Raw genomic sequence first — 56502 nt, forward strand, 5'->3', positions numbered from 1 at the left:
ACCCGTGGATGGAGGCGACCATGGCGCGGCACATGGGCCTGCAGCTGCCCCTGCTGTTCGTGCTCGGCTGGTGGGTGGCGCGCTGCGCCGGAGCGCGCCTCGCGCAGGCCGTCTCGCCCTGGAACGCGCACGGCGCCAACGGCCTGTTCGCGGCGCTGTGCACCACGGGCCTGTGGATGCTGCCCGCCGCGCTCGACCTCGCGGTGCTGCACGCCGGCATGGCGCTGGCGAAGGTCGTCAGCCTGGTGCTCGCGGGCCTGCTGGCGGGCCTGTCGTGGACCACGGCCGGGCCGGTGCTGCGCGCGTTCTTTGCGCTCAACGGCTTCTGGATGATGCTGGCCGCCGGCCTGCTCTACCAGGAGGCGCCGCAGCAGCTGTGCAGCGTCTACCTCAGCGACCAGCAGGGCGACGCGGGCCGCGCGCTGGTGGCCTGGGCCGTCGTGGGCCTGGCCGCCTGGCTGCTGCAGCTGGGGCGGCAGCTGCACGCCCAGGACGCGCGGGCAGACCGCAGTGCACCCGGCGGCGGGGGCCCGCCGCCACCGCCTCAGCGCCCGTACACCAGCACCCGACCCTTGTAGGCGGCCATGCCCGCTTCGGCAGGGCGCTGCAGGCGCTCTTCGCGCAGGCCAAAGCCCTGCGCCGCCATGCGGCGCGTGAAGGCCGGGCGGTTGCCGCGGTCGGGGTCGATGATCCAGACCTGCCCGCGGGGCGCGGTGTGCGCGCCGATGAAGCGCGCGAGCGTTCCATCTTCGTCGCGCTCGTACAGCAGGTCGCTGCCCAGCACCAGGTCGAACAGGCCCTGCACTTGGCCGGCGGCGCCGGCGTCTGCGGGCACGCCCCACTGGCCGTGGCGGTAGGGCATGGGCGACATCTGGTTCAGGCGCAGGTTCTCGCGCAGGAAGTCGCCGGCCAGCGGGTGGCAGTCGCTGGCTGTCACATCGGCGCCGCGCCGGTGGGCCACCAGGCTGGCCAGCGCCAGGCCGCAGCCGATCTCGAGGATGCGCTCGCCCGGCGTGACCGGGTGCAGCGCCATGCGCTCGGCCATGTGCAGGCCCGAGGGCCACAGCAGCCCGAAAAGCGGCCAGGCCGCCGACGAAATGCCCAGGCGCTGCGCCGCGCCCAGCGGGTCGGAAAATTGCTGGTGGTCGCGCAGCGAGCGGATCGCGAGGTTGTCCACGCCGCGCACGGCGATGCTTTCGAATTTGAGGAGGTAGCCGGGCATCAGGCCAGGCGCGGCGTGCGGTGTGCGTGTCGGAGGAGTTGGGACAAGAGGATATGCAATGAAAAGTGGCTCCGGCGCTGGTGCAGCATGCGCTGGCAGTTCACTTTTTTGATGGTGGTGGCACCCAAGATGCGCCCGCTGGGCGGGGCGCATGCCGCAGCCATCTTCGCAGCTTGGGCGCGGCCCGGCGGCGCGCGCCGCGCATGGCGCACCGCCAGCGCGGTCAATCGGGGCGCCGGGGGCCCGGGCTGATAACGCCGGTTCAGGCCGCCGCGGGGGGCACCGGCGCCGCCGCGTGGCGCGCCAGCAGCGCCCCCACGGCCGGCCGCGCGCAGCGCTGCAAGGCCACCAGCAGCGCGTGGTCGGGGGCTGCCACGCCCCAGCGCGTGCGCAGGTCGTGCTGCATGCGCGCCAGCAGCGCGGCGGCCATCTCGGCATCGGCCAGCGCGCGGTGGGCGGCGCCGGTGCGCGGCAGTCCGTGGTAGTCGACCAGTACGCCGAGCCGGTGGCTGGGCGCCTGCGGGTACAGCCGGCGCGACAGCAGCACGGTGCAGGCGAACGGCTGCGGCGCGGGCAGGTCCGCCAGCGCCAGCTCCGCCTGCCAGAACCTGCGGTCGAACGCCGCGTTGTGCGCCACCATCGGCGCCGCGCCGACGAAGCGCGCGGCCTCGCGCACCACCGCGGTCGCTTCGGGCGCGGCCGCGACCATGGCGTTGGTGATGCCGGTGAGCTGGGTGATGAACGGGGAAATCCAGGCGCCGGTCCGCATCAGGCTCTGGAAGCGGTCCAGCACCCGGCCGCCCTGCAGCAGCACGATGGCCACCTCGGTGGCGCGTGCGCCCTGGCCGGGCGAGATGCCGGTGGTTTCGAAGTCGATGACGGCGATGGGTGAAGGCATGGCGCCATTGTCCCCGCACGCGCCGGCGGGCGCCCTCCGCGGGCGGCCGCGCGCGGCGCTTCACTGCGCCTTGGGGTGCTCCAGAAAGAAGCGCAGCATCTCGCGCGTCGCGTTCACGCCGCGCGGATCGGTGTGGCTGCCGCGCGCGTCGCCGCCGGCCCAGGCATGGCCGGCGCCGTGCAGCTGCCAGTGCTCTGCGACCACGGGGCCGGGAGCGTGGGCCGGGTCGCCGTCCACGTGTCGGTACACCGTGCGCGTGTAGCGTCCGCCGCCGGGCGCACGCCCGGTTTCCATCGCGTGGCGCACCGGCGTGCCGGCGCGCGTGGCCGCCGCCAGCGCGGCGGCGATCAGCTGCTCGCCGTTGCGCGCGTGCACGGTCTCATCGGCATCGCCGTGGAACACGATGATGGGAATGGCCGGGCCGTGGCTGGGGAGCCCGGCGGGGCGCGCCACGGGCCCCGGCTTGGCGCCGTTGTGCATGGCCGAGAGCGCGGCCATCATGTTGTGTGCGGCGCCGGCCTGCAGGCCCGAATGCACGCCCACCGCGGCGAACAGGTCGGGGTACTCGCGCGCCAGCAGCGCGGCCATGGCGCCCCCGGCGGACAGGCCGGCGACGTAGATGCGCTGCGGGTCGACCGCATGGCGTGCGATCACGTCGCGCACCATGGCCACCAGCAGCGCGAGTTCGCCCGCGCCGCGCCGCTGGTTCTCGGGGCGGAACCAGTTCCAGCAGCCGTGCGGGTTGGCGCTGTGCGGCTGCATCGGGTAGAGCACCAGGGCCGGGGCCTGCGCGGCGGCCGTGTTCATGCCGGTGCCGGTGGCGAAGTCTTCGGGGTTCTGCGTGCAGCCGTGCAGCATCAGCACCAGCGGCAGGGGCGCGCGGGCGGCCGCGCCGGGCGGAACGTACAAATGGTAGTGGTGCTGGGCGCCGGCGTGTGCGAACGCCACATCGAGGAAGGTGCCCACGGGCTGGGTGGCGTGGCCCGCATCCGCCGGCCGTGGGGGCGTGGAGGTCCGCGCCGTGCCGCGCTCGATGACGACGGCGTCCTCCACGTCGGCGCTGGGCGCGCTGCGCCGGCCCTTGCGCGGCGCGGGCATGTGGGCGCCGGCCGCGGGCAGCAGGCTGCTGTGGGGCGGCGCGCCCGCTGTGGCCGCGTCCAGGGGCGCAGCGCCACCGAGCGCGCGCTGGATGGCGCGCGTGGCTTCACCGACCTGGCCGCTGCGCACGAGGGCGGTGGCGTCGTCGATCATGCTTTGGAGGTTGACATTCCAGTCCATGGCGGGCTCCTTGTCGGTTCAGCCAATGCGGCCGGCCAGCGCGGCCTTGACCGCGGGACTGGCATGGAAAGCGCCGAGCACCGTGACCGACGCAATCGTCGCCTGCGCCAGTGCGGCGGGCACGTCGGCGTCGATGCTGGCCAGGCCGAGCACGCGGATCTCCAGCGTCTCGCCGGCGGCCTGCACGGCCTCGAGGTCGGCGCGGCCAAAGCGCTGCAGGCCCAGCACCAGCATCTTGCGGGCCACCACCTGGCGCACCGCGTCCGCCTGCGTCGACAGCTGGTTGCGGATGGCCGTGCGGATGAAGTCGGTGCGGTTGCTGTAGAAGCCCTCGGCCACCAGCAGATCGATGTGGCCGAGGTCGACGAAACCGAGGTTCACGGTGACCTTTTCAGATTCCGCGACCTTGCCGCGGACGCCCGCCAGGGGCAGCACATTGTTCATATAAAACTCCTTGTGCCATCCATATGGATGGTGTGCAGAGTTATTCAAGGCCATGGTGGCAAAAAAATGCCCAAATGGCACCGCGATGGCCACTGCCTTTAGCGGCCGCTTGGGAGTTGGTGTCGAGGAGCCCGTCCGTCCGCCGAGACCTGTCAGCCGGCCTCAGCCGGCCCTGCCCCGAACCACCCGGACCGGCGCCCTGGGCGCAGTCCCCCTCGCACGGCCGCCTCAGCTCAGGGCAGGTCGAGTGCTTTGTGCTCGCCCAGCCCGGTGGGCGCTTGACCCGTGACGGCCGCCTTGGCCATCTTGAACAGCTGCACCATCTTGCTGTCGTCGACGTCCCAGTACTCGGCGTGGTCGATCTTGACGACCAGCAGCGCCAGGTTCGGGTCGGTCACGCCATCGGGAAACCAGGCCTTGGCCATGGGCGTCCACAGTTGCTCTTTCTTGGCCTGGTCTTCGCTGAAACGCGCGTGGCCGGACAGCGACACATAGCTGTCGGCGCCCGGGTCGGCGTACGACACGTTGACCTGGCCGTCGGTCTGCAGCTGCTCGTACAGCTCGCCCTGCTTGGGAATGAAGAAATACAGCTCCGAGTGCTCGTCGAGCGCCTGGTTCTGCGTGGTCAGCGGATGGGCATGCAGCACGCCGCTGGTGCTGCGGTGGGTCAGCATGCCAAAGCGGATGTCCTTGATGAGGTCCCACAGGGTTTGCTGCGCGGGCTTGTCGTTGCTCATGGTGGGGACTCCAGGTGTGAAATGTCGGGCATTCACTGTAGGTCTGGCCCCGGGGCGCAGGCGTCGGTAGAGCGCGCGGGGCGCTGTGGGGCCTGTCCCACAGCGTGCCTGCCGGTTCCATGGCTTTTCGGGCTCCAGCCCTTGTTCCGCAAGCGCTGGAAGCTCTCTTTTTTGCGTTCCAGCCGGGCGGTCAGGCCTTCTTCAAGAACTCGGATTTGAGCAGCAGGCTGCCCAGGTCGGTCTTGCAGTCGACGTTGTGGCCGTCGGCGCCGTCGACGAGGCGAATGCCCTTGATCTTCGTACCCTTCTTGAGCGTCGATGACGAGCCCTTGACCTTGAGGTCCTTGACCAGGATCACCGCGTCGCCGTCCTGCAGCGGGTTGCCGTGGGCGTCGCGCACCGCGCCGCCCACGGCGGCTTCATCGCTGTCCGGCGCCGCCGCCTGCGGCCACTCGTGCGCGCAGTCGGGGCAGATGAAATGGTCGCCATCGGGGTAGGTGTTCTCCTGGCCGCATTGCGGGCAGGCGGGCGGGGTGTGGGGCATGGGGGGTCCTCTCTGAAGTGCAAAAATTAATCAGGCGGCGCTGCGCTGCACCAGCGTGAACGGCGGCAGGCCCTTGAGCAGGCGCTGGCCGTAGTGGGTGCGCGTCAGGCGCCGGTCGTAGCAGTAGACATGGGCCTGGTCCTCCTCGGTGCGGATCGCGCGGCCGGCCCACTGCGCCAGGCGGATCGCGGTGGCCGGCACCACGAGTTCGCTGAACGGGTCGCGCCCGACGGCGCGCAGCCACTCGGCGCGCGCCTCGCCCACGGGGTCGTCGGGCGGGGCGAACGGCAGCTTAGTGATGAACACCGATTCGCACAGCCGCCCCGGCAGATCGAGCCCTTCGCCGAACGACTGCATGCCGAAGATGATGGACGGCTGCCCGGCCGCCACGCGCTCGCGGTGGCGCGCCAGCAGCTGGGTGCGCGGCAGCGCGGTCTGCACCAGCACCAGGGGGCGCATGGCGGTCGGCAGGGCATCGACCGCCTGGCGCAGTTGCTCGCGCGAGGTGAACAGCACCAGCGCGCCGTATGCGACCTGCGCTAGGTCGCCCATCAGCGCATCGACCATTTCGGCGGTGAAGGCCTGGGCGTTCTTCGGGTCGGCATGGGTTTCGGCGGCGATCAGCGTGCCTTGCGCGGCGTAGTCGAAGGGGCTGGGCACCTCGAGCGTGGTGGCGGCATCGTCGCCGTACAGTCCCGATTCGCGCATAAAGAAGTCGAAGTTTCCGCAACTGGTCAGCGTGGCCGAGGTCAGTACCGCGCCGCGCACCGCGCCCCACAGGTGCTGGCGCAGCGTGGCGCCGGGCAGGATGGGGCTGGCGTGGGCCTTGACGACGATGAAGTCGCCATCGACTTCGAGCGTGAACCATTTCGCGGCCGGCACCGCGCCCTCGGGCGCGTCCTGCAGCAGCAGCTGCGCGGTGGCGTGCACGGCTTCGAGCCGCGGCGCGAGCATGCCGATCTGCGCGTACAGCGCCGACAGGCGGCGCGCCTCGTCGGGCTTGTCGCGCATCTCGGCGCGCAGGGCCTTGCTGATCGCGCGCAGGCATTCGAGAAAGCCCGCCGCGTGGTGCGCCAGCTGGCCCAGCGGCTCGACCAGCGCCTCGGGCAGCACGCCGCCGGGCACGCGCACGCGCGAGGGCATGCGCGCATCGGGCACGCGCGTGCGGCCCGCGCCAGATCCCCAGCCGCGTGGCGGGTGGCGCAGCGCCTCGCCATACAGGTCCATCACCAGCCGGGCCAGGTCCTGCAGGCCCTGGCGCAGCGCGCTCGCGTGGCGCGGAATGTCGGCCACGTCCCCGACCTCGACCAGCTGGCCGATGCGCAGGCCGCGGCTGGCCAGGCGGTCGATCCAGGTCAGGCGACTCAGGTCCATGCTGCAGGCGAACTGGTCGAGCGCCGTGGCCGGCAGGTGGTGCGCCTCGTCGAGCACCAGCAGGCAGTTGTCGAGCTCGGGCAGCATGCGCGCGCCCAGCGACGACAGCAGCAGGTCGTGGTTGGCCACGATGACCTGCGCGCCGACCAGCTCCTTGCGCTTGTCGTAATAGGTGCACTGCGAAAACACCGGGCAGTGCTTGCCGGTGCAGCTCGCGCCCTCGGCCGCCACGGGGCTCCAGACCTCGGGCTCGGGCGGGGTGTCGAGCGTGTCGCGGTCGCCGTCCCAAGCGCCGTGCGCCAGCGCCCGTGCCATGCCCGAATAGAACTGGATGCGCGCCTCGGTTTCGTGCTGCGGGCGCGCGGCGGCAGCTTCTTCGGGGAACAGGTCGTCGTCGGCCTCGCCGTGGGCCTCGCCCGTGCCCGCCAGGCGCTCGAGCTTGAGCTTGCAGACATAGCGCCCGCGCCCCTTGGCCAGGGCAAACTTGAACGGCTGGGGCAGCTGCGCGGCCAGCGCCGGCAGGTCCTTGTTCACCAGCTGTTCCTGCAGTGCCACCGTGGCGGTCGAGATCAGCACGCGCGTGCCGCGCGCGAGCGCCAGCGCGATCGCCGGCGCGCAGTAGGCCAGCGACTTGCCCACGCCCGTGCCGGCCTGGATCACGGCGATCGCGCGCACCGGCTGCGTGTCCTCGTCCTCGGGCTTGCCCAGCTCGGCCGTGCTGAAGGCCTGCGCTACCTGCTCGGCCATGCTGCGCTGGCCGGCGCGGCCGCGGAACCCCTCGGTGGACTGCACCACCGCATCAAACGACTGCAGGGCCGCGTGGGCCCATTCTGTAGAAGACATGGGGCGGGAGTTTGGCATGGCCGCGCAGGGGCTGGCGCCGTGTGGCTTCTGACGAGGGGCCTGCCAGCGTGGCGCGGGCCCTCGCGCGCGCGGGCCGCCGGCCTACAGCGGTGGCGGCGCTGGCCTTTTACGATGTTCCGACCATCCCCCTTCCGAGGAGCTACCCCATGTCGCCGCAAGATCCGCACCGTCCCGCAACGCCCGCACCCGCGCAGCGCAGCGTCGACACCACGCAGAAAACGCTGGATGCGCCATCCGCCGGGGCCGACGCCACGCCCCCCGAAGGCACCCGCCTGCCCAAGCTGCCGCACGAACGCGACCAGTCGGTCGGCATGACCGACGGCATTCCCAGCGCCGACATCCAGCAGGCCTACCGCGATGTGCAACGCGGCCTGGTCGACACCGACGCCGGGCGCGAGGCGCACAACGTCGGCAAGCCCGTGCAGCCCCCCGAGCCCGCCCCACCCGGCACGCCCGGCCCGGTGGAGCCCGACCGCCCGTGAAGCGCCGGCGGCGCGGGCGCACAGCCCATGCCGCCCGAAGATGCCCGGTTCGGCATCCGCCCGCTGTTGCTCCCCACCGCACGCCATGTCGCGGGGCCCGGCGCCTTCCGGGTGCCGGCCGTCGCGCGCTCACATCGCCATCGTGACCAGCATGGCCAGCACCGCCACCGCCATCACGCCGGTGCACAGCCAGCCGAGGGCTTTGAGACCGGCACCCAGCACCAGCGCGCCCATGATGTCGCTGCGCACGGCCATCAGCATCATGACGACCATGATGGGCAGCGAGATGACGCCGTTGAGCACGGCGCTCCAAAACAGGGCCTTGATCGGGTCGATGGACGTCAAGCCCATTCCCACGCCGACCAGCGTGGCCATGGCAATGATGCCGTAGAAGCCTTTGGCGGCCATCGGCTTGCTCTCCAGGCTGCTCTTCCAGTGGAACGTCCCGGCCACCGCGTAGGCGGCCGAGCCGGCGAGCACCGGCACCGCCAGCAGGCCGGTGCCGACGATGCCGACCGTGAACAGCAGAAAGGCAAATTCGCCGGCGATGGGCCGCAGAGCCGTGGCGGCCTGGGCCGAGGTCTGGATGTCGGTGACACCATGCGCATGCAGCGTCAAGGCCGTGGTCAGGACGATGGAAAAGGCGACCAGGTTGGAGAAAGCCATGCCGATCAAGGTATCGAGCTTGATCCGGCGCAGTTGGTCGCCGGCCTGTGCCAGGGTGTCTTTCAGCGCCCGCGCGCGCGGTTGGGCGTGCATTTCCTCGACCTCTTGCGACGCCTGCCAGAAGAACAGATACGGGCTGATGGTGGTGCCGAACACCGCCACCGTGGTGGTGATGTAGTCCTGTTGCCATTGGAGATGCGGCAGGAAGGTGTGCTGTAGCACCGTCGCCCAAGGAATTTTCACCGTGAACACCGTCGCGACATAGGCCAGCAGCACCAAGGTCAGCCATTTGAGCAGCCGCACATAGCGTTTGTAGGGAATGAACACCTGCAACAGCAGCGACAGCATGCCAAAGAAAACCACATACAGGTGCCTGCTGCCACCCACCAGCAGCCTCAGGGCATCGGCCATGGCGGAGATGTCGGCGGCAATGTTGATGGTATTGGCCAGTACCAGCAGCGATACCAGGCCATAGAGCAGCCAGGCCGGGTAATGCCGCCGCACATTGGTGGCCAGGCCGTGGCCGCTGACCCGGCCAATGCGTGCGCTGATCATCTGGATGCCCACCATCAGCGGGAACGTCAGCAGCAGGCTCCACAGCAGCCCATAGCCGAACTGCGCCCCGGCCTGCGAATACGTGGCGATGCCGCTGGGGTCGTCGTCCGCCGCCCCCGTGACCAGGCCCGGACCGAGTTTGTCCAGCCAGGATGCGTCGCTGGCGGTGGGGATCGGCTGCGGATCAGGAAGGCGTGTGTCCGCCATGGCGTGGCTTTCGTGCAGTTGAAGCCCAGGGACTCTCAAGGCGCACGGCGGCAGGCCCCGCGCCATCTCTGCATTGGAGGGACAGCGGCCCGAGATCGCGGTAAGACGCAGACGCCAGCGTGCGTAAGACAAGAACAGACGCGTTCCCACGAAAGTCCGGTGCCGGGGCCTCTGGTGCAAGTGCCACTGGGCCCCTGCGCCGCAGCAAGCGCTCACGCCAACGTCCTGGCTATACTGTACGAACGCCCAGCATCGGTGCGCTGGGAGCGTGCAAGCCCCGCAGCGCGGCCACTGTGGCCTCCTCGTGTTTTCCGTTTGTTTGCACCCCGACACTGGCCATGCACCGCCCCTCTCGCCGCCGTCCCGAGTTCGACGCCGCGCGCATGTACGAATACCCGCAGCATTTGCGTGCGGCGCTGGACGATCTGCCCGCCGCGCCCGGCGTCTACATTTTTCATGGACAGGAGGGCGCGCTGCCGCTCTACATCGGCAAGAGCGTCAACCTGCGCTCCCGGGTGCTTTCCCACCTGCGCAATCCCGAGGAGGCACGCCTGCTGCGCCAGACCGTGCGCATCAGCCATATCCGCACGGCCGGCGAAATCGGCGCGCTGCTGCTGGAAGCCCGGTTGATCAAGCAGCAGCAACCGCTGCTCAACCAGAAGCTGCGGCACCACCGCCAGTGGTGCGCACTGCGCGTCGAGGGCAGCCTGCCCGAGGTGGTCTATTCGAAAGACCTCAACTTCGCCACCGAACCCGGCCTGTATGGCCTCTACGCGAGCCGCCATGGCGCCCTGGAGGCGCTGCGCCAGGTGGCAGACGACCAGCGCCTGTGCTACGGCGCGCTCGGCCTGGAAAAGCCCGCTCCGGGCAGGGCGTGTTTTCGGGCCATGCTGCGCCAGTGCGCCGGCGTGTGCCGCGGCGACGAGACGCCCGAGAGCCACCGCCAGCGCCTTTTCACTGGCCTCGAAGGGCTGCGCGTGGCCTGCTGGCCGTACCCCGGGGCGGTCGGCCTGGTCGAAAGGGAGGGGGCCGAGCAGCAGATCCACGTCGTGCGCAACTGGCATTACCTGGGCAGCGCGCAGGACGCTGCCGAGGCCCGACAGCTCGGCCAGGCGGCGCCGGAATTCGATGCGGACGTCTACAAGATCCTGTGCAAGCCGCTGCTCAGCGGCCGCGCCGAGATCATCCTGCTTCAGGCGTGAGGCCGGGGCGCCATGGCAGGCGCCGTCTCCTCTGCGCAGGGTGCGAGCGCTGCCGCACCCTATCGTGGACGCTGTAGGTTCTCCTTGAGTGGGCTAACGATCGGTAGCTCGGATAAAGCGATTCGTAGGTCTTGTGAGAACAGCGACGGTGCTCATTCTCCGCGTATGGCCAAAAATCATGGCGCTTCTGCGCGCCGGTCACGGCACATAGTCCCACGCCGATGGAGTCGAAGAGGCGCATCGGGTGCGCCAAGCACACGACCACCGGGTTTGCGACCATCGTCATCAATGCCGCGGCCATGGCAACGGCGAGGTAGCGCCAATCGGTCGGCCCGGCCGGCGGCACAGCGCCGATGATGCAGAGGTCGCCCTGCACGCCCGGCCGCAAGCGACCGTGAACGCTATGGCACGGCGCCGAACCGGTCAAGGCCGCGGTCCCTGGCAGCGACGGCACCGCCGATGGCAAAGGCGAACGTGCCCGCCAGATCAAGCCTGGTGAACAGGCGGTGGTCGTTCAGGCCGGCAAGTACCAATTCGTGGACGCTCATGTGTTCGTTTCAGGCCGTGGCGCCGGGGGGCACAGCCACGCGGCAGCGGCGGTCAGCATGGCCTGCAAGCCGGTCTCGAGCGTCGGGTGGATCTGCGGCGCGAACTTCGGCGAGTGGTTGCTGGGGATCTTGTTGACGGTCTTTTCCTGTTGGGCTTTGGCATACACCACCGGGTCGGTGCCACCGACGAACCAGAACACATAGGGCACGCCCCAGCTGCGGCCGAAGATGCTGAAATCTTCGCTGGCCGACGCCGGGCTGGGCGCCAGCGAGGCGTTCTTGCCAAACTGCTGGCCGAACGCCTGCGCCACCTTTTGCGTCGCGACCAGGTCGTTCTCGGTCAGTGGGTAGCTGTTGATGGTGGTGAACTCGGGCGGCCGCTCGGCACCGGAGGCATCGCATTCGGCGCAGCAGATGCGGCGGATCGACTTGAGCATGTACTCGCGCGTGTCCTCGCTGAAGGTGCGCATGTTCAGCTTGATGGTGGCATCGTCAGGGATGATGTTTTCCTTGGTGCCGGCCTGCAGCGAGCCAATCGTGAGCACCGCCGGCTCGGTCGGCGCGATCTCCCGCGAGACGATGGTCTGCAGGCGCAGCGTGGTTGCGGCGGCCATGATCACCGGATCGATCGAGGTTTGCGGCTGCGAGCCGTGCGAGCCGCGCCCGAAGAGCTTGATCTTCAGGCTGTCTCCAGCAGAGAGTGTGACGCCGGGACGGTAACTCACGGTGCCGGCCGCACCGACCATCACGTGCTGGCCCAGGATGATGTCGGGTTTCGGAAAGCGGCCTTCGTCCCAATCGCGCACCATGGCGCTCGCGCCCTCGGCTGTTTCCTCTCCTGGCTGGAACACGATCATCAGCGTGCCCTGCCAGGCGGCGCGATTCGCGGACAGGATGCGCGCGGCGCCCATCATCCAGGTCACGTGCATGTCGTGGCCGCACGAGTGCGCGACGCCGACCTCGACGCCGTCCGCGTCGCGTGCCGTCACGCTGCTGGCATAGGGCAGCCCGGTGTTCTCGGCCATCGGCAGCGCATCCATGTCCGCGCGCAGCATCACGGTCGGGCCAGCGCCGTTCTTCATCACGCAGACCACGCCGGTCACGCCGACGTTGCGCGTCACCTCGTAGCCGAGGCCCTGCATCGCGTCGGCGGCGATCTTCGCGGTGCGGACTTCCTGCATCGACAACTCGGGGTGCTGATGGATGTCCTTGTAGAGCGCTTCGAGTTCGCTCATCAGGGCGGGTTCGGCGGAGCCGAGAGCTTGGGTGAGGGCATTCATGACAGCTCCAGAAGTGACGAAGCAAGGTTGACAGAGGTCCGACAGAAAGCGCGCTGGAGGGAATAGTCGGCGCTTGACATGACGGTTGGGGATTCAGGCCGGCGCCTTCGCTCCCTTGGGCACCGTGAGCATGATCGAGAGGATGGCCATCAAGACCATCAGCGCGTTGAAGCCCAGCGCAACGATGGCGGCCTCCCGCACGGCCAGGTTGTCCTGGCGGCCACTGAAGGTGATCACGCCATCAAGCCAGTTCATGCTCGCGCTGTCGTCGCTGAGCGCGGTGAAGATGGCGGCGGAAATCGCCACGCCGAAAGCGGCGCCGAGCGACGAAGCCATCTTGTAAATGCCCGAACCCGACCCCGCCTGGGCCGCCGGCAGGTTCGACAGCGCCGCATCGGTCGACGGGGTGGCATAGAACGCCAGACCGACACCGAACAGCGTGTAACCGACGCTTGCGAGGATCTTGTAGTCCGACAGCAGCAGATTGGCGGGCGACACCAACAGGATCGCCAGGCCCGTAATCAGGCAGCCCCAGATCATCGGCTTGCGCGGGCCGAAGCGTTGCAGCAGCTTCTCGCCCACGCGGATAAAGGCGATGATGGCAATCGCGTAGCCCAGCGTCAGAAATCCGGCCTGCTGGGCGTTCATGTTGCCGCCGAGCTGAACCAATTGCAGCGAGACGATCAGTGTGCCGGCCGTTCCGTTGATCAGGAAGTTGGAAATCGTCGCACCGGTGTAGGTCGGGTTCTTGAACAGGCTGAAATCAAAGAACGCATTGGATGCCTTGTTCTCGATACGGAAAAACAGCCAGCCGAACGCTGCGGTTATCGCCAGCAGCCCCAGGCCCACCGGGCTGGTCCACCCCAGCTTGTTGCCCTGCGTCACCAGTACCTGCAGTGCCACCATGGTGACCATGAAAGTCAGCACGCCAGTCAGGTCAAACTTGTACCCACCCGTGGTTTCGGCCTTGCTCTCGGGCGTGCCGTGCATCATCCACAGGCCGAGCACGCTCACAGCGATGGCCACCCAGAAGATCGAGCGCCAGCCGAAGTGCTGCGACATCAAGCCGCCGAACAACGCGCACAGTCCGGAACCGCCCCACGAACCAATCGACCACATGCTGATCGCGCGCTGGCGCTCAGGACCATCCCAAAAATCCTTCACCAGCGCCAGACTGGCCGGCATGATGCAAGCGGCCGACAGGCCTTGCAGCGCACGGCCCGCGAGCAGGACCGGTGTTGCCAGTTGACCCTGCGGTGTGATGGCCACCAGCAGCGAGCCGGCGATGCTCAGGTAAAAGCCAATACGGGTGATCTTCAGCCGGCCAATGCGGTCGGCCAAGCCACCCATCACCACGATGAAGATGCCCGAGAAAAGGGAGGTGACGGCCACAGCGACGTTCGTCACGTTCGCATCCATGCCAAGGTCACGGCGCATGTCGGGCGCGATGTTGAGCGTCGTCTGGGCAAACAGCCAGAATGCGACGACGCCCATGATGATGCCGAAAAGAAGCCGGTCGTTGCCCTTGTACGCCACCTTTGGTTGAACGCTGGCATTCATCTCGTTCTCCATTGCGCCTACGAAACCGGGCTTATCTCGACGGCTGCGTCACCGCGAAGCAACGTCCGATCGATCACTGCCGCCGGCAGCGGCGGTCATGCATCGCGCGGCAGCACCGCCATGACGCGCGCGATGAACTGGTGGAAATCGGCCATGTAGTTGCGCAGGAACTCCGCCGTGCCTGCGTTGGTCACGTCGCCATCCTCGGTGATGAGGCCGGGGGTGAAATGGATGTAGGCCTCCGGCGCGTTCATCTGGGGTGCGTTGCAGAAGCCGAGCACACTGCGCAGGCTCTGCTGGGCCACCGCAGTGCCAATGGCGCCGGGCGATGCGCCAATTACGGCGCAGGGCTTGCGCGTGAACGAGTTCTTCCCCCACGGCCGGCTCGCCCAGTCGATGGCATTCTTCAGGCCGCCGGGGATCGAGCGGTTGTATTCCGGTGTGACGAACAGTAGCGCATCGACATCGGCGATGGCCTGCTTGAAGGCGCGTGCCACCGGCGGGTAGTCGGCGTCGTAGTCGTAGCTGTAGAGCGGCAGGTCCTTGATCGGTATCTCCGTGAACACCAGCGCGGGCGGTGCCAATTTCACCAGCGCCTTGGCGAGCTGACGATTGATGGAGGCCTTGGCGAGGCTGCCGATCAGGTAGCCAACTTTGTGTGTAGTCATGCGAACCTTCCTTTCAACACGAGACGTTGATGCGATCGTCCGGCCGGCGCCCGGCTTTCCGCGACAGCGCTTGCGAGAGATGAATCTGTTCCGGCGGACAGATCACGATACGCCTGTTGGCATGGGTTGAACAGGGGCGCACGGCATCAGGCGAACCTGTCCTCGAGGTAGCGACCCGGCCGGGCCATCATCAGTCCACCGACGGCCATGGGCACCACCGTTACGGCATAGACCCAAAGCGCCGCCGTCCAGCTGCCCGTCGCCGCATAGAGCCAGCCGCCCAGCAGCGGGCCCAGCGTGCCGGCGAGGTAGCCGATGCCCATCGCAAAACCGGCGATGGCGGCGGAGCCCATGGTGGTGCGGGTGCGCAGATTGAACATGGCGATTGCGAGCGGAAATGCGCCGCCGGCCAAGCCGGCAACCAGCGCCATGAGCCAAGCAGGTCCAACGCCGAAGATCATTCCTAGGTAACCGATGGGCCCAACCATGGCCAGCAGGATTGCCAATGGAATCGGATTTTTCATCCGGTTGGCAATGAGTGGCGTGATAAAGGCCATCGGAAGCGTCATGAAGGTGTAGATCGAGAAGGCCAGGCCTGCTGCATTCCGGTCCAAGCCCAAGTGCTGTTGCAGGATGGTCGGCAGCCAGGCCAGCATCGCGTAAATATTCAGCGATGCCATGGCGTAGAAAAGTGCTGTGCCCAACGCCACGGGGCTGGTGGCCAACTGGGCCAGGCCGAGCTTCTGTGTGGCGGGTGCGGTGGCAACACCGGCTTGGGCCGCCACGGGCCCGGTGCGCCGAATCTTCAGCAACTGGATGACCCAAGGGACCACGGCGACCAGCGACAACACACCCCATGAAGCCAACGAAGCTTGCCAGCCCAGAGCGTTCGCCACGGGAATGGCCGTCATGGCGGGCAACGTCGCTCCCGCCTGCATCAGCAACGCGAACACCGTCACCATTACCGCCTGCCGGTCTGGAAAATACTTCTTGACCAGCGGCGCGCCCACCACGTTGCCCAGGCCCATGCCGGTCAGCGCAACAATGCTGAGGACTATGAAGACAGCGGGACTGTCGAGGAAGGGGCGGGCCAAGGTGCCTGCGGCAGCCAGCGACACAGCCAGCAAGGCGGTGGATTCGGCACCGATTTTGCGCACGATCACGGGCGCGAGAAATCCTGCTGCGCCGAAACACAGCGTAGGCAGCATCCCGATAAAGGTGGCGCCTGCAGTGCCAATCCCCAAGGCCTCGCGCACGTCGCTGAGCAGCGGAGACAAACCGGTGACAGCATGCCGCAGGCCGATGCCCAGCAGCACGAGTCCGATCAGGACGGCCGCCCGGCCCTTCCACAGGCCTGGGCGCGGCGCAGCCGGGTGGCCGGTTTTGGGGTCAGAGCCTTCGGACGGGGCAGTGACCGTGTGGGCCATGATCAGCCGGCGGTCTTGGAGTCACCATCGATCGGGAACATCTGACCGGAGATGGTGCGCGCGTGCGGGCCCGCAAGGAAGACAGCCAACGCGGCGATGTCAGCCGGATCGATGAATTTCTTGACGGCTTGGTTGGCCATCGCCAAGTCGGTTTCTTCGTCCACGGTGCGTCCGGAGACCTTGGCGCGCCCTTCGAATACCGATTGAAGGCGCGGCCCGTCCACAGCACCCGGATGAATGGAATTGGCGGTGATGCCGTGCGGCCCCAGTTCAAGCGACAAGGTCTTGGTGAAGCCGACCAGCCCCCATTTCGTCGTGGAGTAGGCCACCCGGTTCGGATAGCCGAAACGCCCCGCCAGGGAAGACATCACAAGGATGGAAGCGGCCGGAGATGCTTTGAGCAAAGGGATGGCACGCTGGGTGACCATGAACGTTCCGGTCAGGTTCAGGTTGACGACGGCATTCCAGGTGTCGAGCGGGTAGTCGGCAACAGGCGCCGTGGCCCCGGCGATGCCCGCATTGTTGATGAGCACATCCAGCCCGCCCAACTGTGTCTGCACATTCGCAAACAGAGTGTCCAAGTCCGCAGGCTTGCTGATGTCGCCCACCGTTCCACTGATTGCGGGGTATTGCGTGGTGATTGCCTGCACAGCCTCGGCGTTGACGTCGGCGATGTGCACGCGGGCCCCTTCGGCTGCGAATGCCTTGGCAATGGCCAGGCCAATTCCGCCAGCGCCGGCGGTAATAAGTACGCGTTGGGTCATGACTGAATCTCCTCAGGAGCGTGGAGCAGAGTGCATTCTTGAAATACTCTACGCCGCCCATGAGGGAAAGACAACGCTGCGCATTCGGCGCAAGCTCTTGCGGGGGCCGCATCGGCAAAAGATAGCGCTGTGTCCTCACAAACTGGACCATGGCAGTACCCCTGAAACCGGTCATCGAACCCGGGAGGTCGCTGGCATCTGGACGACGGCAACGCGGCAGAGACCATGAGTTAGAAGCATGGTTGCCACCGACCGGAACCGCTGCGAACCGTGCCTTGATAAGAAGGTCGCTATGCGACCGGAACGGGGCGGTACCGCTAGTTCGCAGCCCGTGAGGATGGCCCTTTGACCTGCGTCGAGCCACGGACCTCGGGAGAGCTCTGTTGACTGGCCGATCCTGGCAGTGCAGCGGTCACTCAGCCAGCGAAACATCCAATGACCGGTAATGGCGGCAGCGGTCATCAATCCGCCAAAACTGGATGACGGCAGCCGGCCTGAAGCAGTCGCTCGCAAAACCCTTCTGGCCGCTACTAGCAAATTGTTAGTCGGGCTCTCTGAATGAGAAAAGCCCGGTAACACCGGGCTTTTCTCATTCGCAAAATTTGAGAAATTTGCAGGATTTTTGAGAACCTACAAAAACGCTCAGACGTCGATGTTGCCAGCGCGCAGCGCGTTGGTTTCGATGAAGTCGCGGCGCGGCTCGACCTCGTCGCCCATCAGCATGGTGAACACGCGGTCGGCCTCGATGGCGTCGTCGATCTGCACGCGCAGCAGGCGGCGCACGGTCGGGTCCATGGTGGTTTCCCAGAGCTGCTCGGGGTTCATTTCGCCCAGGCCCTTGTAGCGCTGGCGCGCGGTGGTGCGCTCGGCCTCGGAGATCAGCCAGTTCATGGCCTGGCGGAAGTCGGCCACTTTCTCTTCCTTCTGGCGCTCGCCCTCGCCGCGCAGCGCCTTGGCGCCTGCGCCCAGCAGGCCGCGGAAGGTGTTGGCGGCCTCGGCCAGCGCGGCGTAGTCGGCGCCGTTGACGAAGTCCTGCGTGAGCACGCTGCTCTTGACGTTGCCGTGGTGGTGGCGGCTGATGCGCAGCAGCGGCTTGTCGGTGCGCACGTCGAATTCGCCCGCCACCTCGGCCGGGATGCCGGTGATGTTGAGCTCGCGCAGCTTGGCTTCGAGCGCCACGGCGCTGGCCTGCGCGTCCTGCAGCGTGTCGAGCTGGAGCGCGACGCCATCGGCCACGGCGCGCAGGGCCTCGAAGTCCATGAAATTGGACAGGCGCGTGATCACGTGCTCGGCCGCCTGGTGCTTGCGCGCCAGCTCGGCCAAGGTTTCGCCCGAGAGCACGCTGGCGCCGGACTCGGCGCTGGTGACGATGCTGGCGTCTTTGAGCGCAATGCGCAGCAGGAAGCCGTCGAGCGCGGCGGCGTCTTTGAGGTACAGCTCTTCCTTGCCGGCCTTGACCTTGTAGAGCGGCGGCTGGGCGATGTAGATGTGGCCGCGCTCGACCAGCTCGGGCATCTGGCGGTAGAAGAACGTCAGCAGCAGGGTGCGGATGTGCGCGCCATCGACGTCGGCGTCGGTCATGATGATGATGCGGTGGTAGCGCAGCTTGGCGACGTCGAAGTCGTCGTTGCCGGTGCTGCCGCCGGCCTTGCCGATGCCGGTGCCCAGGGCCGTGATCAGCGTCAGGATTTCGTTGCTGGTCAGCAGCTTCTCGTAGCGCGCCTTTTCCACGTTCAGGATCTTGCCGCGCAGGGGCAGGATGGCCTGGAACTTGCGATCGCGCCCCTGCTTGGCGGAGCCGCCGGCGGAGTCGCCCTCGACGATGTAGATCTCGCACATCGCCGGGTCTTTTTCCTGGCAGTCGGCCAGCTTGCCGGGCAGGCCCATGCCGTCGAGCACGCCCTTGCGGCGCGTCATCTCGCGCGCCTTGCGCGCGGCTTCGCGCGCGCGCGCGGCTTCGACGATCTTGCCGCAGATGATCTTCGCGTCGCCCGGGCGCTCCTGCAGGTAGTCGGTGAGCAGCTTGCCGACGATGTCCTCGACCGGCGCGCGCACCTCGCTCGACACCAGCTTGTCCTTGGTCTGGCTGCTGAACTTGGGTTCGGGCACCTTGACCGACAGCACACAGCACAGGCCTTCGCGCATGTCGTCGCCGGTCACCTCGACCTTGGCCTTCTTGGCGAAGTCGTTTTCATCGATGTACTTGTTGATGACACGCGTCATCGCGGCGCGCAGGCCCGTGAGGTGGGTGCCGCCGTCGCGCTGCGGGATGTTGTTGGTGAAGCAGAGCACCTGCTCGCTGTAGCCGCTGTTCCACTGCATCGCCACTTCGACGCCGATGTGCGTGCCGGGGATGCCGCCATAGGTTTCGGACGGCCGCTCGCCCGACGCATAGAACGAGTTCGGGTGCAACACGGTTTTACCCTTGTTGATGAACTCGACAAAGCCGCGCACGCCGCCGGCTCCCGAGAAGTCGTCTTCCTTGCCGCTGCGCTCGTCCTTCAAGCGGATGCGCACGCCGTTGTTCAGAAAGCTCAGCTCGCGCAGACGCTTGGCCAGGATCTCGTAGTGGAAGTCGCTGTTTTCCTTGAAGATCTCGGTGTCGGGCAGGAAGTGCACCTCGGTGCCGCGTTTTTCGGTGTCGCCAGTGACTTTCATCGGCGAGACTTCGACGCCGTCGACCTGCTCGACGATGCGGTTTTGCACAAAGCCGCGGCTGAATTCGAGCACGTGCACCTTGCCTTCGCGGCGCACCGTCAGGCGCAGCTTCTGGCTGAGCGCATTCACGCAGCTCACGCCCACGCCGTGCAGCCCGCCCGAGACCTTGTAGCTGTTCTGGTTGAACTTGCCGCCCGCGTGCAGCTCGGTCAGTGCGATCTCGGCGGCCGAGCGCTTGGGCTCGTGCTTGTCGTCCATTTTCACGCCCGTGGGAATGCCGCGGCCGTTGTCGGTCACCGAGATCGAGTTGTCGGAGTGGATGGTGACGACGATGTCGTCGCAGTGGCCGGCCAGCGCCTCGTCGATGGAGTTGTCCACCACCTCGAACACCAGGTGGTGCAGACCGGTGCCGTCCGACGTGTCGCCGATGTACATGCCAGGGCGCTTGCGCACCGCTTCCAGGCCTTCGAGGATCGTGATGGCACCTTCGCCATAGCCTTCGCTGGCGCCCGCCTGGTGGGCATCGATCTTGGGCGCAGCGGCGCCAGCGCCGATTTCTTCGGACTCGGGCAATTGGTTTTCAGCGGTCATGGTCGGCCTTGGCAATGCATGGAAACCATGGGGTTTCCAGATTCTTTGAGAGTCAAAAACGCATCTAACGCAGGACAGGTAAGCGTTAGAAGCTATATATTAGATAGCAGTCAACGGGTTAGATGCGCATCGGCATCACGACGTACTTGAAGCGGTCGTTCTCGGGGATGGTCAGGAGCGCCGAGCTGTTGCCGTCGGAGAGTTCGACCTTCACCATGTCCTGGCCCATGCTGGTGAGCGCATCGATCAGGTAGGTGACGTTGAAGCCGATCTCGATGGCGTCGCCGCCGTAGTCGATGTCGAGCTCGTCCACGGCCTCTTCCTGCTCGGCGTTGTTGCTGGCCACGCGCAGGGTGCCGGGTTCGATGTTCAGGCGCACGCCCTTGAACTTGTCGCTGGTCATGATGGCCGTGCGCTGCAGGCTCGCCAGCAGCGGGGCGCGCCCCAGGGTCACGCTGTTGTGGTGGTTCTTGGGGATCACGCGGTTGTAGTCGGGGAACTTTCCCTCGACCAGCTTGGTGACGAACTCCATGGCGCCAAAGCTGAACTTGGCCTGGTTGTTGGCGAAGCACATCTCGATAGCGCCGTCGGCGTCGCTGAGCAGGCGCTGCAGCTCGATCACGGTCTTGCGCGGCAGGATCACTTCCTGCTTGGGCACCTCGACGTCGAGCGTGGCGCTGGCAAACGCCAGGCGGTGGCCGTCGGTGGCGACCAGGCTCAGCTGCTGGCCCTCGGCCACGAACAGGATGCCGTTCAGGTAGTAGCGGATGTCCTGCACCGCCATGGCAAACGCCACCTGGCCGAGCAAACCCTTGAGCGTCTTTTGCGGCACGCTGAAGGAGGGGCCGAAGCTGGCCGATTCCTGCACCAGCGGGAAGTCCTCGGCCGCCAGCGTCTGCAGCGTGAAGCGGCTCTTGCCGCCCTTGAGCACGAGCTTGTCCTGGCTGGACTCCACGCTCACGGTCTGGTCGCCGGGCATGCTGCGCAGGATGTCGATGAGCTTGCGCGCGTTCACGGTGGTGGTGAAGTCGCCGGTGTCGCCGCCGAGCTCGGCCGTGGTGCGGATCTGGATTTCGAGGTCGCTGGTGGTCAGCTGCAAGGCGTTGCCGGTTTTGCGGAGCATGACGTTGGCCAGGATGGGCAACGTGTGGCGGCGCTCGACGATGCCGGCGACCGATTGCAGAACCGCGAGAACCTTGTCTTGTGTTGCCTTCAGGACGATCATGTCAACCTCTTGTGGATTTTTGGAACGGGATGTGGATGGCGGCATGGGCCATGCCCCCTCGGGCCATCCAATCCGCCATTTTGCCCGCTCGCGGGGCGGGTTCGCGTGTCAAGGGGACGGGCGGCGCCATCGTCAGCCCTTGAGCGTTTGCTCCAGCACGTGCAGTTGCTGGTTGAGTTCGGTGAGCTGCTGGCGCTCGGCCGAGATCTTGCGCACCGCGTGCAGCACCGTGGTGTGGTCGCGCCCGCCAAACAGCTCGCCGATCTCGGGCAGGCTCTTTTGCGTCAGCTCCTTGGCCAGGTACATCGCGATCTGGCGCGGCCGCGCAATGCTGGCCGGGCGCTTCTTGCTGTACATGTCGGCGACCTTGATCTTGTAGTAATCAGCCACCGTCTTCTGGATGTTTTCCACAGAAATCTGCCGGTTCTGGATCGACAGCAGATCGCGCAGCGCCTCGCGCGCGAGCTGGATGGAGATTTCCTTCTGGTTGAAGCGCGAGTACGCGAGGATCTTGCGCAGCGCGCCCTCAAGCTCGCGCACGTTCGAGCGGACGTTCTTGGCGACGAAGAAGGCGACCTCCTCGGGCATCTCGGTGCTTTCGGCGCGCGCCTTGTTGATCAGGATGGCGACGCGCATCTCCAACTCGGGCGGCTCGATGGCCACCGTCAGCCCCGAATCGAAGCGCGAGACCAGGCGCTCGTGTATGTCGGCCAGGCCCTTGGGGTAGGTGTCGCTGGTCATCACGATGTGGCTCTTCTTGGCCAGCAGCGCCTCGAAGGCGTTGAAGAACTCTTCTTGCGTGCGGTCTTTGTTGGCGAAGAACTGCACGTCGTCGATCAGTAGCAGATCGAGCGAGTGGTAGCGCTCCTTGAATTCGTCAAAGGTTTTTCGCTGATACGCTTTAACCACATCCGAGACGAACTGCTCGGCGTGGATGTAGAGAACTTTGGCGTCGGGCCGGTCGGCCAGCAGTTTGTTGCCCACGGCGTGCACCAGGTGGGTCTTGCCCAGACCGACGCCGCCGTAGATGAACAGCGGGTTGTAGAGGTGCCCCGGCATGCTGGCCACGTGCATGGCGGCCGCGCGCGCCATGCGGTTGGCTGTACCCTCCACCAGAGTGTCGAATGTCAGCGCCGCATTGAGCCGGTTGCGCAGGGCGCCCCGCGAGCCGTCGTCGGCCACCGCCGCAGGCTCCGGTGCCTGGGCGGGTGCAGGCGCATTGGCGGGCACATAAGTGCGTGCGCTGGCGGCCCGCTGAGCGAGCGCTAACTCAAGGACCAGGGATTGGCCGTACAAGGACTCCAGCAGGGCAGCGATCCGGCCGGCGTACTGGGCGCGTATCCAGTCGAGTGTGAAGCGGTTGGGGACGTAGAGCGTGATGCGCGAAAAATCTTCCGCGACCTGGGCCGCCAGGGGTTTGATCCAGGTGTTGAACTGCTGTGCGGGCAGGTCTTGGGCAAGTTGTTCTGTGCAGGCCTGCCACAGTGCCTGGCCGGCGTCGGCGCCGGAAGGGGGGGAGGGAGCGCGCGAGAGTTCCTCTGTCATTTCAAGGTTTTTTTGTGGATAGAAGGAACATTCAAGGCCCCAAATTGTAGCTTGTGAAGAAGTTATCCACAAGTCTGTCCCATGCCCTGAAGCCGGCTTTTGCCCGATTCGCACGCGTGTTTCATTGCCTTGTGGCAGCAAGCCTGCGATAATCTCTGGTTTCCCTGAATGTGTTCAGGGCAATTGAACCCGGTCCGCGCCTGTGTGCGCCGCTGCCCCGTGCCAAGATGCGGCGGCAAAGGCGGCGATTGTGCGTGCCGGAACTGAACTCTCAAGGAATCCATCATGAAACGTACTTACCAGCCCTCCAAGACGCGCCGCGCCCGTACCCACGGTTTTCTCGTGCGCATGAAGACCCGCGGCGGCCGCGCTGTGATCAACGCCCGCCGCGCCAAAGGCCGCAAGCGCCTGGCCGTCTGAGGCCCGCACGGGTTTTGGCTCGCTCCCCGGTTTATGCCCTCAGGCATCCAGCGGGGGCGCCTCCATGCAGCGGCTGAAAACGCGCCCGCAGTTCCAGGCCGCCATGGCCGGGGGCACTGTGGCCCGCACCGCGCATTTTGCGTTGCACCGGCTGGCGCTGGATGCTGCCGGCGCAGCGCTGCCTGCGTTGGGCACGGCCAGCGGGCCCGCACCCTCGGGTTCTGCCCAGGCCCTGTTTCCTGTCGACGGCATATGGCTGGGTGCGATGGTGCCCAAGCGCTGGGCGCGCCGCGCCGTCACGCGCAACGCGATCAAGCGCCAGATCTATGGCGTGGCCACTGCCCTGGAGCCGCCGCTTTTGCCTGCGGCCCATGTGGTGCGCCTGCGCGCGGCGTTTGACCGCAAGCTGTTTCCCAGCGCCAGCTCCGAGGCCTTGAAGCTGGCGGTGCGCAACGAGCTGCAGCAGCTGTTCCAGCGCGCCGCGCCGCGCGGGGCATCGCCGCAGGCCGGAGCCTCGGCATGATGCGCCGCTTGCTCATCGCCCTGGTCAAGGGCTACCGCCTTCTGCTCAGCCCCTGGCTGGGTTCGGCATGCCGCTTCGAGCCGACCTGCTCGGCCTATTCGCTGCAGGCCCTGGAGCAGCATGGCGCTGCCACAGGCGCTTGGCTCACGCTGGCGCGTCTGGCGCGCTGCCACCCCTGGTGCAGCGGCGGACACGATCCCGTACCCGATGGGCCGCCGCGCGCCAGCCGGTTGTTTTCGCGCCTGTTCTCGCCCGCCACTCCACCCTCCTCACCAAAGAAGTCTTCATGAACGACATCCGCCGCACCATCCTGTGGGTGATATTTGGCTTTGCCATGGTCCTGTTGTGGGACAAGTGGCAGGTGCACAACGGCAAGCAAGCCACTTTCTTCCCTGCCCCCGCTACGACGGCCGCGGCCCCGGCTGCCACGGCGCAACCCTCCGGTGCTGCGTCCGTGCCGGCACCCATCGCCGTAGCGCCCACGGCCGCCGTGCCAGGCACTGCGGCCGTGCCCGCCCTGACAGGCGCGCTCGCCCCTGCGGCGCGCGAGCAGGTGGTGGTGACCACCGATGTGCTGCGCCTGACCTTCGACAGCGAGGGGGGCTCGCTCACCCATGCCGAACTGCTCAAGTACGCCGACATGGAAGACAAGTCGAAGAACTTCGAGCTGCTCGACCAGAGCGCCCAGCGCGTGTACGTGGCGCAGACCGGCCTGATCGGCGGCAACTTCCCCACCCACAAGACGGTGATGACCGTGGTGCCAGGTGCGCGCGAACTCAAGGAGGGCGAAGACACGCTGACCGTGCGTTTCGAGTCGCCCGCCATGGACGGTGCCAAGCTGGTCAAGACCTGGACCGTCAAGCGCGGCGCCTACAGCGTGGCCGTGCAGCACGACGTGCTCAACACCGGCGCCGCCGAACTCTCACCCCAGCTATACCTGCAACTGGTGCGCGACGGCAACAAGCCGCCGGGCGAGTCGTCGTTCTACTCCACCTTCACCGGCCCCGCCGTGTACACGCCCGAGAAGAAGTACCAGAAGGTCGAGTTCAAGAAGATCGAGGAAAACAAGGTCGATATCGAGAAGTCCGCGACCAGCGGCTACGTGGCCATGGTGCAGCACTACTTCGCCACCGCCTGGCTGCTGGGCGACGGCATCCCGCGCGACCTGTTCATGCGCAAGGTCGATGCCAACCTGTATTCGGTCGGCATGATCACGCCGCTGGGCCCGATTGCCCCCGGCGCCAGCAAGACGCTCGAGGCGCGCCTGTTCGCCGGCCCGCAGATCGAAAAGACCCTCGAATCCCTCTCCCCGGGCCTCGAACTGGTCAAGGACTATGGCTGGCTCACGATCCTGGCCAAGCCCTTGTACTGGCTGCTCGACAAGCTGCACAGCTTCCTGGGCAACTGGGGCTGGTCCATCGTCGGCCTGGTGCTGCTGCTCAAGATCCTGTTCTACTGGCTCAATGCGAAGGCCTACGCCAGCATGGCCAAGATGAAGGCGATCAACCCCAAGATCACCGAGATGCGCGAGCGCCTCAAGGACAAGCCGCAGCAGATGCAGCAGGAGATGATGCGCATCTACCGCGAGGAGAAGGTCAACCCCATGGGCGGGTGCTTCCCCATCGTGATCCAGATCCCGGTGTTCATCGCGCTGTATTGGGTGCTGCTGTCGAGCGTGGAGATGCGCAATGCGCCCTGGATCGGCTGGATCCACGACCTGTCCTCGCCCGACCCGTTCTTCATCCTGCCGGTGCTCATGACGCTCAGCTCGCTGCTGCAGACGGCGCTCAACCCCGCGCCGCCAGACCCGATGCAGGCCAAGATGATGTGGATCATGCCGCTGATGTTCAGCGTGATGTTCTTCTTCTTCCCGGCCGGCCTGGTGCTGTACTGGCTGACGAACAACATCCTGTCGATCGCGCAGCAGTGGCTCATCAATACCCGCATGGGCGTGCCGCCGCAGTTCAACCTGCCCAAGTTCAAGTGATCGGCCGCTAGAACCCCTTCCAAAGGCCGCGCAAGCGGCCTTTTGCATGCCACCTCTGTATAAAGTCCACCCCCTATGCTCGCGCGCCACACCGACCCCATCGCCGCCATCGCCACCGCCCCCGGACGCGGGGGCGTGGGCATCGTGCGCGTGTCGGGCAAGGGCCTTGCGCCGTTGGTCGAGGTGCTGTGCGGCCGCGCGCTGACACCGCGCGAGGCGACCTACCTGCCGTTCCGCGATGCCGCTGGCGAGCCCATCGACCAGGGGCTAGCACTTTACTTTCCGGCACCGCACTCCTACACCGGCGAAGACGTGCTGGAACTGCAGGCCCACGGCGGCCCGGTGGTGCTGCAGTTGCTGCTGGCGCGCTGCCTGGAAGCAGCGCGCGCCGCCGGCGCTGGCAGCAGCGCCCCGTGCCTGCCCGGGCTGCGCGTGGCCCAGCCCGGCGAGTTCACCGAACGCGCGTTCTTGAACGACAAGATCGACCTGGCCCAGGCCGAGGCCATTGCCGACCTGATCGATGCCTCCACGGCGGCGGCCGCGCGCAGCGCCAGCCGCTCGCTGGCGGGGGCCTTCTCGAAAGAAATCCACCAGCTGCGCGACGCGCTCATCCACCTGCGCATGCTGGTCGAGGCCACGCTCGACTTCCCTGAAGAAGAAATCGACTTCCTGCGCAAGGCGGACGCGCGCGGACAGCTATCCAAATTGCAGCAAACGCTGGCGCAGGTGATGCGGCGCGCGCAGCAGGGCGCGCTGCTGCGCGAAGGCATCAAGGTGGTGATTGCCGGCCAGCCCAATGCGGGCAAGAGTTCGCTGCTCAACGCGCTGGCCGGCGCCGAGCTCGCCATCGTCACGCCGATCGCCGGCACCACGCGCGACAAGGTGCAGCAGACCATCCAGATCGAGGGCGTGCCGCTGCACGTGATCGACACCGCCGGCCTGCGCGACAGCAGCGACGAGGTCGAGCGCATCGGCATCGCGCGCGCCTGGGACGAGATCGCCGCGGCCGACGCGGTGCTGTTCCTGCACGACCTGACGCGCTGCGATGCTATGGAATACAGAGCTGCAGACGCAGTCATAGCAAGCGCTATGGCCGAAAAACTGCCAAAAACCGTGCCCATCATCGAGGTCTGGAACAAGAGCGACTGCGTGCCGCATGCGGCCGTGCCCGAGGCGCAGGCACCCGCGGGTGTGCACCTGTCGGCGCGCACCGGCGAGGGGCTGGAGCGCTTGCGCCGCACCCTGCTGGACGTGGCCGGCTGGCAGGCCGCGCCCGAGGGGGTGTTCATCGCGCGCGCGCGCCATGTCCAGGCGTTGCAGGCTGTGGAGGCGCGCCTGGCCGACGCCGCCACCCAGCTGCTCAGCGACGGCCCCGCACTGGACCTGCTGGCCGAAGACCTGCGGCTGGCGCAGAACGCCCTGGGCGACATCACGGGCGAGTTCTCGTCCGACGACCTGCTGGGCGTGATCTTTTCCAGCTTCTGCATCGGCAAATGAGCGTCGACACACCCGCTGGTCCGACGATGTAAGCAGCGGTAAGTTCTGCTTGCGCATTGGCACCAATGGCGGTAGCGTCGCCGGCTTATGAATGCAGCAACGCCCGCAGTGGCCTCCCCCGACGTCCAAGGCCTGGTCCAGGCCATTGTCCAAGCCAGTGCAGAAGACAGCCTGGGCAACCCGCTGACGCCGCAGCAATGGGACACCCTGTCGGCCTACCTGCTGCCGCACACGCTGGCCGCGGGCCAGGTGCTCTTCACCCAGGGTGCGATCGATCGCACCCTGTACCTGGTCGAGAGCGGCAGCCTCAGCGTGCACTGCGAAGACGAGAAGGCGCGGCTGCGGCTGGCCATCGTCGGGGCGGGCTCGGTGGTGGGAGAAGGGGCGTTCTTCTCGCACCGCCCCCGCAATGCGTCGGTCCAGGCGGCCGCGCCCAGCAGGCTTTGGGGCCTGACCGCGCTGCGCTTTTCCGAGCTGGCCAACCGCCAGCCCGCGATTGCCCTGGGCGTGTCCATGGCCGCTGGCGCCGTCCTGGCCAAGCGCCTGGGCAACCGCCGCCGCCGTGTCGCAGCCACCTGAGCGGGCGTGCCGGCTGCCGCGGCGTCCGGTGGCAGGGAGGCGCGCGGTACACTCTTTTGAGAGAGTCACACAGTGCTGACCGAAGAAAGAAAGCCATGTCATTGTTCAGCTGGTTCCTGCGCAAGCCCGCCCCTGCCTTCAAGCGCGCGTCTGAACCGTCAGGCCGGCTGAATGCGGATGCGGCCGTGCTGCCCGAGCAGGCGGCCCAGCGCACGAACGAGCGCATGGAGCGGCGCGAGCTGCTGTACGTGGTGGTGCGCGACGCCATGGTGCGCGCCGGCGTGCTGTCGGCCAGCTACAAGTTCAAGGTGCTGGCGCTCGACCAGCGCGGGCGCCAGTTCCTGGTGATGATGGACTTGGCGCGCGAGTACGGTGGAGAGACCGCGCGCTTGAGCGACATCGAGGCCCTCATCGCCCAGACCGCCAAGCTGCACTACGACATCGCCGTCACGGCGGTCTATTGGCGCATCAACGACCATGTGGCTGCAGGCATTCGCCAAAAGGGCGTTGCACCGCAGGGAGCGGGCCTGCCGGCAGCGCCTCAGCCGCACCGGGGGAGCGCGCCGCCCGCATCCGCCCGCCCTGTCGGCGCGGCCGCGCCGGCGCCCGCCGTGGCCCCGGCAGCGGTGTCGCAAATGCCTGCACAGGCACCCGCCTCCGCTGCCGCAGCACCGGCCCGCGCGGCGGCGCTGCGTTTCGACCCCATCGAAGCCGATGAAGTGGCTGCCTTCAAGCAGGCGCTGGCCGCGGCGGCCCCAGCCCATCCGGCGGTGGCTGCGCCGTCGGGCGTGCCGCTGCGCTCGGGCCCGCGGCGCGCGCCGCCCGGCAATCCGGACTTTGCCGATACGGAAGTGTCCGGCCACAGCGCCCGCAGCCCGGACCTCAGCAGCACCCAGTACGGCGATTTGTAAGCGGACCAGGCCCCGTCGGCGAGCGCTTCAATGGCCGGCGAAGTCCACCAGCGTGAACAGCGGCAGGCCGCTGTCCCGCAGGCGCTGCGATCCGCCCAGTTCGGGCAGGTCGACGATGGCCGCGCCCTCCATGACCGTGGCGCCGAGCTTTTCCAGCAGTTTGCGACCCGCCATCATCGTGCCGCCGGTGGCAATCAGGTCATCGATCAGCAGCACGCGGTCGCCGGGCCGCACGGCGTCGGTGTGCAATTCCACCGTGGCGCTGCCGTACTCCAGTTCGTAGGTCTCTGCCACCGTGGTGAAGGGCAGCTTGCCTTTCTTGCGGATGGGCACGAAGCCGACGTTGAGCTCATAGGCCACTACCGCGCCTAGGATGAAGCCGCGCGCGTCCAGCCCCGCCACCACGTCGGGGCGCAACTGGGGGTCCATGTAACGGTGCACGAAGGCATCGATCAACACGCGGAAGACCTTGGGGTCCTGCAGGAGCGGCGTGATGTCCCGGAACTGCACGCCCGGCGCGGGCCAGTCCGCGACCGTGCGGATGTGTTGGCGAAGGTAATCGTTGACGCTGAAGTTTGGCATGGCAGTCGGAAAAGCGGCGCGCGGCGGTGGTCGCGGCGGATGGAGCACGGGGCAGGGGATACAGCACCCTGGGTGCCGGACACGGCCAGTCAGTGTAAACACCTGGACGGGGGCTTGCGGGGGGCTCTGGGCGCAGCGGCACTCCGCATAATGGGTCGACACCCATGATGGCAAGGTGCGCGGCACGGCCGCGGCGCACCGCCATTGCACCTACACTGGCCCATGCCTGTTTCTGTACTGCTGATCGAAGGCTGCGAGGACCACGCGCAGGCCGTGGTGCGCGCGCTGGCGGACCCCTGGCTGGGCTGGCGCGTGGCGGTGGCGCCGACGCTGTCCCAAGCCCATGCACTGCGCGAGCAGCACAGCTTTGACATTGTCTTGACCGCGCAGCGCGTCAGTGATGGCACGGCTTTCGATGTGCTGCAGGGCCTGGCCGACCTGCCGGCGCTGATCGTGGTGCCCGAGGGTGAGGAAGCGCATGCCGCCCAGGCCATGCGCCATGGGTTCGGGGACTATGCGGTGCAGGATCCGGGTCATCGCTACCTGCTGGCCCTGCCCGCCCAGATGGAGAGCGTGCTCGAGCGCAGCACCGGCATGCGCACCCAGCGCAATGCCGAGCAGATGCTGGAACGCCAGCACCGGTTGCTGCAGGCCATTTCGCGTGCCCAGGCGCTGTTCATTGCCAGCGCCTCTCCGCGGGCAGCGTTCGAGGCTTTGCTCCAAGAGATGCTGCGGCTCACGCACAGCGCATTCGGCGTGGTCGGGCAGGTGGAGCACGTGTCGGGTGGGGCGCCCCGCCTGCATGTGCACGCCGTCTCGGACCTCGGCGCGCAGGCCCGCGACGGCACGGCGTGGGACCCGCCGCAGGCTCTGGTCGATGCCACGCTACGCAGTGCCACACCGCTCATCCGCAACGACCCCGCCAGCGACCCGGGCGCCACCGGCCGGCCGCCGGGCCAGCCCGAACTCACGGCCTTCCTGGGTCTGCCCATCCATGCCGCCGGCCAGTTGGTGGCCATGGTGGGCGTGGCCAACCGCCCCGATGGTTACGGCAGGGGCGATGTGCATTTTCTGCAGCCCCTGCTCAACACCGTCGGGCAGCTGGAAATGGCGCGGCGCGCCGAGGCAGAGCGCCGCGCCATGGAGGCGCAACTGACACAGACCAGCGCCTTGCTGGCCGAGAAAACGCGGGCGTTGGAACTGACGCTGGGCAGCGTGGCGCAAGGCATTGCCACGGTGGACCAGAGCGGCCGCATCCGCCTGTACAACCAGCGCTACCTCGACCTGTTGGACCTGCCTCGGCCCCTGCTGGAGGCGCAACCACACCTCGACGACGTGGTGCGCCTGCAGATCGAGCGCGGCGACACGGGTGCCGGCTTTGCGTTTGGCGAGCCCGGCCCGCACCTCTGCCCCATGGTGCAAGGCCCGGCCTTGCCACGGTGGTCCGAGATGCGCCCGCTGCAGGTGCAGCACACCCGGACCGGCCACTACCTGGAGATGCGCTTGCGGCGGCTGGAGGGCGGCGGTGGGGTGCTGACCTGCACCGATGTGACCGATTACCTGCAGGCGCAGGCGGCGCTGCAGCAGAGCGAGGCGCGCTGGCGCAGCCTGACGCAGCTCTCGTCCGACTGGTACTGGGAGCAGGATGCCGAGTTTCGCTTTGTGCGGTTGGAGGGCGGCACCCACCGCCACGGGGGCATGGCCGATACCGCGCACTATGGGCTCAGGCGCTGGGAATTGCCCGACAGCCTGGTGCCCGAGGCACAGTGGCAAGCCCACCGCGCGCAGCTGGAAGCGCACGAAGTGTTCCACGATTTCGAGATGCAGCGCCGGGGCGCCGACGGCCATGCCGTGTGGGTGTCGGTGAGCGGCGAGCCCATCCATGATGCGGCGGGGCGCTTCACCGGCTACCGCGGCGTGGCCCGCAACATCAATGCGCGCAAGCAGGCCGAGGCGCAGATCGAGCGCCTTGCCTTCTACGACGAGCTCACCGGCCTGCCCAACCGCCGCCTGCTGCTGGACCGCCTGGACTGCGCCGTGACGGCCTGCACGCGCGACGGCAGCCACGGCGCGCTGCTGTTCCTGGACCTGGACAATTTCAAGGGCGTCAACGACACCCTGGGCCACGAGTGGGGTGACCGCTTGCTGGTGCAGGTCGGCGCGCGCCTCACGGCTTGCGTGCGCGCCAGCGACACGGTGGGGCGCCTGGGCGGTGACGAGTTCGTCGTGGTGCTGCGCGGCCTGCATACAGTCGAAACCGAGGCCGCGGGCGAGGCCGAGGCCGTGGCGCACAAAATGCTGTTGGCGCTCAACCACGTCTACGACGTGCACGGCCTGGAGATGCACAGCACGCCCAGCCTTGGCATTGCGCTGTTCAGTGGCGTTGCGCAGTCGGTGCAGGAGTTGCTCAAACGGGCCGACCTGGCGATGTACCAGGCCAAGGCGCAGGGCCGCAACACGCTGTGCTTTTTCGATCCCGACATGCAGGCTGCGGCGTCGGCGCGCTCGGCGCTCGAGGCCGATGTGCGCCAGGGCCTGCAGCGCGGTGAATTTCTTGTGCACTACCAGCCGGTCGTGGACGCCGAAGGCCATGTGCTCGGCACCGAGACCCTGGTGCGCTGGCAGCACCCGCAGCGCGGCATGGTCTATCCGGGGGAGTTCATTGCGCTGGCCGAACAGACCGGGCTGATTTTGCCGCTGGGCCGCCAGGTGCTGCGGGCCGCGTGCGTGCAGCTGGCGCAGTGGAACGCTCTGCCTGCCACCGCCCACTGGAGCGTGGCGGTGAATGTCAGCGCCCAGGAGTTCCGCCACCCTGAGTTCGTCCAGCGGGTGCTGGAGGTGCTGCACGACACTGGGGCCCCCCCAGCCCAGCTCAAGCTGGAGCTGACCGAGAGCCTGCTGCTGCACGACGTGGAGGACAGCATCGCCAAGATGCAGGCGCTGCGCACGCGCGGTGTCGGGTTTTCGCTCGATGACTTTGGCACCGGGTATTCGAGCCTGAGCTACCTCAAGCGCCTGCCGCTCGACCAGCTCAAGATCGACCAGAGCTTTGTGCGCGATGTGCTCACAGACCCCAACGATGCGGCAATCGCTTGCACCGTGGTTGCGCTGGCGCGCAGCCTGGGCTTGGATGTGGTGGCCGAGGGCGTCGAGACGGCCGGCCAGCGCGACTTCCTGCTGCGCAACGGGTGCCGGCGCTTCCAGGGCTACCTGTTCGGCCGCCCGGTGCCGGCGCAGGACCTGCGGGTCCGGTAACGCCGGGCCGCGCCCCTGGCGGGGCTTCAACCGCGCAGCAGCTTGTCCTGCGCCCCCGCCAGGGCGCTGGGGTGGCCCGACAGCACCAGCGTATCGCCCTCGGCCAGCACCGTGTCGTCGCTGGGCAGGCCCATGCGGCCGTTCCCGTGGCGCAGGTTCACGACCTGCACGCCGATGGCGTGCAGCGCCAGCCGCCCCAGCGGCTGGCCCAGCGTTTGCGCGCCGGGGGGCAGCGTCACCGTCGACAGGCGCGCCTGATCGCGCTCTTGCACGGTGTCGTCGTCGGCACCGTGGAAGTAGCCGCGCAGCAGCTGGTAGCGTGCGTCCCGCTGGTCCTGCACCAGGCGGATGACGCGGCGCATGGGCACGCCCACCAGCGCGAGGGCATGGCTGGCCAGCATGAGCGAGCCTTCGATGGCCTCGGGCACGACCTCGGTGGCGCCGGCCGCCTGCAGCCGGTCCAGGTGCATGTCGTCCTGGGTGCGAACCACCACCGGCACCTGCGGCGCATGGGTGCGTGCATGGGCCAGCACCTTGAGCGCCGCGGGAATGTCCAGGTAGGTCACGGCCACGGCACTGGCGCGTGCCAGGCCCGCGGCCATCAGGGCCTGCAGCCGCGTGGCGTCGCCATAGACCACCGAATCGCCCGCGGCTGCGGCCTGGCGCACGCGGTCGGGGTCGAGGTCGAGCGCCATGTACGGGATGCCTTCGCGCTCCAGCATGCGCGCCAGGTTTTGCCCGCAGCGGCCATAGCCGCAAATGATCACGTGCTTGCTTGAGTCGATGGATTTGCGCGCGATCGCCGTCATCTGCAGCGACTGGTGCAGCCAGTCGCTGGCGACCACACGCATCACGATGCGGTTGCTGTACAGGATCAGAAAAGGCGTGGCCAGCATCGACAGCACCATGGCGGCCAGGACGGGGTTCATGAGCGCCGGCCGGACCAGGCCGTGGTCTTGCGCGAGGGACAGCAGCACGAAACCGAACTCGCCCGCCTGCGCCAGGTACAGGCCGGTGCGCATCGCCACGCCGGGCGTGGCGCCCGTACCGCGCGCCAGCGCCCAGATGATGAGCAGCTTGAGGCCCAGCGGCACCACCAGCAGGCCCAGCACCAGCGCCCATTGCTCCAGCAGGATGTGCCAGTCCAGCATCATGCCGATGGTGATGAAGAACAACCCCAGCAGCACGTCGTGGAAAGGCCGGATGTCGGTGCCGACCTGGTGGCGGTACTCGGTCTCCGACACCAGCACGCCGGCGATGAAAGCCCCCAGCGCCAGGCTCAGGCCCGCCAGCTCGGTCAGCCACGCCAGCCCCAGCGTGATCAGGAGCAGGTTCAGCATGAACAGTTCGTCGCTCTTGCGCCGCGCCACCAGCGTGAGCCACCAGCGCATCACGCCCTGGCCGCCGGTCAGTAGCACCGTCACCAGCACGATGGCCTTGAGCAAGGCCAGTCCGAGCGCGCCCAGCAGCCGGTCGGGGGACGAACCCAGGGCCGGAATCAGCACCAACAGCGGCACCACCGCCAGGTCCTGGAACAGCAGGATGCCGAGAATGCGCCGGCCGTGGTCGCTTTCGAGCTCGGCGCGCTCGGCCATGAGCTTGACCACGATGGCCGTGCTGCTCATGGTCATGGCGCTGGCCAGCGCCAGCGCCGTCTGCCAGCCCATCTCCCAGACCCCGCCCAGAAACGCCGCCAGAGCCAGCGCGCCGCCGAAAGACACGGCCATGGTCAACACCACCTGCGCCAGGCCCAGACCGAAGACCAGGCGGCGCATGGCGCGCAGCTTGGGCAGGCTGAACTCCAGGCCAATGGCAAACATCAGGAAGACCACGCCAAACTCGCCCAGGTGGCGCACGCTCTCGGAGTTCTGCGCCAGCGCCAGCGCGTGCGGCCCGATCAGCACGCCGGCCGCCAGATAGCCCAGCATGGGCGGCAGCCGCAGGCTGCGGCACGCCACGACACCCAGCACTGCAGCGAGCAGATACAGCAGGGTCAGGGCGAGCGAGGACATGCCTGCATGCTAGCGGAGCGCCAGGGGCGCGGCCGATAGAATCTGCCCATGCATCCTGCCCCTGGCGCCACCCGCCCCTTCCATGCCGACCAGGCCTTGCGCCTGGCCCGCGAGACCTTTGATATCGAAGCCGCCGCGCTTTTGGGGCTGGGCCAGCGCCTGGACGCGCGGTTTACCCAGGCGGTGCAGAAAATCCTGCAGACGCGCGGCCGGGTGGTCGTCATGGGCATGGGCAAAAGCGGCCATGTCGGCCGCAAGGTGGCGGCCACGCTGGCCTCCACCGGCACCCCCGCGATGTTCGTGCACCCCGCCGAAGCCAGCCACGGCGACCTGGGCATGGTCACCGCCAACGATCTGGTGCTGGCCCTCTCCAACAGCGGCGAGAGCGCCGAGTTCAATGCCATCCTGCCCCTGCTCAAGCGCTTGGGCGCGCCGCTCGTGGCCCTCACGGGGCAGATGCAATCGACGCTGGCACGCCACGCCGATCTGGCCTTGGACTGCAGCGTGGAGCGCGAGGCCTGCCCCCTGAACCTGGCGCCCACGGCCAGCACCACCGCGCAGCTGGCCATGGGCGACGCGCTGGCCGTCGCGCTGCTCGATGCCCGCGGCTTTCGCGCCGAGGACTTTGCGCGCTCGCATCCGGGCGGCGCGCTGGGGCGCAAGCTGCTCACCCATGTCAGCGACATCATGCGCGCCGGCGAAGAGGTGCCGCGCGTGGCGCCGCAGACCGGTTTCAGCGCGCTCATGCGCGAGATGAGCGCCAAGGGCCTGGGCGCCGCCGCCGTGGTGGATGCCGAAGGCCAGGTGCTGGGCATCTTCACCGATGGCGATTTGCGCCGCCGCATCGAGGCCGGCGCCGATCTGCGGGGCGCCACCGCGGCCGATGTCATGCACCCGCGTCCGCGCACCATCTCCCAAGACGCACTGGCGGTGGACGCCGCCGAAATGATGGAAACCCACGGCATCACCAGCGTGCTCGTGCTCGGCGACGGAGGCCGCCTGAGCGGCATCGTGCACATTGGCGACCTGATGCGCGCCAAGGTGATCTGAGGAGCGCCCCGCATGGCCCCGGCCCTCCAGTTTTCTCCCGAGCTGCTGCTGCGCGCACAGGGCGTGCGCGTGGCCTTTTTTGATGTCGACGGCGTGCTGACCGACGGCGGACTCTACTTCAGCGAGGCCGGCGAGACGCTCAAGCGTTTCAACACGCTCGACGGCCACGGTCTCAAGCTGCTGCAGAAAGCCGGCATCACCCCGGCCGTGGTCACCGGGCGCGATTCAGTGCCATTGCGCCTGCGCCTGCGCGCGCTGGGCGTGGAGCACGCTGTTTTCGGTACCGAGGACAAGCGCCCGGCCGCCGAGCAGATCCTCGCCACGCTGGGCCTGGACTGGACGCAGGCGGCCGCCATGGGCGACGACTGGCCCGATCTGCCCGTCATGCGCCGCAGCGCCCTGGCCTGCGCGCCGGCCAATGCGCAGGCCGAGGTGCTGGCGCAGGCGCATTTCGCCACGCGTGCGCGTGGTGGCGATGGCGCGGCGCGCGAGTTCTGCGATCTGTTGCTGGTGGCCAGCGGCCGCTACGCCGCGTTGCTGGCGGACTACTGCACATGAGCGGCGGGTTGCGCGGCGGCTGGGAGCGCGTGTCGATCTACCTTCCCGTCCTGCTGATGGGCTTGCTGGCGCTGGGCACCTTGTGGCTGGTGCGCAATGCGCCAGCGCCCCAGGTGCCTCGGGCCGAGGCCGCCCCCCGGCACGAGGCCGACTATTTCATGCGCGGTTTTTCGGTCAAGAACTTCGACGTGACCGGGCGCCTGCAAAGCGAGGTGCAGGGCGCTCTGGCGAGCCACTACCCGGACACCGACACGCTTGACATCGACCAGGCGCGCATGCGCTCGGTCACGCCCGACGGGCGGCGCACGGTCGCCACCGCGAACCGGGCCTTGAGCAATGCCGACGGCTCGGAGCTCCAGCTGTTTGGCAACGCCATCGTGACGCGCGAGGCCCTAGTGCCCACGTCGGGCGCCGCGCTGCCGCGGCTGGAGTTTCGCGGCGAGTTTCTCCACGTCTGGCCGCAGACCGAGCGTGTGAGCTCCAACCAGCCCGTCACGCTCACGCGCGACCAGGACCAATTCACCGCCGACGCCATGGAGTACGACAACCTGGAACAGGTGCTGCAGTTGCGTGGGCGTGTGCGCGGCGTGATCATGCCGGCGCGCTGAGCTGCCGCCATCCCATGCCGCACCGCCCCTTGGTCTTCATCACTGGCGCTTCCAGCGGCATCGGCCAGGCGCTGGCCGCCCACTACCACCAGGCTGGCTGGCGGCTAGCGCTGGTGGCGCGCGGCACAAATAGCATCAAATCCTGGGCAAACGCAGGTGGGTTAAGCGCTGATAGCTATGAAATTTACAGCGCGGACGTGGCCGTGCCCGACAGCATCGCGGCCGCCGGGCGAGCCTGCCTGGAGCGCCAGGGCATCCCCGATGTCGTGATCGCCAACGCTGGCATCAGCATCGGCATGGACACCGCGGTGCGCGAAGACCTGGTCGTGATGGAGCAGCTATTTGCCACCAACACCATCGGCCTCGCGGCCACATTCCATCCTTTCATCGAGGCGATGGTGCAGCGCGGCAGCGGCACCCTGGTGGGCATGGGCAGCGTGGCCGGCATCCGCGGCCTGCCCGGTCATGGCGCCTACTGCGCCAGCAAGGCCGCGGTCATCAGCTACTGCGAAAGCCTGCGCGGCGAACTGCGCAGCGCGGGCGTGCGGGTGGTCACGATTTGCCCCGGCTACATCGACACGCCGCTGACGCGGCAAAACCGCTACGCCATGCCGTTTCTGATGGCACCGCACCACTTTGCCCGCAAGGCGTTTGCCGCCGTGCAGGCGGGCGTGAGCTACCGCGTGATCCCCTGGCAGATGGGCGTGGCCGCCAAACTGCTGCGCATGCTGCCCAATGGCGTCTTCGATCGCCTGCTGGCCGGGCGGCCGCGCAAGCACCGCCAGGGGCCGGACCGCTAGGGGCCCCTGGGCCGCGAACGCCCGGCAAAAAGGCTCCCGCGGGAGCCTTTGTGTGGTGTCGGGAGCGCAGGCGGTCAATAGTTGTTGCCACCGCCGTAGCCGCCCCCGCCCCCGCTGCGGCCACCGCCACCGCGCGGGCCCGTGCCGTATGGGCTGCGAAAGCCGCCATCGCTGCGGCCGCCACCGTAGCCGCCGCCTTCAGTGCGACCACCGCCATAGCCGCCCCCTTCGCCGCTACGCCCCCCTTCGCGGCCGCCACCGTAGCCGCCCCCACTGCGGGCACCGCCGTAGCCGCCGCCGCCAAAACCGCCGCTGCGCGGAGGACGCGGCTCCATGGGGCGTGCCTCATTGACCACGATGCTGCGACCGCCCAGCGACTGGCCGTTCATGCCGTTGATCGCGGCCTGGGCTTCGGCATCGCTGCCCATCTCCACAAAACCGAAGCCCTTGGAGCGACCAGTGTCGCGCTCCATCATGACCTTGGCGCTGGCCACGCTGCCAAACTGGCCAAACGCCTGCTCCAGATCCATGTCGCGTACACCGTAGGGCAGGTTGCCTACATACAGTTTGTTGCCCATGCCGGGACTCCTCAAAAACACATTGACAAAGCGATGGAGCCCCGAAAACGCAACCAGCCCGTCTGAGAAAGCTCTATGCGTGCAACTGAAGGATCACCGCAAACACTTGGCGGGGTTCTCCCCCCGCCAGCGCATTATGTTCCCGACAATTGGACAAAACGCAAGGCTTTTCGCGTCCTGCAGAGAAGGTGTTGCATGCAGACAAAAAGAAAAAAAGGGACCCGAAGGTCCCTTGTTTGCAGCCTGGCAGGCGCATTGCCTGCTGGCGCTGTGCTGGCTTAGTAGCTGCTGCGGCCACCGCCGTAGCCACCACCACCGCCACCGCCGCTACGGCCACCGCCGTAACCGCCGCCGCCGCCACCACCGTAGCCGCCGCCGCCACCACCACCAGCGCCGCCGCCGAAGCCGCCGCTGCGGGGAGCACGGGGCTCCATGGGACGGGCTTCATTGACCACGAGGTCACGGCCGCCAAAGTTTTGACCATGCACGCCTTGGATCGCGGCCTGTGCTTCGGCATCGCTGCCCATTTCGACAAAGCCGAAGCCCTTCGAACGGCCGGTGTCACGTTCCATCATGACCTTGGCGCTGGAGACAGAGCCGTACTGGCTGAAGGTTTGTTCCAGATCGCTGTCGCGGAACGTGTAGGGCAGGTTGCCCACGTAAAGTTTGTTGCCCATAAAGGACTCCTGAAAAAACATGAAAACGCGATGGAGTCCGACGCAATCAACAAACCTGTGACGACTTCAAAGACGCGAAACTGACCAATCACCGCTAACTATCTGCTTCCCTACGAAAGCAGAAAAGCGAGTTCATTATCAGGCAATTTCTGGAATGCCCAGATATTTATTTTGCAAGCATGGGCAAAGGCCGCCAAGCCGCGGTCATTTATGTGAATCGGTGGCGATTTAACAACTCTGCCGCAGCCACAGTATGATGGCGCCGTCTTTGGGGAGTAGCCGGCCCATGCGTGCGTGCATGGGGGCAGTTGTCAACACACTTGGGGCCCCATGCCCTATGGCAGCTGCAATCTTCGGATTGGCGAGACCATTGACCGCACACCGTCCATTTGGCCGGAGTCGGGGTGCGGTCAATGCGTTCATCCACTGTCCGGCCGGATAGAAAAATTCTCCACCATGGAAGCCTTCCTCGTCTCCACCTCCATCGTTGCCCTCGCCGAAATGGGCGACAAGACCCAGCTGCTGGCGCTCGTGCTGGCCGCACGTTTTCGCAAGCCCTGGCCGATTGTTCTGGGCATTTTCGTGGCCACCGTGCTCAACCATGCGCTTGCTGGGGCCGCCGGCGCCTGGGTCACCACCGTGCTTGGACCGCAGGTGCTGCGCTGGGTGCTGGGGGTGTCGTTCATCGCCATGGCCGTGTGGATGCTGATCCCCGACAAGCTCGAGGACGGTGAAACGGGGGCCGCACCGCGCTGGGGCGTGTTCGGCACGACGGTTGTGGCGTTCTTCCTGGCCGAGATGGGCGACAAGACCCAGATCGCCACCGTCATGCTGGCCGCGCAGTACAGCGCCTGGGTGTGGGTCGTCGTGGGCACCACGCTGGGCATGATGCTGGCCAACGCGCCGGTGGTCTGGCTGGGCGAGCGCATCACGCGCCGCGTGCCGCTGCGCACGGTGCACGGGGTGTCGGCGCTGATCTTTCTGGTGCTCGGTGTGCTGGCGCTCACGGTGCCGGCCTGAGTCCGTCGGCCCCGGCCACTTTTGCTATAGTGGCTGACGCGCCGATTTGCCACAGCTTGCGGGCGCTTTATAAATCCTGCTAAAGACAGACCGACACCAGCACCCGGCCGCGTTTTTAGCGTTGCCGGGTTTTTTTATGTCGTTCATTGCCACCCCCCAGTTTTTGCATTTTCCGCAGGCCTTGCCGCTGCAAAGCGGCGCTTCCATCCGCGACTACACCCTGGCGTTCGAGACCTACGGCACGCTCAACGCCGATCGTTCCAATGCGGTGCTGGTCTGCCACGCGCTCAACGCCTCGCACCATGTGGCGGGCGTGTACGAGGGCCAGGACAAGAGCGAGGGCTGGTGGAACAACATGATCGGGCCGGGCAAGCCGCTCGACACCCGCCGTTTCTTCGTGATCGGCGTGAACAACCTCGGGTCGTGCTTTGGCTCCACCGGCCCCATGCACACCCACCCCGACACGGGCCAGGTCTATGGGGCCGACTTTCCCGTCGTCACCGTGGAGGACTGGGTCCATGCCCAGGCGCGCCTGCTCGATCAGTTGGGCATCGAGCAGCTCGCGGCGGTGCTGGGCGGCAGCCTTGGCGGCATGCAGGCGCTGAGCTGGACGCTGCAATACCCCGAGCGCGTGCGCCACGCCGTGGTGGTGGCCAGCGCCCCCAACCTCACCGCCGAGAACATCGCCTTCAACGAGGTGGCGCGCCGCGCGATCGTGACCGACCCCGACTTCCACGGCGGCCACTTCTACCGCCATGGCGTGGTGCCCAAGCGCGGCCTGCGCATCGCCCGCATGATCGGCCACATCACCTACCTGTCCGACGACGTGATGAACGAGAAATTCGGGCGCCAGTTGCGGGAAGGCCTGGACCTCAAGTACTCGACGCAGGACATCGAATTCCAGATCGAAAGCTACCTGCGCTACCAGGGCGACAAGTTCAGCGAGTATTTCGACGCCAACACCTACCTGCTGATCACGCGCGCGCTCGACTACTTCGACCCGGCGCGCGCGCACGGCGGCGACCTCACGCAGGCCCTGGCGCGCGCCACGGCCAGGTTTCTGCTCGTGAGCTTCACCACCGACTGGCGCTTCTCGCCCAAGCGCAGCCGAGAAATCGTCAAGGCGCTGCTCGACAACCGGCGCGACGTGAGCTACGCGGAAATCGACGCGCCGCACGGACACGATGCCTTTTTGCTCGATGACGCCCGCTACATGGGCGTCATAAGCTCATATTTCGATAGCATTGCAAAGGAGCTGGCATGACCGAGAAAACCACCATGCGGGCCATCGCCGCCCTGGTGCCGCCGGGCTCGCGCGTGCTCGACCTCGGCTGCGGCGACGGCGCGCTGCTCGACTACCTGCAGCGCGAGCGCGCATGCAGCGGCTACGGCGTGGAGATCGCCGACGCCAACGTGCTGGCCTGCGTGCGCCGCGGCGTCAACGTCATCCAGTTCAACCTCGACGAAGGGCTGGCGCTGTTCGAGGACAGCTCGTTCGACGTGGTGCTGCAGATCGACACCCTGCCGCACCTGCGCAACGCCGAGGTCATGTTGCGCGAGACGGCGCGCGTGGGGCGCGCAGGCATCGTCGCGTTCCCGAACTTCGCGCACTGGCCCAACCGCCTGTCGGTGCTGCGCGGGCGCATGCCGGTCACGCGCCGCCTGCCCTACCAGTGGTACGACACGCCCAACATCCGCGTCGGCACCTACAAGGACTTCGAGGTGCTGGCACACAAGAACGCGCTGCGCATCCTCGATGCCTTCGGTCTGCAGGACGGCCGGACCGTGCGCGTGTTGCCCAACGCGCGCGCGGGCACGGCCGTGTTCCACTTCGAGCGCGGCGGCGCCTGAGCGGTGTCGCCAGCCAGGCGGCCGCGGTGTCGCTTCGCCTTGCCGTGCGGCAGCCCTGGCGCCTGGTGCATGCGCGGATGGGAGCCCGGGTGAGGCCAGCTCTAGAATCGCGGCCATGACATTTCTTGACATGCTGCACGCCGCATCCACGCACAACGGCTCGATGCTGTGCGTCGGCCTGGACCCCGAGCCCACGCGCTTTCCTGCCGCCCTGCGGGACGACCCGCGCAAGATCTACGACTTTTGCGCCGCGATCGTGGACGCCACCGCCGACCTGGTGTGCGCCTTCAAGCCGCAGATCGCCTACTTTGCCGCGCACGGCGCCGAAGACCAGCTCGAACGCCTGATGCAGCACATGCGCTGCAACGCACCCCGCGTACCCGTGATCCTCGACGCCAAGCGCGGCGACATCGGCTCCACCGCGCAGCAGTACGCGCGCGAAGCCTTCGAGCGCTACGGCGCCGACGCCGTCACGCTCTCGCCCTTCATGGGCTTTGACTCGGTCGAGCCCTACCTCGACTACCCCGGCAAGGGCGCCTTCCTGCTGTGCCGCACCTCCAACCCCGGCGGCGACGACCTGCAGAACCAGCGCCTGGCCAGCGTCGCGGGCCAGCCGCTGCTGTACGAACACGTGGCGCGCTTGGCGCAGGGGCCGTGGAACCGCAACGGCCAGCTGGGCCTGGTGGTGGGCGCCACCTATCCGGCCGAGATCGAGCGCGTGCGCGCCATTGCGCCGACGCTGCCGCTGCTCATTCCGGGCGTCGGCGCGCAGGGCGGCGATGCCGCGGCCACCGTCCAGGCCGGCTGGCGCCCGGACGGCCCGATCATCGTCAACTCCTCGCGCGCCATCCTGTACGCCAGCAACGGCGCCGACTTTGCGGCCGCCGCGCGCCGCGAGGCCCTGAAGACCCGCGACCTGCTGCAGGCCGCGCGCCCTGGCGCCTGAGCCGCGCCCTCCCCGGCCACCCGACTGCCCGATGCAGCTCAAGTGGCTGGAAGACTTCATCGTGCTGGCGCGCGAACGCAGCTTCACGCGCGCGGCCGAGCTGCGCCATGTCACGCACCCGGCGTTTGGCCGGCGCATCCGGGCGCTCGAAGCCTGGGCGGGCACGCCCCTGGTCGAGCGCCAGGGCGGGCCCGTCACGCTGACGGCGGCGGGGCGCAGCTTTCTGGACTCCGCCGCGCAGATGGCGCGCAACCTCGACCAGTCGCGCGAAGAGCTGCAGGACCTCGCCGGGCGCCAGGGCCGCACCGTGGCGCTGGCCACCGGGCGCACGCTGGCGCGCACCGTCGTGGCCGACTGGCTGGTGCGCTTGGCGCCCGTGCTGCAGGGCGGCGAGCTGCGCATCCTGACGCGCGCGCTGGCCGACACGGTGGCGATGCTCGAGCGCCACGAGGCCGACTTCTCGCTGGTCTACGACCACCGGGCGCTGGCCATTTCGCTCGATGCGCGCCAGTTCGCCCATGTCACCGTGGCCTCCGACCGGCTGGTGCCGGTGTCGCGGGCCGGCGCCCAGGGCACCGCCCTGCACCGCCTGGGCAGCGAGCACGCCGTGCCCTATCTGGCCTATGCGCCGCAGCTCGCGCTGGGCAGGCTCGTCGAAGACCACCTGGCCCGCCACCCGCAGGCGCCGCGCCTGCAGCGCCTGGTGGAGTGCGACTCGGCCGACGCGCACTATGAATACGCGCGCAAGGGCCTGGGCGTGGCCTGGCTGCCATGGTCGATGGTGCACGCCGACTGCCACGGCGGCCACCTGGCACTGGCCGGCGGTGAGGGCCTGGAGGTGCACTTCGACGTGCGCCTGTACCGCCCCAAGCGGCGCCTGTCGCCGCTCGCGGAGACCGTCTGGAAAGCCATCGCGGAGCGCTGAGCGCGGCAGGGCGCGCGGTCGAAACGGCACGGCCGCGTGCCACTTCGGCACCGCCGCAGGGGTGGCCCGTTCGCACAATGGGGCGCACACCCACAAGGAGACCGCGAATGAACCGACCCCACGCACTGCGCCGCGCCACCGTGCTGGCCGCCCTGGCCCTGCTGGCCAGCGGCTTTGCCAGCGCCCAGGACGCGCCCTACCCGAGCAAGCCCATCACCATCGTGGTCGGCTACCCGCCCGGCGGCAGCACCGACCTGACGGCGCGCACTGTCGCCACCGAGCTGGGCCAGCGCCTGGGCGTGCCGGTGGTGATCGAGAACATCGGCGGTGCCGGCGGCGCCATCGGCGCGCAGAAGGTGGCCAGCGCCGCGCCCGACGGCTACACGCTGCTGGTGGGCGCGAGCAACGAGATCGCCATCAACAAGCTGGTGACGAAAAAGGTCAAGTACGACATCCAGGACTTCACCGCCATCGGCCTGATCGCCACGCAGCCGCTGGTGCTGGTGGCCTCGACCCAGGCGGGGCCGAAGACGGCGGCCGAGTTCGTGCAGAAGGTGTCGCAGAACCCCGGCAAGTTCAGCTACGGCAGCTCGGGCGTGGGCACCTCGCTGCACCTGGCTGGCGAAATGGTCAAGCAGCAGGGCAGGCTGTTCATGACGCACATCCCCTACCGCGGCGTGGCGCCGCTGACCAACGACCTGATGGGCAACAACATCGAGTACGGCGTGTTCGTGCTCTCCAGCGGCCTGCCGCACATCAAGAGCGGCAAGGTGATCGCGCTCGGAACGACCGAGGCCAAGCGCGCGCTGCAGACGCCCGACATTCCGGCCCTGGCCGAATCGCCGCAGTTCAAGCACCTCGACATCGGCGTCTGGTTCGCGCTCATGGCGCCGGCCCACCTGCCCAAGCCGGTGCAGGAGAAGATCAAGAAGGCGCTCAACGAGACGCTGCAGTCGCCCGACTTCCGCAAGAAGCTCGAGGCCAGCGGCTCCACCGTCTCGGCCACCCACGTCGACATCGACCGGTTCCTGGCCGCCGAAGTGGCCAAGTACCAGAAGATCGTCGCCTTTGCCAAGATCGAAGAATGAGCGCGCCGTCCCTGGCTTTTGACCTGCCCGCGCCCGACCTCGCCGCCTGGCGCGACGGCAACACCGGCACCGAGGGTGTCTGGCACTTCGACTCGGGCCGGCCCGGCCGCCGCGTGCTGCTCAGCGCGCTGGTGCACGGCAACGAATTGTGCGGCGCCTGGGCGCTCCAGGGCCTGCTCGAAGCGGGCCTGCCCCCGCAGCAGGGTGCGCTCACGCTGGCGTTCTGCAACCTCGGCGCCTTCGACCGCTTCGACCCCGCGGCCCACGACACCGCGCGCTTCACCGACGAGGACCTGAACCGCCAGTGGCTGGACGCGCGCATCGATGCCGGCGACACGCGCGAGCGCCGCCGCGCCGCGCAGCTGCGCCCCTTCGTCGCCCAGGCCGACTGGCTGCTCGACCTCCATTCGATGCACGAGCCCTCGGCGCCGCTCTTGCTCACCGGCATGCAGCCGCGCAACCTGGAGCTGGCGCGCACGCTGCGCAGCCCCGAGCACATCGTGGTCGATGCCGGCCACCAGGACGGCGTGCGCATGCGCGACTACGGGCGCTTCGGCCTGCCCGACGCGCAGGCGCCGGACACGCGCTCGCTGCTGGTCGAATGCGGCTTCCACGGCGACCCGGCCAGCCGCGCCGTGGCGCAGGACCTGTGCGTGCGCTTCATCGCCGCCTCGGGCGTGGTCGACGCCGCCGAACTGGCGCGCCGGCTGCCCGGCTGGCGCCAGAGCGACGCGCCGCGCCAGTGGGCGCTCGAAGTGACCGGCGCGGTCGTCGCCCGCAGCAGCGGCTTTCGCTTCAACGCGCCGTTCACCGGGCTGGAGGTGATAGCAAAAGCCGGCACCGTGATCGGCGACAACGACGGCGAAGCCGTCGCCACGCCGTACGGCGACTGCGTGCTCGTGATGCCGTCCACGCGCCAGGCGCGCGCCGGCGTCACGGTGGTGCGCTGGGCGCGCCGGCGCCTGCTCTGAATCGCAGTCAAAAAAGTGAGCTGCTTGCGCACGCCACACCTTGATTGGAGGCATATTTCTATCTGAAACATATATGGAGCCGGCGCAGAAAGCTCCTGTTTTTGATGAAAAAAGCGGACTCCGAGGCCGATGGCTGCCGATGGACCCGGACGCCAGGCAGGCTGCGCGCAGGGGCATGGCGCCGTCCCACGCGGCAGTAATATGGGCGTTCCGCCGCACGCCGGGACGGCCGCGGTGGTATCGGCAGCAGGGAGGCGCAGATGGAATCCACGGCCCAGGGCAAGACCGCCTTTGTATTTGCCGGCGGCGGCAGTTTCGGCGCGATCCAGGTCGGCATGCTGCATGCGCTGGTGGCCCATGGCGTGCAGCCCGATCTGGTGGTGGGCGCCTCGGTCGGCGCCATCAATGGCGCGTATTTCGCGGGCGATCCGACGCTGGCCGGTGTGGAGCGGCTGGAGGCGCTCTGGTGCAATCTCAAGCGCAGCACCCTCTTTCCCATGACTTTCAGCCGCCTGGCCGGCCTGTTTTCGCGTTCGCCGGCGCTGGTCGATGCCAGCGGGCTGCAGGCCTTGATTGCACAGCATTTGCCCTACAGCCGGTTGGAGCAGGCGGCGCTGCCGATGCATGTGGTCGCCACCGAGCAGCTGCACGGCCATTCGGTCTGTCTGTCGTCGGGGCCGGCCGTGGAGGCGATCCTGGCCAGTTGCGCGATCCCGGCGATCTTTCCGCCGGTGCGGGTGGGCAAGGATTACCTGATCGACGGCGCGATCGCCGGCAACACCCCGGTCATGGCGGCGGTGGCGCTGGGGGCGACCCGGCTGGTCGTGCTGCCCACCGGCTATGCCTGCGCCTTGAGCGCGCCGCCGGCCAGCGCCATCGCCAGTGCGCTGCACGCGCTCAACATGCTGATCGCGCACCAGCTGGTGCAAGACCTGGAGTTGCTGGCCGATCGCTTCGAGGTGCTGACGGTGCCGCCGCTGTGCCCGCTGGCGGCCTCGGCCTACGATTTTTCGCGCGCGCACGAGCTGATAGAGCGGGCCAAGAAAAATACCCGGCGCTGGCTGGAGGGCGGCGGCCTGCAGCGGCCGGGCGTTCCGGGCGCGCTGCGACCGCATGTGGATTGAGACGGGTCCAGCCCATCAAAATGCCTTGCATGGGGGCGGATTCCCATGCATTGCGCGTGCAGGCACCGGCTCTGAATTCAAAAAAGTGAGCTGCTTGCGCTCGCCATACCTTGGTTTCATGCACATTTCTATCTGAAACATAGATGAAGCCGACGCAGGCAGCTCCTGTTTTTGATATGCACCCCGCGCCGTGCCGCTACCGGGCGCCCCAGCGCGGCCCCAGCACCACGCACAGCAGGGCCAGCACCACGCAGGCCACGCCGGCCCACTGCCAGGGCGTGACCACCTCGCCCAGCACCAGCAGGCCCGCCGCCAGCCCGACCACGGGCACGCCCAGGCTGAACGGCGCCACGCGGTTGGCCGGGTGGCGCGTGAGCAGGCGCGTCCACAGACCATAGCCGAGCACGGTGGCGGCCCAGCCCAGGTAGGCGACCGACAGCCAGCCCAGCAGCGGCACGCCGGCCCAGGCCGCGCCCTGCAGCCAGCGGCCGGCGTCGGGATCGAGCCAGGCCGACAGCGCCACAAAGGGCAGCACCGGCACCAAGCAGCTCCAGACCACGAAGGCCAGCGGGTCGTAGCCGGGCGCCTTCTGGTTCACGAGCCGCGCCACGATGTTCGAGCCCGCCCAGGAGCTGGCCGCGCAGAGCGTCAGCAGCAGGCCGGCCAGCGTGGTGTCGGCCGCGCCCGCGCCGCTGGCGCCGAGCTGGCCCAGGGCAAAGCACAGCAGGCCCAGCGCGGCCAGGCCCATGCCCCACTGCAGCGGCCGGCCGGGCCGCTCCTGCAGCAGCGCGAAGCCAAACAGCGCCGTGAAGAACACCTGCGTCTGCATCAGCACGCTGGCCAGCGCCGCCGTCATGCCCACCTGCAGCGCCACGAACAGAAAGCCGAACTGCCCCAGGCCCTGCAGCAGCCCGAACAGCACCACCCAGCGCCAGTGCACGCGCGGCGCGCGCACCAGCAGCACCAACGGCAGTGCCGCGCACAGGTAGCGCGCCGCCCCGAGCTGGAAAGGCGTGAAGCTGCGCAGCCCCCACTTCATGGCGACAAAGTTCAGCCCCCACAGCACCACGACGGCCAGCGCGGCCAGCAGATCGCGCGCCGACATCGGGGCCTGGGCCGCCGCGCGGCCGCTCATGGGCGGGCGTCGGCGGTGGGCCCCGTCGGGCCTGCGGCGCCAGCGCGGCGGTGGGCGCGGTGTGCGGCAGGCAGGGCAGGCGGCAAGGGGAGGAGCATGGCAGGGCGGCGCGTGCGGCGCGCCGGCAACAGGGCGGAAGCGCCATTATGGCCAGACGCTTGCCGGGCGCTGGCGCCTGCGCGGTCCCGTCCGCGACCGCCCGCCGCGGCCGGATTGACGTGCGTCAATGCGGCCGCGGGGCGCAGGCGTACATTCGCGCTGTTTACATTAAGTTGCACTTCAAGCGGGACATGGACGGGCGGTTCTTCACCGCGCCTTCCGCTCGCCGCCTGGAGGCTGACCCCTGTCCATGCCTTTTCTCCATCGCCTCCACCTGCTGCAAAAATTCCTCATCCTGGGGGTGATCGGGCTCATGATGAGCGTGCCGCCCACCTGGGTGGCCGTGCGCCAGGCGCTGGACGACATCGCCCAGGCACGGCGGGAGGTGCAGGGCGCAGCGCCGCTGCGGGCACTCAACGAGGTGCTGCAGCTGCTGCAGGTGCACCGCGGCCTCTCGGCGGCCATGCTCGGGGGCAACGAGGCACTGGCCGCGCGCCGCCCGGCCGTGCGCGACGCGCTCGCCAGCGCTATCCGCATGGTGGATGCGCGCCTGGCCGCGGCCCCCACCCCGGCCGCGCCGCTGGCCCAGTGGGCGCAGCTGCGCCAGCGCTGGCAGGCGCTGGAGCCGGCGGTGGCCGCGCGCCAGCTGCCGCCCGCGCAGAGCATGGCGCAGCACAGCGCCCTGATCGCCGCCGTGATGGAGCTGAGCGAAACCCTGCTGCATGCCTACGGCCTGCAGACCGACCCGCACGCCGACACGCACGCCATCATCCAGGCCGCGCTGGTGCACGCGCCGATGCTGGCCGAAAAGCTCGGCGTGATGCGCGCCCAGGGCACGGGCTTCCTCGGCCAGGGCGAGCTGCCGCCCCAGGGGCGCGGCCAGTTGCTCGTGCTGCAGCAGCGCGCGGCCGAACTGCAGAGCCAGACCTTTCGCAGCTTTGCGCGCGCCGGGGCCGCCAACCCCGCGCTGGCCCAGGCGCTGGGCACGGCGCAGCAGAGCGTGCAGGGCCAGGTCGACGCCGCCCTGCAGCTGGCCGAGCGCGAGCTGCTCGCCGCCGAGGTGCTGCGCTTGGCGCCGCACGCGTACTTCGACGCCTTCACGCGCAGCATCGACGCGCTGTATGCCTTCAACGGCCAGGCGCTGGAGCGGCTGGGCGACACCTTGAACGCCCGCGCGGCCTCCCTGCAGCGCGACCTGTGGCTGCTCGTCGTGGCGCTGGCCGGCACGCTGGCGCTGACCTGCGCGCTGGCCCTGGTGTTCGTGCGCTCGATCACCGAGCCGCTGGCCCAGGCGGTGCAGCTGGCGCGCGCCGTGGCGCTCGGCGACCTCGGCGGCACCGCCCTGGTCCATGGCACGAACGAGGTCGGCCAGCTGCTGGCCGCCTTGCAGCAGATGCGCGAGCAGCTCATGCGGGTGGTGCGCAACGTGCGCGGCGGCGCCGAGAGCGTGGCGATTGCCAGCGTGCAGATCGCGCAGGGCAACACAGACCTGTCGGCCCGCACCGAAAGCCAGGCCAGCGCACTCGAGCAAACGGCCGCCTCCATGGAGCAGCTCAGCTCCACCGTGGCGCAAAACGCCGACAGCGCGCGCCAGGCGAGCGCGCTGGCCGAGAGCGCCAGCACCGTGGCCGTGCAGGGCGGCGCCGTCGTGGGGCAGGTCATGGAGACCATGCAGGGCATCAACGAGGCGTCGCACAAGATCGCCGACATCATCGGCGTGATCGACTCGATCGCGTTCCAGACCAACATCCTCGCGCTCAACGCCGCCGTCGAGGCGGCGCGCGCGGGCGAGCAGGGCCGCGGCTTTGCGGTGGTGGCCAGCGAGGTGCGCTCGCTCGCCGGGCGCAGCGCCGAGGCAGCGCGCGAGATCAAGGCGCTGATCGGCGCGAGCGTGGCGCGCGTGGAGCAGGGCAACGCCCAGGTCCACCGCGCGGGCGCCACCATGACCGACGTGGTGGGCGCGATCCGCCGCGTGACCGACATCGTGGGCGAGATCAGCGCCGCCAGCCGCGAGCAGTCGCTGGGCGTCTCGCAGGTGGGCGAAGCGGTCACGCAGATGGACCAGGTGACGCAGCAAAACGCCGCCCTGGTCGAAGAGATGGCCGGCGCCGCCAGCAGCCTCAAGGGCCAGGCCGAAGACCTGGTGCAGGTGGTGTCGGTGTTCCGCCTCGAGGGCGATGGCGCTGCGGTGGCCCCTGGGGCCGCAGTCGGCCCCAGGGTGATACAAATTCAATAGCTGTCGGCGCTGGCTGCACCAGCGTAAAACCGCTTTTTGGTCTAAATTCCGCGCCCCTGCGCCAGGTAGCGCGCCAGGTAGCGCCCTGTGTGGCTGGCCGGGTTGTCCGCCAGCATCTCGGGCGTGCCCACGCCCACCACGGTGCCGCCGCCGGCGCCGCCCTCGGGGCCCATGTCGATGAGCCAGTCGGCGGTCTTGATGACGTCGAGGTTGTGCTCGATCACGACGATGGTGTTGCCCGCGTCGCGCAGCTGGTGCAGCACTTTCAGGAGCAGGTCGATGTCGGCGAAGTGCAGGCCGGTGGTCGGCTCGTCGAGGATGTAGAGCGTGCGGCCGGTGTCGCGCTTGGAGAGCTCCTGCGCGAGCTTGACGCGCTGCGCCTCGCCGCCCGAGAGCGTGGTCGCGCTCTGGCCCAGGCGGATGTACGACAGCCCCACCTGCAGCAGCGTCTGCAGCTTGCGCGCAATGGTCGGCACGTCCTGGAAGAAGGCGTGCGCGTCCTCCACCGTCAGGTCGAGGATCTGCGCGATGTTGCGACCCTTCCACTGCACTTCGAGCGTCTCGCGGTTGTAGCGCTCGCCGTGGCAGAGGTCGCAGGGCACGTAGACGTCGGGCAGGAAGTGCATTTCCACCTTGACGACGCCGTCGCCCTGGCAGGTCTCGCAGCGCCCGCCGGCCACGTTGAACGAGAAGCGCCCCGGTCCGTAGCCGCGCTCCTTGGCGGTATTGACCTCGGCCATCAGCTCGCGGATCGGCGTGAACAGGCCGGTGTAGGTCGCAGGGTTGCTGCGCGGCGTGCGGCCGATGGGCGACTGGTCGACGTTGATGACCTTGTCGAAGTACTCGATGCCGACGATCTCGGCGTGCGCCGCCGGCTCGTCGTGCGCGCGGTAGAGCTGGCGCGCCACGGCCTTGTGCAGCGTGTCGTTGACCAGCGTGCTCTTGCCCGAGCCCGAGACGCCGGTCACGCAGGTGAACAGGCCAACGGGAAAGTCGACGCTGACGTTCTTCAGGTTGTGGCCCGTGGCGCCGACCACGCGCAGCGCCTGCAGCGCGCCCTGGCGCGCGTGGTGCTCGGCCAGGCGCTCGGCGCGCCGTTGGCCCGCTTCGGTGGCCGGAAAGCGCGATTTGCCCGCCGGGGCCGGCGCCGCGGCGGGCGCGGCGCGCGCCGGCAGCCAGGGCGTGCGCCGCGCGGGCACGGCAATCTGCAGCGTGCCCGCGAGGTACTGGCCGGTGAGCGAATCGGGGTCGTCGCGCACCTCGCCGTAGGTGCCCTGGGCCATCACGCGCCCGCCGTGCACGCCGGCACCCGGACCCATGTCGATGATCTGGTCGGCCGCGCGCATCATGTCCTCGTCGTGCTCGACCACGATCACGCTGTTGCCGATGTCGCGCAGGTGCTGCAGCGTCGCGATCAGGCGGTCGTTGTCGCGCTGGTGCAGGCCGATGCTGGGCTCGTCGAGCACGTACATCACGCCCGTCAGGCCCGAACCGATCTGGCTGGCGAGGCGAATGCGCTGCGCCTCACCGCCCGAGAGCGTCTCGGCGCTGCGGTCCAGGCTCAAATAGTTCAGGCCCACGTCGTTGAGGAACTGCAGGCGCGTGGCGATCTCGCGCACCACCTTGTCGGCGATGTCGGCCTTGGCGCCCGACAGCTGCAGCGCGGCAAACCAGGCGTGCGCCTCGCTCAGCGTGGCGTGGCTGATGTCGAAAATCGCCTTCGCGTCTGCGCCCTCGCCCAGCTTCACGTGGCGCGCCTCGCGGCGCAGGCGCGCGCCGTGGCAGTCGGGGCAGGGCTGGGTGCTGCGCAGGCGCGCCAGGTCCTCGCGCACCACGGTGGAGTCGGTCTCGCGCCAGCGCCGCGCCAGGTTGGGCAGGATGCCCTCGAACGGGTGGTGCTTGACGAGCGGCTTGCCCTGGTTCGGCCCGCTGTCCACCAGGTAGTGGAAGGCAATGTCCTCGTCGCCCGAGCCGTGCAGCACGGCGCGCTGCACCCTCTCGGGCAGGCTCTCGAAGGGCGCCTCGATGTCGAAGCCGTAGTGCCGCGCGAGGCTCTCGAGCAGCGCGAAGTAGTGGGCATTGCGCCGGTCCCAGCCCTTGATGGCGCCGCTGGCCAGGCTCAGGCCGGGGAAGGCCACGACCCGCGCCGCATCGAACACCTCGCGTTGGCCCAGGCCGTCGCAGGCCGGGCACGCGCCCAGCGGCGAGTTGAACGAGAACAGGCGCGGCTCGAGCTCGGGCAGCGAATAGTTGCAGACCGGGCAGGCGAACTTACTGCTGAACAGGTGCTCGGCGCCGCTGTCCATCTCGAGCGCCAGCACGCGCCCGCCGGCCTCGGCGCCGCCCACGCCCTCACCCACCCGCAGCGCGGCCTCGAAGCTCTCGGCCAGGCGCTGCTGCAGGTCGGAGCGCACCTTGACGCGGTCGACCACGACGTCGATGTTGTGCTTCTCGGCCTTCTTGAGCGCCGGCAGGTTGCCGTGCTCATAGACCTGGCCATCGACCCGGAAGCGCACATAGCCGCGCGCCTGCATCTCGGCAAACAGCTCGGTGAACTCGCCTTTCTTCTCGCGCGCCACGGGGGCCAGGACCATCAGCCGCGTCTCGGGCGGCAGCGCCAGCACCGCGTCGACCATCTGGCTCACGGTCTGCGACTGCAGCGCCAGGCCGTGGTCGGGGCAGTAGGGCGTGCCGGCGCGCGCGTAGAGCAGGCGCAGGTAGTCGTGGATCTCGGTCACCGTGCCCACGGTGGAGCGCGGGTTGTGGCTGGTGGCCTTCTGCTCGATGGCAATGGCGGGCGAGAGGCCCTCGATCAGGTCCACATCGGGCTTGTCCAGCCGCCCGAGGAACTGGCGCGCATAGGTCGAGAGGCTCTCGACATAGCGGCGCTGGCCTTCGGCATAGAGCGTGTCGAACGCCAGGCTCGACTTGCCCGAGCCCGACAGCCCGGTGACCACGACCAGCTGGTTGCGCGGGATGTCGAGGTCGATGTTCTGCAGGTTGTGCGTGCGCGCGCCGCGGATGCTGATGCGCGCCTGCTGGCGTAGCACCTGGGCCAGCGGACGGCCTTCGGATTCAGGCGGGGCGGCCGCGGGGCGGGGGGGGACGGGAGGGTTCACGGTGGGCGCGCGCCTGGGCTGGGGGAAACCCCCCATGATAGCCAGGGCGCCGGCCGCAGCGGGCCGCGGCCAGCGCTCTGGATCGCGCACAATGGGCGCTTTTGTTGCCAACGCCGCCCCGCGCCCCAGGCGCTGCCCGCGTGTTCGAGCCCACCGTGCCCCCATCGACCCGTGTTTCCACCGCCGCGCCCGCGTCCGCGCCGCCGGCTCCCCCGTCCACCGCGATGACGGCGCTCGAGCGCCGCTCCAGCGTCTCGCTGGCGCTGATCTTCGCCCTGCGCATGCTGGGGCTGTTCCTCGTGCTGCCGGTGTTCGCGCTCGAAGCCCGCAAGTACCCGGGCGGCGACGACCCGGCGCTGGTCGGCCTGGCCATGGGCATCTATGGCCTCACGCAGGCATTCCTGCAGCTGCCGCTGGGCATGGCGTCGGACCGCTTCGGGCGCAAGCGCGTGATCGTGCTGGGCCTGCTGGTGTTTGCCGCGGGCAGCCTGCTGGCGGCGCTGGCCGACACGCTCACCGGGCTGCTCGTGGGCCGCGCGCTGCAGGGCGCGGGCGCGGTGTCCGCGGCCGTCACGGCCCTGCTGGCCGACCAGACGCGCGACGCGGTGCGCACCAAGGCCATGGCGCTGGTGGGCGGCAGCATCGGCCTCATGTTTGCCGTGGCGCTGGTGGCCGCGCCGCTGCTGGCCGCGCACATCGGCCTGACCGGGCTGTTCGCGCTGACCTGCGCGCTGGCGCTGGCCGGCGCGGCGGTCGTCGTCTGGTGGGTGCCGCCCGAGCCGGCACAGCATGCCAACGCGCCGCGCGGGCGCCTGGCCGATGTCTGGAAAAACGCCGACCTGCTGCGCCTGAACTTGGGCGTGTTCGTGCTGCACACCGTGCAGATGGCGATGTGGGTGGCCGTGCCGGCGCTGCTGGTGCAGGCGGGCCTGGGCAAGGACCAGCACTGGCAGGTGTATTTGCCGGCGGTGGTGCTGTCCTTTCTGTTCATGGGCGCGCTGTTTGCGCTCGAGCGGCGCGGGCGCCTGCGCGGCGCGCTGCTGTTGTCGATTGCGCTGGTGCTCGCGGTGCAGGCCGGCCTGGGCTGGCTCGGCTGGGACGCGGCCAGCGGCCAGGCGCCCGCGCTGTGGACGCTGGGCGCCCTGCTGTTCGTGTTTTTCTGCGGCTTCAACGCGCTCGAGGCCAGCCAGCCCAGCCTGGTCTCGCGCATGGCGCCGGCCGCGCTGCGCGGCGCGGCGCTGGGCACCTACAACACGCTGCAGTCGCTGGGCCTGTTCGCCGGTGGCGCGCTCGGCGGCGCGCTGCTCAAGTGGGCCGGCGCGCCGGGCCTGTTTGCCGCGACGGCGCTGCTGACGGCGCTGTGGCTGGTGCTGACCTGGCCGCTCAAGCCCGTGGCGCGCGCGCCGCACTGACGCCGACTGCGCCGGGGCCCGCAGCACGCCGGTTTGCTGCCGCGCCATTGCCGCCGCGCTGGAGGGGCGATGGGGCACAATTGCAGCGCGCAGTGGCGCACTTTTGCACTGGCCGTAGTGCCGTTCTGTTCCCCTCTTCTTCATTCTCTACAGGCCCCACCACCATGGCATCGATCAACAAAGTCATCATCGTCGGCAACCTCGGGCGCGACCCCGAAATGCGCACCTTCCCCAGCGGCGACCAGGTCGCCAACGTCACCATCGCCACCACCGACAAGTGGAAAGACAAGCAGAGCGGCGAGATGCGCGAGGCCACCGAGTGGCACCGCGTGGTCTTCAACGGGCGCCTGGCCGAAATCGTCGGCCAGTACCTGCGCAAGGGCTCGCAGGTCTACGTCGAAGGGTCGTTGCGCACGCGCAAATGGACCGACCAGGCCGGGGTTGAAAAATTCACCACCGAGATCCGCGCCGACAACATGCAGATGCTGGGCGGCCGCCAAGGCATGGGCGGTGCCGCCCAGGGCGGCGGCTACGACGACGGCGGCTACGGCGACGCCGCCGGGGGGGGCGGCTACGAAGCGCCGCGCCGCGCCGCGCCAGCGCCCGCCGCGCGCCCTGCCGCCGCACCCGCATCGCGTCCAGCGCCCGCGCCCATGGCCCCGCCCCCGCGCGCGGCTTCGGGTTTTGACGACATGGACGACGACATCCCGTTCTGATTCGGACAACGCAGGCCCTGCAGATACCAGACGGGCACTGCGCCAAGAGCGAAATACCCGTCCAATCGGCACCAAGCGCTTATCCTAGCTGCGTCTGAAGCTATTGTTTAAATAGCAAACCAACGGATGCCCTGCCATGGCCGAATCCAAAGCCGCGATCTATGGCGCCATTGCCGCCAACGTGGCCATCGCCACCACCAAGTTCATCGTGGCCGGCGTGACGGGCAGCGCGGCCATGCTGTCCGAAGCCGTGCACTCCACGGTCGACACCGGCAACGGCCTGCTGCTGCTGGTGGGCCTGCAGCGCAGCAAGCGGCCGGCGTCGCGCGCGCACCCGTTCGGCCATGGCAAGGAGCTGTACTTCTGGAGCCTGATCGTCGCCGTGCTGATCTTCGGGCTGGGCGGCGGCATTTCCATCTACCAAGGCGTGCAGCACATGCGCGCACCCGCGCCGCTGAGCGACCCGTTCTGGAACTATGTGGTGCTGGGATCGGCAGCGCTGTTTGAGGGCGCGAGCTTCTTCATTGCCCTGCGCCAGTTCAGAAGCGAAGCCGAAGGCCGGCCGTTCTGGCGTTCGCTGCACGCCAGCAAGGACCCGTCCGTCTACACCGTGCTGGCCGAGGACGGCGCAGCGCTGCTGGGCCTGCTGTTGGCGGCGTTGGGCGTGTACGCCAGCCATGCGCTCGACCTGCCGGTGCTGGACGGTGCGGCGTCGGTGGCCATCGGCCTGCTGCTGGCGGGGGTGGCGGTGCTGCTGATGCGCGAATCGCATGGCCTCTTGATTGGCGAGGGCATCCGGCGCGACACGGCCGATGCCATCGTGGCGCTGGCCGAGGCGCATGCGGCCGTGGCGCGCGCCCGGCCGCCGTTGTCGATGTACATGGGCCGCGACGAGGTGTTGCTGGCCATGGACGTGGAATTCGTAGTCGGCACCTCGGCCGACACGATGGTGAACACGGTCGAGGCCATCGAGCGCGAAATCGGCGGGCGTTACCCGCGCATCAACCGCATCTACATCGAGGCGCGGCGCAGTGGCGTACCCCCTCCGAGCGCCTCGGGCGCTGCACCTGGGCTGCAACGTCCC

50 protein-coding genes and 1 riboswitch (1 of these 51 only partly in view) are annotated in these 56502 nt (G+C 68.4%); of the genes, 27 read left to right on the top strand and 23 right to left on the bottom strand.

Annotation, left to right across the window (positions count from 1 at the left end):
- Nucleotides 1–578, top strand: a 578-nt coding sequence (locus B2J89_RS08210; RefSeq protein ID WP_205763759.1) for a hypothetical protein, incomplete at its 5' end; no start/stop codon positions are given.
- Here B2J89_RS08210 and B2J89_RS08215 read toward each other — a convergent pair.
- From B2J89_RS08215 to dinG, 7 genes are all read right to left on the bottom strand, one after another.
- Nucleotides 545–1222 carry a methyltransferase gene (locus B2J89_RS08215; protein WP_169168663.1) on the bottom strand — a complete coding sequence of 226 codons (678 nt, stop codon included), beginning with the start codon at nucleotides 1220–1222 and terminating at the stop codon, nucleotides 545–547. The genes B2J89_RS08210 and B2J89_RS08215 overlap by 34 nt on opposite strands.
- Nucleotides 1223–1484: 262 nt before the next feature.
- A complete protein-coding gene (locus B2J89_RS08220) occupies nucleotides 1485–2120 on the bottom strand; it encodes a PolC-type DNA polymerase III (RefSeq protein ID WP_169168664.1) in 636 nt (211 codons plus the stop codon).
- Between the two features lie 60 nt (nucleotides 2121–2180).
- Complete coding sequence (locus tag B2J89_RS08225) at nucleotides 2181–3398, bottom strand: PHB depolymerase family esterase (protein ID WP_169168665.1); 1218 nt, start codon at nucleotides 3396–3398, stop codon at nucleotides 2181–2183.
- An 18-nt stretch (nucleotides 3399–3416) separates the two neighbouring features.
- A complete protein-coding gene (locus B2J89_RS08230; protein ID WP_169168666.1) occupies nucleotides 3417–3842 on the bottom strand; it encodes a CopG family transcriptional regulator in 426 nt (141 codons plus the stop codon).
- A gap of 233 nt (nucleotides 3843–4075) precedes the next feature.
- Nucleotides 4076–4579, bottom strand: a complete 504-nt coding sequence (locus B2J89_RS08235; protein ID WP_169168667.1) for a pyridoxamine 5'-phosphate oxidase family protein — start codon at nucleotides 4577–4579, stop codon at nucleotides 4076–4078.
- A 190-nt stretch (nucleotides 4580–4769) separates the two neighbouring features.
- Nucleotides 4770–5123 carry a zinc ribbon domain-containing protein YjdM gene (locus B2J89_RS08240; protein ID WP_169168668.1) on the bottom strand — a complete coding sequence of 118 codons (354 nt, stop codon included), beginning with the start codon at nucleotides 5121–5123 and terminating at the stop codon, nucleotides 4770–4772.
- Nucleotides 5124–5153: 30 nt separating this feature from the next.
- Entirely contained in the window at nucleotides 5154–7340 is a 2187-nt protein-coding gene (gene dinG, locus B2J89_RS08245; RefSeq protein WP_169168669.1) for an ATP-dependent DNA helicase DinG, read from the bottom strand.
- Between the two features lie 167 nt (nucleotides 7341–7507).
- Between dinG and B2J89_RS08250 the strand changes: the two genes are divergently transcribed.
- Nucleotides 7508–7843 carry a hypothetical protein gene (locus tag B2J89_RS08250; RefSeq protein WP_169168670.1) on the top strand — a complete coding sequence of 112 codons (336 nt, stop codon included), beginning with the start codon at nucleotides 7508–7510 and terminating at the stop codon, nucleotides 7841–7843.
- A gap of 129 nt (nucleotides 7844–7972) precedes the next feature.
- Here the strand turns inward: B2J89_RS08250 and B2J89_RS08255 are convergent, their stop codons facing one another.
- Nucleotides 7973–9271: an NRAMP family divalent metal transporter gene (locus B2J89_RS08255; RefSeq protein ID WP_169168671.1), complete on the bottom strand. Its 1299-nt coding sequence runs from the start codon at nucleotides 9269–9271 to the stop codon at nucleotides 7973–7975.
- Nucleotides 9272–9609: 338 nt separating this feature from the next.
- Here B2J89_RS08255 and cho point away from each other — a divergent pair, with 338 nt between their 5' ends.
- Nucleotides 9610–10473, top strand: a complete 864-nt coding sequence (cho, locus tag B2J89_RS08260; RefSeq protein ID WP_169168672.1) for an excinuclease Cho — start codon at nucleotides 9610–9612, stop codon at nucleotides 10471–10473.
- A 401-nt stretch (nucleotides 10474–10874) separates the two neighbouring features.
- Here the strand turns inward: cho and B2J89_RS08265 are convergent, their stop codons facing one another.
- From B2J89_RS08265 to dnaA, 9 genes are all read right to left on the bottom strand, one after another.
- Complete coding sequence (locus tag B2J89_RS08265) at nucleotides 10875–11021, bottom strand: TRIC cation channel family protein (RefSeq protein WP_169168673.1); 147 nt, start codon at nucleotides 11019–11021, stop codon at nucleotides 10875–10877.
- Nucleotides 11018–12301, bottom strand: coding sequence for a M20 family metallopeptidase (locus tag B2J89_RS08270; RefSeq protein WP_169168674.1), 1284 nt, complete (start codon nucleotides 12299–12301; stop codon nucleotides 11018–11020). The genes B2J89_RS08265 and B2J89_RS08270 overlap by 4 nt, the downstream gene beginning before the upstream one ends.
- A 93-nt stretch (nucleotides 12302–12394) precedes the next feature.
- Nucleotides 12395–13861: an MFS transporter gene (locus tag B2J89_RS08275; RefSeq protein WP_169168675.1), complete on the bottom strand. Its 1467-nt coding sequence runs from the start codon at nucleotides 13859–13861 to the stop codon at nucleotides 12395–12397.
- A gap of 95 nt (nucleotides 13862–13956) precedes the next feature.
- A complete protein-coding gene (locus B2J89_RS08280) occupies nucleotides 13957–14529 on the bottom strand; it encodes an NADPH-dependent FMN reductase (protein WP_169168676.1) in 573 nt (190 codons plus the stop codon).
- A gap of 146 nt (nucleotides 14530–14675) precedes the next feature.
- Complete coding sequence (locus B2J89_RS08285; RefSeq protein WP_169168677.1) at nucleotides 14676–15956, bottom strand: CynX/NimT family MFS transporter; 1281 nt, start codon at nucleotides 15954–15956, stop codon at nucleotides 14676–14678.
- A gap of 2 nt (nucleotides 15957–15958) precedes the next feature.
- Nucleotides 15959–16720 (bottom strand): SDR family oxidoreductase, encoded by a 762-nt coding sequence (locus B2J89_RS08290; RefSeq protein ID WP_169168678.1) that lies wholly within the window; start codon nucleotides 16718–16720, stop codon nucleotides 15959–15961.
- A gap of 642 nt (nucleotides 16721–17362) precedes the next feature.
- Nucleotides 17363–19969, bottom strand: a complete 2607-nt coding sequence (gene gyrB, locus B2J89_RS08295) for a DNA topoisomerase (ATP-hydrolyzing) subunit B (RefSeq protein ID WP_169168679.1) — start codon at nucleotides 19967–19969, stop codon at nucleotides 17363–17365.
- Nucleotides 19970–20087: 118 nt separating this feature from the next.
- Nucleotides 20088–21194, bottom strand: a complete 1107-nt coding sequence (gene dnaN, locus B2J89_RS08300; protein WP_169168680.1) for a DNA polymerase III subunit beta — start codon at nucleotides 21192–21194, stop codon at nucleotides 20088–20090.
- Nucleotides 21195–21326: 132 nt separating this feature from the next.
- Nucleotides 21327–22739, bottom strand: coding sequence for a chromosomal replication initiator protein DnaA (gene dnaA, locus B2J89_RS08305; RefSeq protein WP_169168681.1), 1413 nt, complete (start codon nucleotides 22737–22739; stop codon nucleotides 21327–21329).
- Nucleotides 22740–23024: 285 nt separating this feature from the next.
- Between dnaA and rpmH the strand changes: the two genes are divergently transcribed.
- From rpmH to B2J89_RS08340, 7 genes are all read left to right on the top strand, one after another.
- Nucleotides 23025–23159, top strand: a complete 135-nt coding sequence (rpmH, locus tag B2J89_RS08310) for a 50S ribosomal protein L34 (protein ID WP_005798102.1) — start codon at nucleotides 23025–23027, stop codon at nucleotides 23157–23159.
- 64 nt (nucleotides 23160–23223) lie between these two features.
- A complete protein-coding gene (locus B2J89_RS08315) occupies nucleotides 23224–23682 on the top strand; it encodes a ribonuclease P protein component (RefSeq protein ID WP_169168682.1) in 459 nt (152 codons plus the stop codon).
- On the top strand, nucleotides 23679–23972 hold the full coding sequence (yidD, locus tag B2J89_RS08320) for a membrane protein insertion efficiency factor YidD (protein WP_169168683.1): 294 nt from the start codon (nucleotides 23679–23681) through the stop codon (nucleotides 23970–23972). The genes B2J89_RS08315 and yidD overlap by 4 nt, the downstream gene beginning before the upstream one ends.
- Nucleotides 23969–25669 (top strand): membrane protein insertase YidC, encoded by a 1701-nt coding sequence (gene yidC, locus B2J89_RS08325; protein WP_169168684.1) that lies wholly within the window; start codon nucleotides 23969–23971, stop codon nucleotides 25667–25669. The genes yidD and yidC overlap by 4 nt, the downstream gene beginning before the upstream one ends.
- A 75-nt stretch (nucleotides 25670–25744) precedes the next feature.
- A complete protein-coding gene (mnmE, locus tag B2J89_RS08330) occupies nucleotides 25745–27166 on the top strand; it encodes a tRNA uridine-5-carboxymethylaminomethyl(34) synthesis GTPase MnmE (RefSeq protein WP_169168685.1) in 1422 nt (473 codons plus the stop codon).
- Between the two features lie 87 nt (nucleotides 27167–27253).
- Nucleotides 27254–27745 carry a Crp/Fnr family transcriptional regulator gene (locus tag B2J89_RS08335; RefSeq protein ID WP_169168686.1) on the top strand — a complete coding sequence of 164 codons (492 nt, stop codon included), beginning with the start codon at nucleotides 27254–27256 and terminating at the stop codon, nucleotides 27743–27745.
- Between the two features lie 95 nt (nucleotides 27746–27840).
- A complete protein-coding gene (locus tag B2J89_RS08340) occupies nucleotides 27841–28656 on the top strand; it encodes a hypothetical protein (protein WP_169168687.1) in 816 nt (271 codons plus the stop codon).
- Between the two features lie 27 nt (nucleotides 28657–28683).
- Here B2J89_RS08340 and B2J89_RS08345 read toward each other — a convergent pair whose 3' ends face one another.
- The gene (locus tag B2J89_RS08345) at nucleotides 28684–29238 is read right to left on the bottom strand and encodes an adenine phosphoribosyltransferase (RefSeq protein WP_169168688.1); all 555 of its coding nucleotides are present in this window, start codon (nucleotides 29236–29238) and stop codon (nucleotides 28684–28686) included.
- A 222-nt stretch (nucleotides 29239–29460) separates the two neighbouring features.
- Between B2J89_RS08345 and B2J89_RS08350 the strand changes: the two genes are divergently transcribed.
- Nucleotides 29461–32493 (top strand): EAL domain-containing protein, encoded by a 3033-nt coding sequence (locus B2J89_RS08350; protein WP_169168689.1) that lies wholly within the window; start codon nucleotides 29461–29463, stop codon nucleotides 32491–32493.
- Nucleotides 32494–32519: 26 nt separating this feature from the next.
- Here B2J89_RS08350 and B2J89_RS08355 read toward each other — a convergent pair whose 3' ends face one another.
- The gene (locus B2J89_RS08355; RefSeq protein ID WP_169168690.1) at nucleotides 32520–34505 is read right to left on the bottom strand and encodes a monovalent cation:proton antiporter family protein; all 1986 of its coding nucleotides are present in this window, start codon (nucleotides 34503–34505) and stop codon (nucleotides 32520–32522) included.
- Between the two features lie 48 nt (nucleotides 34506–34553).
- Between B2J89_RS08355 and B2J89_RS08360 the strand changes: the two genes are divergently transcribed.
- Genes B2J89_RS08360 through B2J89_RS08375 form a run of 4 tightly spaced genes read left to right on the top strand, consistent with a single transcriptional unit; the run spans nucleotide 34554 to nucleotide 37521 of the window.
- Entirely contained in the window at nucleotides 34554–35555 is a 1002-nt protein-coding gene (locus B2J89_RS08360) for an SIS domain-containing protein (protein ID WP_169168691.1), read from the top strand.
- A gap of 12 nt (nucleotides 35556–35567) precedes the next feature.
- A complete protein-coding gene (locus B2J89_RS08365; protein ID WP_169168692.1) occupies nucleotides 35568–36113 on the top strand; it encodes an HAD family hydrolase in 546 nt (181 codons plus the stop codon).
- Entirely contained in the window at nucleotides 36110–36721 is a 612-nt protein-coding gene (gene lptC / locus B2J89_RS08370) for an LPS export ABC transporter periplasmic protein LptC (RefSeq protein WP_169168693.1), read from the top strand. Before B2J89_RS08365 ends, lptC begins: the two co-directional genes overlap by 4 nt.
- Nucleotides 36722–36735: 14 nt before the next feature.
- Nucleotides 36736–37521 carry an SDR family oxidoreductase gene (locus B2J89_RS08375; RefSeq protein ID WP_169168694.1) on the top strand — a complete coding sequence of 262 codons (786 nt, stop codon included), beginning with the start codon at nucleotides 36736–36738 and terminating at the stop codon, nucleotides 37519–37521.
- A 74-nt stretch (nucleotides 37522–37595) separates the two neighbouring features.
- Here B2J89_RS08375 and B2J89_RS08380 read toward each other — a convergent pair whose 3' ends face one another.
- Both B2J89_RS08380 and B2J89_RS08385 read right to left on the bottom strand, forming a co-directional pair.
- The gene (locus B2J89_RS08380; protein ID WP_169168695.1) at nucleotides 37596–38099 is read right to left on the bottom strand and encodes an RNA-binding protein; all 504 of its coding nucleotides are present in this window, start codon (nucleotides 38097–38099) and stop codon (nucleotides 37596–37598) included.
- Nucleotides 38100–38377: 278 nt separating this feature from the next.
- A complete protein-coding gene (locus tag B2J89_RS08385; protein WP_169168696.1) occupies nucleotides 38378–38776 on the bottom strand; it encodes an RNA-binding protein in 399 nt (132 codons plus the stop codon).
- 246 nt (nucleotides 38777–39022) lie between these two features.
- Nucleotides 39023–39215: riboswitch (yybP-ykoY riboswitch) on the top strand.
- Between the two features lie 17 nt (nucleotides 39216–39232).
- Here B2J89_RS08385 and B2J89_RS08390 point away from each other — a divergent pair.
- The 8 genes from B2J89_RS08390 to B2J89_RS08425 all read left to right on the top strand — a co-directional run bounded on the left by B2J89_RS08390 (nucleotide 39233) and on the right by B2J89_RS08425 (nucleotide 46701).
- Nucleotides 39233–39796 carry a TMEM165/GDT1 family protein gene (locus B2J89_RS08390; protein ID WP_169168697.1) on the top strand — a complete coding sequence of 188 codons (564 nt, stop codon included), beginning with the start codon at nucleotides 39233–39235 and terminating at the stop codon, nucleotides 39794–39796.
- Between the two features lie 136 nt (nucleotides 39797–39932).
- Entirely contained in the window at nucleotides 39933–41060 is a 1128-nt protein-coding gene (locus tag B2J89_RS08395; RefSeq protein ID WP_169168698.1) for a homoserine O-acetyltransferase, read from the top strand.
- Nucleotides 41057–41647: a methionine biosynthesis protein MetW gene (metW, locus tag B2J89_RS08400; RefSeq protein ID WP_169168699.1), complete on the top strand. Its 591-nt coding sequence runs from the start codon at nucleotides 41057–41059 to the stop codon at nucleotides 41645–41647. The genes B2J89_RS08395 and metW overlap by 4 nt, the downstream gene beginning before the upstream one ends.
- A gap of 115 nt (nucleotides 41648–41762) precedes the next feature.
- Complete coding sequence (pyrF, locus tag B2J89_RS08405) at nucleotides 41763–42593, top strand: orotidine-5'-phosphate decarboxylase (RefSeq protein WP_169168700.1); 831 nt, start codon at nucleotides 41763–41765, stop codon at nucleotides 42591–42593.
- A 31-nt stretch (nucleotides 42594–42624) separates the two neighbouring features.
- Nucleotides 42625–43518, top strand: coding sequence for a LysR family transcriptional regulator (locus B2J89_RS08410; protein WP_169168701.1), 894 nt, complete (start codon nucleotides 42625–42627; stop codon nucleotides 43516–43518).
- Between the two features lie 107 nt (nucleotides 43519–43625).
- Nucleotides 43626–44606 (top strand): tripartite tricarboxylate transporter substrate binding protein, encoded by a 981-nt coding sequence (locus B2J89_RS08415; RefSeq protein ID WP_169168702.1) that lies wholly within the window; start codon nucleotides 43626–43628, stop codon nucleotides 44604–44606.
- Nucleotides 44603–45577, top strand: coding sequence for a succinylglutamate desuccinylase/aspartoacylase family protein (locus B2J89_RS08420; protein WP_169168703.1), 975 nt, complete (start codon nucleotides 44603–44605; stop codon nucleotides 45575–45577). The genes B2J89_RS08415 and B2J89_RS08420 overlap by 4 nt, the downstream gene beginning before the upstream one ends.
- A gap of 260 nt (nucleotides 45578–45837) precedes the next feature.
- Nucleotides 45838–46701 carry a patatin-like phospholipase family protein gene (locus tag B2J89_RS08425; protein WP_169168704.1) on the top strand — a complete coding sequence of 288 codons (864 nt, stop codon included), beginning with the start codon at nucleotides 45838–45840 and terminating at the stop codon, nucleotides 46699–46701.
- Nucleotides 46702–46897: 196 nt separating this feature from the next.
- Here the strand turns inward: B2J89_RS08425 and B2J89_RS08430 are convergent, their stop codons facing one another.
- The gene (locus B2J89_RS08430) at nucleotides 46898–47836 is read right to left on the bottom strand and encodes an EamA family transporter (RefSeq protein ID WP_169168705.1); all 939 of its coding nucleotides are present in this window, start codon (nucleotides 47834–47836) and stop codon (nucleotides 46898–46900) included.
- 349 nt (nucleotides 47837–48185) lie between these two features.
- Between B2J89_RS08430 and B2J89_RS08435 the strand changes: the two genes are divergently transcribed.
- The gene (locus tag B2J89_RS08435) at nucleotides 48186–50171 is read left to right on the top strand and encodes a methyl-accepting chemotaxis protein (protein ID WP_169168706.1); all 1986 of its coding nucleotides are present in this window, start codon (nucleotides 48186–48188) and stop codon (nucleotides 50169–50171) included.
- A 41-nt stretch (nucleotides 50172–50212) separates the two neighbouring features.
- Here B2J89_RS08435 and uvrA read toward each other — a convergent pair whose 3' ends face one another.
- Complete coding sequence (gene uvrA, locus B2J89_RS08440; RefSeq protein ID WP_169168707.1) at nucleotides 50213–53326, bottom strand: excinuclease ABC subunit UvrA; 3114 nt, start codon at nucleotides 53324–53326, stop codon at nucleotides 50213–50215.
- 188 nt (nucleotides 53327–53514) lie between these two features.
- On the opposite strand from uvrA, the gene B2J89_RS08445 reads away from it, so the two are divergent.
- From B2J89_RS08445 to B2J89_RS08455, 3 genes are all read left to right on the top strand, one after another.
- Entirely contained in the window at nucleotides 53515–54702 is a 1188-nt protein-coding gene (locus B2J89_RS08445; protein WP_169168729.1) for an MFS transporter, read from the top strand.
- A gap of 164 nt (nucleotides 54703–54866) precedes the next feature.
- On the top strand, nucleotides 54867–55418 hold the full coding sequence (gene ssb, locus B2J89_RS08450) for a single-stranded DNA-binding protein (RefSeq protein WP_169168708.1): 552 nt from the start codon (nucleotides 54867–54869) through the stop codon (nucleotides 55416–55418).
- Nucleotides 55419–55554: 136 nt separating this feature from the next.
- Nucleotides 55555–56502: the 5' portion of a cation diffusion facilitator family transporter gene (locus tag B2J89_RS08455; RefSeq protein ID WP_169168709.1), read on the top strand. 9 nt of this gene lie beyond the right edge of the window; the window shows 948 of its 957 coding nt (coding positions 1–948); the start codon lies at nucleotides 55555–55557; the stop codon falls past the right edge of the window.

The organism is Acidovorax sp. SRB_24 (genome assembly GCF_012931925.1).

Coding starts and splice junctions, on each gene's coding strand:
- B2J89_RS08390 (WP_169168697.1), top strand. CDS start 39,233: ATGGAAGCCTTCCTCGTCTCCACCTCCATCGTTGCCCTCGCCGAAATG.
- B2J89_RS08375 (WP_169168694.1), top strand. CDS start 36,736: ATGCCGCACCGCCCCTTGGTCTTCATCACTGGCGCTTCCAGCGGCATC.
- metW (WP_169168699.1), top strand. CDS start 41,057: ATGACCGAGAAAACCACCATGCGGGCCATCGCCGCCCTGGTGCCGCCG.
- dnaA (WP_169168681.1), bottom strand. CDS start 22,739: ATGACAGAGGAACTCTCGCGCGCTCCCTCCCCCCCTTCCGGCGCCGAC.
- yidD (WP_169168683.1), top strand. CDS start 23,679: ATGATGCGCCGCTTGCTCATCGCCCTGGTCAAGGGCTACCGCCTTCTG.
- dnaN (WP_169168680.1), bottom strand. CDS start 21,194: ATGATCGTCCTGAAGGCAACACAAGACAAGGTTCTCGCGGTTCTGCAA.
- B2J89_RS08350 (WP_169168689.1), top strand. CDS start 29,461: ATGCCTGTTTCTGTACTGCTGATCGAAGGCTGCGAGGACCACGCGCAG.
- gyrB (WP_169168679.1), bottom strand. CDS start 19,969: ATGACCGCTGAAAACCAATTGCCCGAGTCCGAAGAAATCGGCGCTGGC.
- B2J89_RS08435 (WP_169168706.1), top strand. CDS start 48,186: ATGCCTTTTCTCCATCGCCTCCACCTGCTGCAAAAATTCCTCATCCTG.
- cho (WP_169168672.1), top strand. CDS start 9,610: ATGCACCGCCCCTCTCGCCGCCGTCCCGAGTTCGACGCCGCGCGCATG.
- B2J89_RS08360 (WP_169168691.1), top strand. CDS start 34,554: ATGCATCCTGCCCCTGGCGCCACCCGCCCCTTCCATGCCGACCAGGCC.
- yidC (WP_169168684.1), top strand. CDS start 23,969: ATGAACGACATCCGCCGCACCATCCTGTGGGTGATATTTGGCTTTGCC.
- pyrF (WP_169168700.1), top strand. CDS start 41,763: ATGACATTTCTTGACATGCTGCACGCCGCATCCACGCACAACGGCTCG.
- B2J89_RS08415 (WP_169168702.1), top strand. CDS start 43,626: ATGAACCGACCCCACGCACTGCGCCGCGCCACCGTGCTGGCCGCCCTG.
- B2J89_RS08445 (WP_169168729.1), top strand. CDS start 53,515: ATGACGGCGCTCGAGCGCCGCTCCAGCGTCTCGCTGGCGCTGATCTTC.
- rpmH (WP_005798102.1), top strand. CDS start 23,025: ATGAAACGTACTTACCAGCCCTCCAAGACGCGCCGCGCCCGTACCCAC.
- B2J89_RS08395 (WP_169168698.1), top strand. CDS start 39,933: ATGTCGTTCATTGCCACCCCCCAGTTTTTGCATTTTCCGCAGGCCTTG.
- B2J89_RS08290 (WP_169168678.1), bottom strand. CDS start 16,720: ATGACCCAACGCGTACTTATTACCGCCGGCGCTGGCGGAATTGGCCTG.
- B2J89_RS08265 (WP_169168673.1), bottom strand. CDS start 11,021: ATGAGCGTCCACGAATTGGTACTTGCCGGCCTGAACGACCACCGCCTG.
- B2J89_RS08340 (WP_169168687.1), top strand. CDS start 27,841: ATGTCATTGTTCAGCTGGTTCCTGCGCAAGCCCGCCCCTGCCTTCAAG.
- B2J89_RS08380 (WP_169168695.1), bottom strand. CDS start 38,099: ATGGGCAACAAACTGTATGTAGGCAACCTGCCCTACGGTGTACGCGAC.
- B2J89_RS08345 (WP_169168688.1), bottom strand. CDS start 29,238: ATGCCAAACTTCAGCGTCAACGATTACCTTCGCCAACACATCCGCACG.
- B2J89_RS08285 (WP_169168677.1), bottom strand. CDS start 15,956: ATGGCCCACACGGTCACTGCCCCGTCCGAAGGCTCTGACCCCAAAACC.
- B2J89_RS08275 (WP_169168675.1), bottom strand. CDS start 13,861: ATGAATGCCAGCGTTCAACCAAAGGTGGCGTACAAGGGCAACGACCGG.
- B2J89_RS08240 (WP_169168668.1), bottom strand. CDS start 5,123: ATGCCCCACACCCCGCCCGCCTGCCCGCAATGCGGCCAGGAGAACACC.
- ssb (WP_169168708.1), top strand. CDS start 54,867: ATGGCATCGATCAACAAAGTCATCATCGTCGGCAACCTCGGGCGCGAC.
- B2J89_RS08355 (WP_169168690.1), bottom strand. CDS start 34,505: ATGTCCTCGCTCGCCCTGACCCTGCTGTATCTGCTCGCTGCAGTGCTG.
- B2J89_RS08215 (WP_169168663.1), bottom strand. CDS start 1,222: ATGCCCGGCTACCTCCTCAAATTCGAAAGCATCGCCGTGCGCGGCGTG.
- lptC (WP_169168693.1), top strand. CDS start 36,110: ATGAGCGGCGGGTTGCGCGGCGGCTGGGAGCGCGTGTCGATCTACCTT.
- B2J89_RS08230 (WP_169168666.1), bottom strand. CDS start 3,842: ATGAACAATGTGCTGCCCCTGGCGGGCGTCCGCGGCAAGGTCGCGGAA.
- B2J89_RS08430 (WP_169168705.1), bottom strand. CDS start 47,836: ATGAGCGGCCGCGCGGCGGCCCAGGCCCCGATGTCGGCGCGCGATCTG.
- dinG (WP_169168669.1), bottom strand. CDS start 7,340: ATGTCTTCTACAGAATGGGCCCACGCGGCCCTGCAGTCGTTTGATGCG.
- B2J89_RS08235 (WP_169168667.1), bottom strand. CDS start 4,579: ATGAGCAACGACAAGCCCGCGCAGCAAACCCTGTGGGACCTCATCAAG.
- B2J89_RS08315 (WP_169168682.1), top strand. CDS start 23,224: ATGCAGCGGCTGAAAACGCGCCCGCAGTTCCAGGCCGCCATGGCCGGG.
- B2J89_RS08255 (WP_169168671.1), bottom strand. CDS start 9,271: ATGGCGGACACACGCCTTCCTGATCCGCAGCCGATCCCCACCGCCAGC.
- B2J89_RS08220 (WP_169168664.1), bottom strand. CDS start 2,120: ATGCCTTCACCCATCGCCGTCATCGACTTCGAAACCACCGGCATCTCG.
- B2J89_RS08365 (WP_169168692.1), top strand. CDS start 35,568: ATGGCCCCGGCCCTCCAGTTTTCTCCCGAGCTGCTGCTGCGCGCACAG.
- B2J89_RS08270 (WP_169168674.1), bottom strand. CDS start 12,301: ATGAATGCCCTCACCCAAGCTCTCGGCTCCGCCGAACCCGCCCTGATG.
- B2J89_RS08425 (WP_169168704.1), top strand. CDS start 45,838: ATGGAATCCACGGCCCAGGGCAAGACCGCCTTTGTATTTGCCGGCGGC.
- B2J89_RS08280 (WP_169168676.1), bottom strand. CDS start 14,529: ATGACTACACACAAAGTTGGCTACCTGATCGGCAGCCTCGCCAAGGCC.
- B2J89_RS08335 (WP_169168686.1), top strand. CDS start 27,254: ATGAATGCAGCAACGCCCGCAGTGGCCTCCCCCGACGTCCAAGGCCTG.
- B2J89_RS08420 (WP_169168703.1), top strand. CDS start 44,603: ATGAGCGCGCCGTCCCTGGCTTTTGACCTGCCCGCGCCCGACCTCGCC.
- uvrA (WP_169168707.1), bottom strand. CDS start 53,326: ATGGGGGGTTTCCCCCAGCCCAGGCGCGCGCCCACCGTGAACCCTCCC.
- B2J89_RS08225 (WP_169168665.1), bottom strand. CDS start 3,398: ATGGACTGGAATGTCAACCTCCAAAGCATGATCGACGACGCCACCGCC.
- B2J89_RS08250 (WP_169168670.1), top strand. CDS start 7,508: ATGTCGCCGCAAGATCCGCACCGTCCCGCAACGCCCGCACCCGCGCAG.
- mnmE (WP_169168685.1), top strand. CDS start 25,745: ATGCTCGCGCGCCACACCGACCCCATCGCCGCCATCGCCACCGCCCCC.
- B2J89_RS08385 (WP_169168696.1), bottom strand. CDS start 38,776: ATGGGCAACAAACTTTACGTGGGCAACCTGCCCTACACGTTCCGCGAC.
- B2J89_RS08410 (WP_169168701.1), top strand. CDS start 42,625: ATGCAGCTCAAGTGGCTGGAAGACTTCATCGTGCTGGCGCGCGAACGC.